This is a genomic window from Xanthomarina maritima (assembly GCF_008084905.1).
GTDB lineage: Bacteria > Bacteroidota > Bacteroidia > Flavobacteriales > Flavobacteriaceae > Xanthomarina > Xanthomarina maritima.
On the sequence record NZ_VSFC01000049.1, the window covers coordinates 1 to 57,671 of the forward strand.

The 57,671-nt window shown below is 31.1% G+C and carries 55 protein-coding genes and 1 pseudogene (1 of these 56 running past the window's edge); 31 read left to right on the plus strand and 25 right to left on the minus strand.

What is annotated here, in order from left to right; translation table 11 throughout:
• The first annotated feature begins 20 nt into the window (after positions 1-20).
• On the plus strand, positions 21-4,901 hold the full coding sequence (locus tag FVF61_RS08810; protein WP_158635203.1) for a LamG-like jellyroll fold domain-containing protein: 4,881 nt from the start codon (positions 21-23) through the stop codon (positions 4,899-4,901).
• Positions 4,902-5,057: 156 nt separating this feature from the next.
• On the plus strand, positions 5,058-5,861 hold the full coding sequence (locus FVF61_RS08815) for a hypothetical protein (protein ID WP_148455424.1): 804 nt from the start codon (positions 5,058-5,060) through the stop codon (positions 5,859-5,861).
• Here the strand turns inward: FVF61_RS08815 and acs are convergent.
• Positions 5,858-7,765: an acetate--CoA ligase gene (acs, locus tag FVF61_RS08820; protein WP_148455426.1), complete on the minus strand. Its 1,908-nt coding sequence runs from the start codon at positions 7,763-7,765 to the stop codon at positions 5,858-5,860. The two genes, FVF61_RS08815 and acs, sit on opposite strands and share 4 nt — an antisense overlap.
• Positions 7,762-9,144 carry an alanine/glycine:cation symporter family protein gene (locus FVF61_RS08825; protein ID WP_148455428.1) on the minus strand — a complete coding sequence of 461 codons (1,383 nt, stop codon included), beginning with the start codon at positions 9,142-9,144 and terminating at the stop codon, positions 7,762-7,764. The genes acs and FVF61_RS08825 overlap by 4 nt, the downstream gene beginning before the upstream one ends.
• Positions 9,145-9,872: 728 nt before the next feature.
• Here FVF61_RS08825 and FVF61_RS08830 point away from each other — a divergent pair.
• From FVF61_RS08830 to FVF61_RS08865, 9 genes are all read left to right on the plus strand, one after another.
• The gene (locus FVF61_RS08830) at positions 9,873-10,898 is read left to right on the plus strand and encodes a DUF6090 family protein (RefSeq protein ID WP_394348924.1); all 1,026 of its coding nucleotides are present in this window, start codon (positions 9,873-9,875) and stop codon (positions 10,896-10,898) included.
• Between the two features lie 74 nt (positions 10,899-10,972).
• Positions 10,973-11,695: a DUF6090 family protein gene (locus FVF61_RS08835; protein ID WP_148455432.1), complete on the plus strand. Its 723-nt coding sequence runs from the start codon at positions 10,973-10,975 to the stop codon at positions 11,693-11,695.
• On the plus strand, positions 11,692-12,720 hold the full coding sequence (locus FVF61_RS08840) for a DUF6090 family protein (protein WP_148455434.1): 1,029 nt from the start codon (positions 11,692-11,694) through the stop codon (positions 12,718-12,720). Before FVF61_RS08835 ends, FVF61_RS08840 begins: the two co-directional genes overlap by 4 nt.
• Positions 12,721-12,726: 6 nt before the next feature.
• Positions 12,727-13,500, plus strand: coding sequence for a DUF6090 family protein (locus FVF61_RS08845; RefSeq protein ID WP_148455436.1), 774 nt, complete (start codon positions 12,727-12,729; stop codon positions 13,498-13,500).
• Positions 13,497-14,303: a DUF6090 family protein gene (locus FVF61_RS08850; RefSeq protein ID WP_148455438.1), complete on the plus strand. Its 807-nt coding sequence runs from the start codon at positions 13,497-13,499 to the stop codon at positions 14,301-14,303. The genes FVF61_RS08845 and FVF61_RS08850 overlap by 4 nt, the downstream gene beginning before the upstream one ends.
• Positions 14,304-14,353: 50 nt before the next feature.
• Entirely contained in the window at positions 14,354-15,013 is a 660-nt protein-coding gene (locus tag FVF61_RS08855) for a DUF6090 family protein (protein ID WP_199757294.1), read from the plus strand.
• Between the two features lie 48 nt (positions 15,014-15,061).
• A complete protein-coding gene (locus tag FVF61_RS08860; RefSeq protein ID WP_148455442.1) occupies positions 15,062-15,757 on the plus strand; it encodes a DUF6090 family protein in 696 nt (231 codons plus the stop codon).
• Between the two features lie 110 nt (positions 15,758-15,867).
• Positions 15,868-16,032 carry a DUF6090 family protein gene (locus tag FVF61_RS14185; RefSeq protein ID WP_158635204.1) on the plus strand — a complete coding sequence of 55 codons (165 nt, stop codon included), beginning with the start codon at positions 15,868-15,870 and terminating at the stop codon, positions 16,030-16,032.
• Between the two features lie 206 nt (positions 16,033-16,238).
• Entirely contained in the window at positions 16,239-16,448 is a 210-nt protein-coding gene (locus FVF61_RS08865) for a hypothetical protein (protein ID WP_148455444.1), read from the plus strand.
• A 170-nt stretch (positions 16,449-16,618) separates the two neighbouring features.
• Here the strand turns inward: FVF61_RS08865 and FVF61_RS08870 are convergent, their stop codons facing one another.
• Together FVF61_RS08870 and FVF61_RS08875 are read right to left on the minus strand one after the other, a co-directional pair.
• Positions 16,619-17,572, minus strand: coding sequence for a phosphoribosylaminoimidazolesuccinocarboxamide synthase (locus FVF61_RS08870; RefSeq protein WP_148455446.1), 954 nt, complete (start codon positions 17,570-17,572; stop codon positions 16,619-16,621).
• An 84-nt stretch (positions 17,573-17,656) separates the two neighbouring features.
• Positions 17,657-18,610: a PhoH family protein gene (locus FVF61_RS08875; protein ID WP_148455448.1), complete on the minus strand. Its 954-nt coding sequence runs from the start codon at positions 18,608-18,610 to the stop codon at positions 17,657-17,659.
• 111 nt (positions 18,611-18,721) lie between these two features.
• Here FVF61_RS08875 and FVF61_RS08880 point away from each other — a divergent pair, with 111 nt between their 5' ends.
• The 4 genes from FVF61_RS08880 (at position 18,722) to dnaN (ending at position 23,555) form a co-directional block, all read left to right on the plus strand.
• Positions 18,722-19,558, plus strand: a complete 837-nt coding sequence (locus tag FVF61_RS08880) for an SAM hydrolase/SAM-dependent halogenase family protein (RefSeq protein ID WP_148455450.1) — start codon at positions 18,722-18,724, stop codon at positions 19,556-19,558.
• 13 nt (positions 19,559-19,571) lie between these two features.
• Positions 19,572-19,868: a putative quinol monooxygenase gene (locus tag FVF61_RS08885; RefSeq protein ID WP_148455452.1), complete on the plus strand. Its 297-nt coding sequence runs from the start codon at positions 19,572-19,574 to the stop codon at positions 19,866-19,868.
• A gap of 100 nt (positions 19,869-19,968) precedes the next feature.
• Positions 19,969-22,350, plus strand: a complete 2,382-nt coding sequence (gene gldG / locus FVF61_RS08890) for a gliding motility-associated ABC transporter substrate-binding protein GldG (protein ID WP_148455454.1) — start codon at positions 19,969-19,971, stop codon at positions 22,348-22,350.
• Between the two features lie 86 nt (positions 22,351-22,436).
• The gene (gene dnaN / locus FVF61_RS08895) at positions 22,437-23,555 is read left to right on the plus strand and encodes a DNA polymerase III subunit beta (protein WP_148455456.1); all 1,119 of its coding nucleotides are present in this window, start codon (positions 22,437-22,439) and stop codon (positions 23,553-23,555) included.
• 90 nt (positions 23,556-23,645) lie between these two features.
• On the opposite strand, the gene FVF61_RS08900 is transcribed toward dnaN, so the two are convergent.
• The 7 genes from FVF61_RS08900 to FVF61_RS08930 all read right to left on the minus strand — a co-directional run bounded on the left by FVF61_RS08900 (position 23,646) and on the right by FVF61_RS08930 (position 31,072).
• Positions 23,646-24,299 (minus strand): hypothetical protein, encoded by a 654-nt coding sequence (locus FVF61_RS08900; RefSeq protein WP_148455458.1) that lies wholly within the window; start codon positions 24,297-24,299, stop codon positions 23,646-23,648.
• 118 nt (positions 24,300-24,417) lie between these two features.
• Entirely contained in the window at positions 24,418-24,756 is a 339-nt protein-coding gene (locus FVF61_RS08905; protein ID WP_148455460.1) for a DUF4870 domain-containing protein, read from the minus strand.
• A gap of 83 nt (positions 24,757-24,839) precedes the next feature.
• Positions 24,840-25,049 carry a YgaP family membrane protein gene (locus FVF61_RS08910; protein ID WP_040492461.1) on the minus strand — a complete coding sequence of 70 codons (210 nt, stop codon included), beginning with the start codon at positions 25,047-25,049 and terminating at the stop codon, positions 24,840-24,842.
• 18 nt (positions 25,050-25,067) lie between these two features.
• Complete coding sequence (locus FVF61_RS08915; protein WP_148455462.1) at positions 25,068-25,373, minus strand: hypothetical protein; 306 nt, start codon at positions 25,371-25,373, stop codon at positions 25,068-25,070.
• Between the two features lie 98 nt (positions 25,374-25,471).
• Positions 25,472-28,666, minus strand: coding sequence for an efflux RND transporter permease subunit (locus FVF61_RS08920; protein ID WP_148455464.1), 3,195 nt, complete (start codon positions 28,664-28,666; stop codon positions 25,472-25,474).
• A gap of 10 nt (positions 28,667-28,676) precedes the next feature.
• Entirely contained in the window at positions 28,677-29,756 is a 1,080-nt protein-coding gene (locus FVF61_RS08925; RefSeq protein WP_148455466.1) for an efflux RND transporter periplasmic adaptor subunit, read from the minus strand.
• Between the two features lie 8 nt (positions 29,757-29,764).
• Positions 29,765-31,072: a TolC family protein gene (locus FVF61_RS08930; RefSeq protein ID WP_148455468.1), complete on the minus strand. Its 1,308-nt coding sequence runs from the start codon at positions 31,070-31,072 to the stop codon at positions 29,765-29,767.
• A gap of 347 nt (positions 31,073-31,419) precedes the next feature.
• Between FVF61_RS08930 and FVF61_RS08935 the strand changes: the two genes are divergently transcribed.
• Positions 31,420-32,418, plus strand: a complete 999-nt coding sequence (locus FVF61_RS08935) for a metal-dependent hydrolase (RefSeq protein ID WP_148455470.1) — start codon at positions 31,420-31,422, stop codon at positions 32,416-32,418.
• 8 nt (positions 32,419-32,426) lie between these two features.
• Here the strand turns inward: FVF61_RS08935 and FVF61_RS14270 are convergent, their stop codons facing one another.
• The 8 genes from FVF61_RS14270 to FVF61_RS08970 form a co-directional block, all read right to left on the minus strand.
• Positions 32,427-32,576 carry a hypothetical protein gene (locus tag FVF61_RS14270; protein WP_199757292.1) on the minus strand — a complete coding sequence of 50 codons (150 nt, stop codon included), beginning with the start codon at positions 32,574-32,576 and terminating at the stop codon, positions 32,427-32,429.
• 217 nt (positions 32,577-32,793) lie between these two features.
• Complete coding sequence (gene trxA / locus FVF61_RS08940) at positions 32,794-33,090, minus strand: thioredoxin (RefSeq protein WP_148455472.1); 297 nt, start codon at positions 33,088-33,090, stop codon at positions 32,794-32,796.
• A gap of 4 nt (positions 33,091-33,094) precedes the next feature.
• On the minus strand, positions 33,095-34,087 hold the full coding sequence (locus tag FVF61_RS08945; RefSeq protein ID WP_148455473.1) for a c-type heme family protein: 993 nt from the start codon (positions 34,085-34,087) through the stop codon (positions 33,095-33,097).
• 3 nt (positions 34,088-34,090) lie between these two features.
• Entirely contained in the window at positions 34,091-34,357 is a 267-nt protein-coding gene (locus FVF61_RS08950; protein ID WP_148455475.1) for a heavy-metal-associated domain-containing protein, read from the minus strand.
• 50 nt (positions 34,358-34,407) lie between these two features.
• On the minus strand, positions 34,408-34,779 hold the full coding sequence (locus tag FVF61_RS08955; protein ID WP_148455477.1) for a rhodanese-like domain-containing protein: 372 nt from the start codon (positions 34,777-34,779) through the stop codon (positions 34,408-34,410).
• 128 nt (positions 34,780-34,907) lie between these two features.
• Positions 34,908-36,323 (minus strand): MBL fold metallo-hydrolase, encoded by a 1,416-nt coding sequence (locus FVF61_RS08960; protein WP_148455479.1) that lies wholly within the window; start codon positions 36,321-36,323, stop codon positions 34,908-34,910.
• 72 nt (positions 36,324-36,395) lie between these two features.
• Positions 36,396-37,196 (minus strand): sulfite exporter TauE/SafE family protein, encoded by an 801-nt coding sequence (locus FVF61_RS08965; protein ID WP_148455481.1) that lies wholly within the window; start codon positions 37,194-37,196, stop codon positions 36,396-36,398.
• A 4-nt stretch (positions 37,197-37,200) separates the two neighbouring features.
• Positions 37,201-37,833, minus strand: a complete 633-nt coding sequence (locus FVF61_RS08970) for a Crp/Fnr family transcriptional regulator (RefSeq protein ID WP_148455483.1) — start codon at positions 37,831-37,833, stop codon at positions 37,201-37,203.
• 181 nt (positions 37,834-38,014) lie between these two features.
• On the opposite strand from FVF61_RS08970, the gene FVF61_RS08975 reads away from it, so the two are divergent.
• Entirely contained in the window at positions 38,015-38,386 is a 372-nt protein-coding gene (locus FVF61_RS08975) for a hypothetical protein (protein WP_148455532.1), read from the plus strand.
• A 68-nt stretch (positions 38,387-38,454) separates the two neighbouring features.
• On the opposite strand, the gene ccsA is transcribed toward FVF61_RS08975, so the two are convergent.
• Positions 38,455-41,646: a cytochrome c biogenesis protein CcsA gene (ccsA, locus tag FVF61_RS08980; RefSeq protein WP_148455485.1), complete on the minus strand. Its 3,192-nt coding sequence runs from the start codon at positions 41,644-41,646 to the stop codon at positions 38,455-38,457.
• 85 nt (positions 41,647-41,731) lie between these two features.
• A complete protein-coding gene (locus FVF61_RS08985; RefSeq protein ID WP_148455487.1) occupies positions 41,732-42,130 on the minus strand; it encodes a group III truncated hemoglobin in 399 nt (132 codons plus the stop codon).
• A gap of 117 nt (positions 42,131-42,247) precedes the next feature.
• Here FVF61_RS08985 and FVF61_RS08990 point away from each other — a divergent pair, with 117 nt between their 5' ends.
• The 10 genes from FVF61_RS08990 (at position 42,248) to FVF61_RS09035 (ending at position 52,003) form a co-directional block, all read left to right on the plus strand.
• Positions 42,248-43,006 carry a Rossmann-like and DUF2520 domain-containing protein gene (locus FVF61_RS08990; protein ID WP_148455534.1) on the plus strand — a complete coding sequence of 253 codons (759 nt, stop codon included), beginning with the start codon at positions 42,248-42,250 and terminating at the stop codon, positions 43,004-43,006.
• A complete protein-coding gene (locus FVF61_RS08995; RefSeq protein WP_148455489.1) occupies positions 42,996-43,526 on the plus strand; it encodes a KdsC family phosphatase in 531 nt (176 codons plus the stop codon). Before FVF61_RS08990 ends, FVF61_RS08995 begins: the two co-directional genes overlap by 11 nt.
• 107 nt (positions 43,527-43,633) lie before the next feature.
• Entirely contained in the window at positions 43,634-44,551 is a 918-nt protein-coding gene (locus FVF61_RS09000; RefSeq protein ID WP_148455491.1) for a geranylgeranylglycerol-phosphate geranylgeranyltransferase, read from the plus strand.
• The gene (locus FVF61_RS09005; RefSeq protein ID WP_148455536.1) at positions 44,551-45,141 is read left to right on the plus strand and encodes a Maf-like protein; all 591 of its coding nucleotides are present in this window, start codon (positions 44,551-44,553) and stop codon (positions 45,139-45,141) included. The genes FVF61_RS09000 and FVF61_RS09005 overlap by 1 nt, the downstream gene beginning before the upstream one ends.
• A 62-nt stretch (positions 45,142-45,203) precedes the next feature.
• Complete coding sequence (locus FVF61_RS09010; RefSeq protein WP_199757293.1) at positions 45,204-45,734, plus strand: mechanosensitive ion channel domain-containing protein; 531 nt, start codon at positions 45,204-45,206, stop codon at positions 45,732-45,734.
• Between the two features lie 35 nt (positions 45,735-45,769).
• The gene (corA, locus tag FVF61_RS09015; protein ID WP_148455495.1) at positions 45,770-46,837 is read left to right on the plus strand and encodes a magnesium/cobalt transporter CorA; all 1,068 of its coding nucleotides are present in this window, start codon (positions 45,770-45,772) and stop codon (positions 46,835-46,837) included.
• Positions 46,838-46,918: 81 nt separating this feature from the next.
• Entirely contained in the window at positions 46,919-49,441 is a 2,523-nt protein-coding gene (locus tag FVF61_RS09020) for a PIG-L family deacetylase (RefSeq protein WP_148455497.1), read from the plus strand.
• Positions 49,442-49,556: 115 nt separating this feature from the next.
• Positions 49,557-51,236 carry a sodium:solute symporter gene (locus tag FVF61_RS09025; RefSeq protein WP_148455499.1) on the plus strand — a complete coding sequence of 560 codons (1,680 nt, stop codon included), beginning with the start codon at positions 49,557-49,559 and terminating at the stop codon, positions 51,234-51,236.
• 103 nt (positions 51,237-51,339) lie between these two features.
• Positions 51,340-51,813 (plus strand): hypothetical protein, encoded by a 474-nt coding sequence (locus FVF61_RS09030; RefSeq protein WP_148455501.1) that lies wholly within the window; start codon positions 51,340-51,342, stop codon positions 51,811-51,813.
• Entirely contained in the window at positions 51,803-52,003 is a 201-nt protein-coding gene (locus FVF61_RS09035; protein WP_148455503.1) for a helix-turn-helix transcriptional regulator, read from the plus strand. The genes FVF61_RS09030 and FVF61_RS09035 overlap by 11 nt, the downstream gene beginning before the upstream one ends.
• A 57-nt stretch (positions 52,004-52,060) precedes the next feature.
• On the opposite strand, the gene FVF61_RS09040 is transcribed toward FVF61_RS09035, so the two are convergent.
• Together FVF61_RS09040 and FVF61_RS09045 are read right to left on the minus strand one after the other, a co-directional pair.
• Positions 52,061-52,906, minus strand: a complete 846-nt coding sequence (locus FVF61_RS09040; RefSeq protein ID WP_148455504.1) for a DUF2911 domain-containing protein — start codon at positions 52,904-52,906, stop codon at positions 52,061-52,063.
• 102 nt (positions 52,907-53,008) lie between these two features.
• A complete protein-coding gene (locus FVF61_RS09045; protein WP_148455506.1) occupies positions 53,009-53,443 on the minus strand; it encodes a hypothetical protein in 435 nt (144 codons plus the stop codon).
• Between the two features lie 242 nt (positions 53,444-53,685).
• On the opposite strand from FVF61_RS09045, the gene FVF61_RS09050 reads away from it, so the two are divergent.
• The 4 genes and pseudogenes from FVF61_RS09050 (at position 53,686) to FVF61_RS09065 (ending at position 55,884) form a co-directional block, all read left to right on the plus strand.
• Entirely contained in the window at positions 53,686-53,910 is a 225-nt protein-coding gene (locus tag FVF61_RS09050; protein WP_148455508.1) for a hypothetical protein, read from the plus strand.
• A gap of 3 nt (positions 53,911-53,913) precedes the next feature.
• Positions 53,914-54,368, plus strand: a pseudogene (locus FVF61_RS09055) (hypothetical protein).
• Positions 54,369-54,406: 38 nt separating this feature from the next.
• A complete protein-coding gene (locus FVF61_RS09060; RefSeq protein WP_148455509.1) occupies positions 54,407-54,583 on the plus strand; it encodes a Lacal_2735 family protein in 177 nt (58 codons plus the stop codon).
• The gene (locus tag FVF61_RS09065; protein WP_148455511.1) at positions 54,580-55,884 is read left to right on the plus strand and encodes a cryptochrome/photolyase family protein; all 1,305 of its coding nucleotides are present in this window, start codon (positions 54,580-54,582) and stop codon (positions 55,882-55,884) included. The genes FVF61_RS09060 and FVF61_RS09065 overlap by 4 nt, the downstream gene beginning before the upstream one ends.
• 5 nt (positions 55,885-55,889) lie before the next feature.
• Here the strand turns inward: FVF61_RS09065 and murA are convergent, their stop codons facing one another.
• Positions 55,890-57,200 carry a UDP-N-acetylglucosamine 1-carboxyvinyltransferase gene (gene murA / locus FVF61_RS09070; protein ID WP_148455513.1) on the minus strand — a complete coding sequence of 437 codons (1,311 nt, stop codon included), beginning with the start codon at positions 57,198-57,200 and terminating at the stop codon, positions 55,890-55,892.
• Positions 57,201-57,206: 6 nt separating this feature from the next.
• Positions 57,207-57,671, minus strand: partial view of a DUF4290 domain-containing protein gene (locus FVF61_RS09075; RefSeq protein WP_148455515.1) — the 3' portion only. It continues 189 nt past the right edge of the window; only the last 465 of its 654 coding nucleotides appear in the window; the start codon falls outside the window, past its right edge — the gene reads right to left on this strand; the stop codon is at positions 57,207-57,209.

The following is a 57,671-nucleotide window of genomic DNA, read 5'->3' on the forward strand; positions in this document are numbered from 1 at the left end:
AAGTAACACGTACGGTTATCGTGGAAGATACCACTAATCCAAACGCTATATGTCAAAATATTACCATTCAATTAAATGCATCAGGAAACGCGTCAATTACAGCTTCTCAAATAAACAATAGTTCAACAGATAGTTGTAGTACAATTACTTTAAGTGCTTCACAAACTGCCTTTGACTGTTCAGATTTAGGAACTAACAATGTCACCTTAACTGTTACTGATGCTAGTGGAAACATTGATACCTGTATAGCTGTGGTAACCGTGGAAGATAATATTAATCCTTTAACTCCAACATTAGCAACAATTAATGGACAATGCTCAGCTACAGCTCCAATTCCAACCACAACTGATAACTGTGGTGGAACTATAATTGGTACTACTTCTAACCCTACAACATATAACACCCAAGGTGCACATATTATTACTTGGAATTTTAATGATGGGAATGGAAATAGCATTAATGTAGATCAAACCGTGTTTATTAATGATACGATTGATCCAGTAGCAGTTTGTCAAAACTTAACTGTTTCATTAGACGATACAACTGGAACGGCAACAATAACAGCTTCACAAATAAATAATGGTTCCACTGATAATTGTGGTACTGGAAGCTTAACTTATACCTTATCACAATCAACTTTTGATTGTACCGATATTGGCCCTAACATAATAACCTTTACGGTTCAAGATGCTGGTGGAAATACAGATACTTGTACAGCTACTGTAACTGTAACAAGTCCTAGTATTGATGGTGGTACTTTAATTGGGTATTTAGTGGATGGAAGTAATACACCTATAGAAACTAATCCGACAGCTTCAAATATAATTCAAGTAACTGCTTGTCCTGATGAACCACAATATGCGTATCTTACTTTGAGTGGTTATATTGGTAATATTTCAGGTTATGAAGTATCAACAGATGGTGGCTTAACTTGGAATCCTGCGCCTAATTCTACCACAAATAGTTCTTATACTACAATTGCTATATTACAAACAACACTAGTAAGAGCTATTATAAATATTGGTGCTTGTGAAGCTAGATCTAATATTACCTATGTGGCTGTTATTCCACCCGATGTACCTCCTACAATTATTGGCCCTACAGATTTTGATATCTGTTTAGGAACAGATATTACCGTAGTTGCTCAAAGTGAATTTGGTATAAATCCAGATTTGACAACTGGAGGATTATTTAATACTGCAAACCTCAATAATTTAGGATGGCTAGTAGATGGAAATGCTACTTGGGAAGCTGGGAACAATAACACCGATCCTTCCCCTTGGAGAGGAACTAATGGACCTAATGAATATACAAATAGATGTTATGACAATATTTCTAACGATAAATTCACTATTGCACATGGAATAAATGGTACAACAACGTTAGAAACACCAATATTTAATACCTTAGGGTTAACTACAGCTACTCTAGAATTTGATCAAGCATATTATTTTACGGCTGGTGCAACGGCTTCTATTATGTTGTCATTAAATGATGGTGTTACATATCCAATAACTTTAAACCCAGGACCTGGAGTTAATTATAATGGCCCGAGTGATTCAGGATTTGCACTACATAACATGCAAGGCAATAGATGTGATAATGTACTTTCTGACTTTATTGACAATCATGTAAGTATAGATCTTCAAGATTATATTGGTCGAGTGGGTTTAAGAATTATGTTTGTCTTTAATTGTAATACAACTAGTTCTTGGGGTATTGACAATATTACAATCCCACAAGCTCCTATAGATGAAGTAATCGAGTGGACAGATGAAAACGGTGTAGTTGTTACAACAGGATCAACTACAACTATAACACCTATAACTCCAGGTGTACAGACTTATGGAGTAACATCATTAATTAATGGCTGTCGATCTGATGGTGATGAAGGAACAGAATTTATTCAAGTAAGTGCTAGTTTGGCTTATGCTGGAGAAAATATTGCTCCAACTGCTGGAGAATGTGGAGAATCTACAGTTCAATTAAAAGCTTATGACAATACCTTGACTGCATTGCAGAACTATGCTAATGGTGTTTGGGATTCTAATTATCATTTACCTGTACTAGCAAATGGTGATACTGACTATCCAGGGACAGGAGAAAACGGATTTTGGTCTGCAGTTCCTTTAACTATAGATTGTGCCTCATCTGCACGTTCATTTTCAAATGTAAACAATCCTAACTCAACTTTTACTGCAGAACCTGGTACTTACAGATTAACTTGGACAGTTGCAGGTTGTACAAGTAGTATAGATGTTACCATAAACAATTGTGATAGTGTAGATTTTGATGGCGTTGATGATTATGTATTGTTTGATGATAATTATGATGTATCTGGTAATTTTAGTATTGAAGCTTGGGTAAAACCAGAGTCGATTTCTGGGGAGAGAACTATTATCTCTAAAAGAGATGCTAATAATCTCGCTACAGGTTATGATTTAAAATTATCAAATAATGGAACAGTATCGTTTAACTGGAATAATTCAGGAAGTATAAATTCGTTACCTTATAAATTAACAACAAGTAGATGGTATCATTTAGGCATCGTTTTTAACTCCGGAACATACACATTGTATATTGATGGAGTTGAAATAAAAACAGGAGGTGGCTCTGCTCCTACACCAAACAATATGAAATGTATTTTAGGGGCTATGGATCAAGCTAATAATGCACCAAATAAACCTGTTAAATATTTTAGTGGATGGCTAGATGAAGTTCGTATTTGGAATAATGCCATTACAACCAATCAATTAAGACATATGATGAACCAACAAATTATGAATAATGGTGGTTCTGTTGCAGGAGAAGTAGTTCCTCTTGATATTCCAGGATTATCTTGGGCAAATTTAGATGGCTATTATAGAATGAATATTAATTGTGGTACACTAACACCTTATGCAGGAGCTGTAGCTGGTAAATTAAGAAACATTTTTGATTTACAAGAAGAAACAGCTCCAATACCTTATACTTCTAGAGTAGATGGTCAGAATTGGAGTACTGATAATACTTGGACTCATTTTAATGTTTGGGATGCACCAAATAGCAATGGTATTAATGGTATACCTATTGATTGGAATATTGTTCAAATTTCGCATAATATTGATTCTGGAAATAAAGACATTACCGTTTTAGGTTTGATCTCTGATACACAAAATAAAGAATTAACCATTTCTAATCCTAGTAATCCTCAAAATGAAACCAATACAGGTCAGATGTTATGGGTGACACATTATTTAGATTTAGATGGTAAGATTGATTTAGTTGGTGAATCGCAATTAATACAGAAACGTTATAATTCATCACAAGTTAATGAAAGCTTTTTCAACAATACAAGCTTGGGCTACATTGAACGAGATCAACAAGGAACTGTAAATCCATTCAACTATAACTATTGGAGTTCTCCAGTAGCTCCAAATAATGCTACTACAGATATTAATAACAACTCTAGTAACACTTATAGTATTGGCAGCATTTTAAGAGATGGGACAACAACTGTTGCAAATCCAATGGGCAGACCTATTAGTTGGACTGGTGGTTATACAGCAGCAGCTAATAATCCTGCACAAGTAAGTACTCGTTGGTTATACGCTTATATTAATAATCCTGCTGAAGATTACTATTCTTGGGAATATATAGGTAATACCACGTCTATTCCAATTGGACTTGGATATACCATGAAAGGAAGTGGTAATGCAACAGCTAATCAAAACTATGTGTTTGTAGGTAAGCCTAACAATGGTACTATTACCTCTCCTATTGGAGCAACTCAGCAATCCTTAGTCGGTAATCCATATCCTTCTGCTATTGATTCAAGAGAGTTTATAACAGACAATGGTCCAAGTGGTACTAATAGTATAACTGGAACCTTATATTTCTGGGAGCATTATACATCTAATGCTACTCACATTACGGAACTATATGAAGGTGGATATGCTGCTTTAAATTTCACAGGAGGAGTTGGTGCTGTTCAGCATCCAGATTTAATACTAAGCAGTAATGGTACAAAAATTCCTGAAAGGTATATTCCAGTTGGACAAGGTTTCTTTGTTGAAGGAGGTTCATCTAATGGCCAAGTAACATTTAATAACAGTCAAAGAATCTATAAAACAGAAGCTTTTACAGCAGATAGCTATGAAGGTTCTGTGTTTATTAGATCAGCAAATAATTCAAATAATTATACAGAAGAACTTATAATAAAACGCCTTAGACTTCAATTTACATCTCCAGAAGGTGCTAGAAGACCACTATTATTAGGATTTGTACCAAATGAATTAGCTACAGATGGTGTTGACTGGGCTTATGATGGTAGAAACAATGACGAATCTACTAATAGTGATATGTCATGGGTTATCAATTTTGAAAAATATGTAATTCAAGGTGTAGGCGATTTTGATATTGAAAAACAATTTCCTTTACACGTCTTTTTAGAAACTAGTGGTAATTTTGAAATTAGTTTAACTGATTTAGAAAATTTTGAAAATGATATAAATGTATTTGTTTATGATTCTTACTTAGGTACTTACACACAAATTAATAATGAAGCATTTCAATTAACTGCTGAAGCTGGAGAGTATAGTAATAGATTCTTTATTACGTTTCAATCAAATACATTAAATGTAACAGAGAATGTTTATACTGATGATTTATTAGTTAACTATTTAAATAACTCTGATGAAATTTACATCAATGTTCCGAATTCAATACAAGTAAAGCAAGTATTTTTATTACAAATGCTTGGTCAAACAGTAAACTCTTGGGAAATAACTAATGCACATGCTTATTTATCTTTACCAGAAATAAGAATTCCAGTTAAAGGTATTACAGATGGTAATTATATTATTAAAGTAATTACTGAAGATAATCAAACCATCAGTAAAAAAGTAATAATTAAACAATAATAAATAACTTTATAAATTAAAAAAGCGACTATTATGTCGCTTTTTTATTGATTAAATGTTAAAATAACATGTATTTTGTCGGTTATTTGTTGCTTTTCATGGATATATTACCATTAAACAATATATTACATCACCTAACAGCTCAAAATCTAACTGATGAAATCTTCAACTATACTTTTCTTAGCATTAGCTTTATGTTTTATAATAAGTGATTGTAATGCTAACTCATTTGAAAATATTACGAATTCAAGTGAATATAGAATCATGCAACGAATTCGAATTAATTTTGAAAGCCCTAATGGATCTATTAGACCTCTTTTGTTAGCGTTTACAACAGATGATTCAGCTACAGATGGAGTTGACTATGGATATGATGGCGCTAATTTTGATCAATTTCCAGATGATTTATTTTGGATGATTGAAGGTAGTACCTATGTTATTCAAGGTGTTGGTTCTTTCGACGAAACAAAACAGTACCCATTTGGACTTTTCTTAACTAACTCTGGAACAATTAAAATTTCATTAGATAGCTTAGAAAATTTTAATCAAGAAATAGAGGTATATGTATTCGATAGTTATGAAGACACTTACACTTTAATTAATGAAAACTTTTTTGAGCAAGATATTACTAGTGGAAACTATTTAGATAGATATTACTTAACATTCAGTAATCCAAATACATCTGGAACTAATGGAACTCTTTTAAATACTGAAGAAGTTATTAACGAACAACAAAATTCTATTACTTTTTTATCGAATAATAACCAACTAATTGTAAAATCAAATTCAATTATTACTCAAATTAACATATATTCTATTTTAGGACAAGAAATTGCTAAAATAAGTAATATTAACTCTAATGAATTTAATACAAATTTAATAACAAATCATAAAGGATATACAATTATAAAAGTCAACAATCAATTTGGTTCTAATAGTAAAAAAATATATCTTAATTAAATAGCTTGGTCAATAATATCCTTCACACATTCCGGATTTAATAACGTACTTGTATCTCCTAAATTGGAAGTATCTTTCTCTGCAATCTTACGTAAAATACGTCGCATAATTTTTCCACTTCTGGTTTTAGGAAGTCCTTGTGTAAACTGGATCTTATCTAATTTAGCAATAGGTCCAATCCTGTCTGTAATTAACTGATTAATTTCCTTTCGCAAATTATCATGAATTCTTCCTTCACCTGCATCTTTAAGCGTTACATACCCATAAAGTGCAAAACCTTTAATATCATGAGGAAAACCTACTATAGCACTTTCGGCAACTGCTGGATGCTCGTTAATAGCATCTTCAATTGGTGCAGTTCCTAAGTTATGTCCAGACACAATAATAACATCGTCCACACGACCAGTAATTCGGTAATAACCAACCTCATCTCTTAAAGCACCATCACCTGTAAAGTACATATTCTCAAAACTCGAAAAATAAGTATCTTTATAACGCTGATGGTTATTCCATATTGTTCTTGCCATACTTGGCCATGGGAATTTAATACACAAACGTCCTTCTACTTGATTGCCTTTTAACTCCTCACCTAGCTCGTTCATTATAGCTGGTTGAACGCCTATAAATGGCAAGGTTGCATAGGTTGGCTTTGTTGGTGTTACGTAAGGAATGGGAGCAATCATAATCCCTCCTGTTTCTGTTTGCCACCAGGAATCGATTATCGGACTCTTCTTCTTTCCTACCACATCATTATACCAATGCCAAGCCTCTTCGTTAATAGGTTCGCCTACAGAACCCAATACTTTAAGCGAAGATAAATCGTATTGCTCTACCAATTCTGAGCCTTGTTTTGCCAATGCTCGTATTGCTGTTGGAGCTGTGTAAAATTGAGTGACTTTATGCTTTTGAACAATATCCCAAAAACGTCCAAAATCTGGATAATGCGGAACACCTTCAAACATAATAGATGTTGCTCCATTACAAAGTGGACCATAAACAATGTAACTATGTCCTGTAATCCAGCCAATATCTGCAGTACACCAATAAACATCGTTTTCTTTATACTGAAATGCGTTCTTAAAGGTATAAGCTGTATAAACCATATAACCAGCAGTAGTATGTACCATGCCTTTTGGCTTACCTGTAGATCCAGAAGTATATAAAATAAACAAAGGGTCTTCGGCATCCATCACTTCTGCCTTCCCTTCAGCTGAGGCAGTATCTAATAAAGGTTGTAGCCATAAATCACGACCAGCTTTCATAGTAATTTCAGAATGAATACGTTTAACTACTAATACAGTTTTCACTCCTGGACAAGATACTAATGCTTCATCAACAATGCTTTTTAAGTCAATGGTTTTATCACCTCGAAAAGAACCATCAGCAGTTATTATCAGCTTACAATCACAATCATTAATTCTAGTTGCCAATGCTGTGGACGAAAAGCCTGCAAACACAACAGAATGTATAGCTCCTATTCTAGCGCAAGCCAAAACTGAAATTGCCAATTCCGGAATCATTGGCACATAAATACAAACCCGATCGCCTTTTTTAATGCCTTGAGCTTTTAATACATTAGCAAATTTGTTAACACGTTTGTATAATTCTCTATACGAAATATGCTCAGCAGGTTCATCAGGATTATTAGGTTCAAATAAAATTGCTGTTTTATCTCCTCTGGTAGTTAGATGTCTGTCTATGCAGTTTTCAGTAATATTCAATTGAGCTCCTTGAAACCATGATACTTCAGGTATTTTAAAATCCCATTCAAGAACCTTATCCCATTTCTTTCGCCATAAAAAATGCTCTTCTGCTACTTCTTCCCAGAAATTATCTGGCTCTCTAACAGATTTTCTATAAACTTGATAATATTCTTCTAAATGTTTTATGTGATAATTACTCATAAGTTGCTAGATTCTTTAAGTCTTCTAAAATACGATTTTATCTCTACAATAACTCGTGGTGCCATAAGAATAGTAGCTGTCATTGTTGGAATTGCCATCAAGGCAAAAAAACCATCAATTAAGTTAATCATCATCGCTAAAGAAGTAGTTGCTCCCATAATAATACTGGCAATATAGATATAGTTGTAATAGTGCTTTTTGTCTGCTCCAAAAAGAAAAGACATGCACTTTGTACCATAATACGAATATGAAAATAAAGACGAAATACTAAACACAGCTATACAAATTAGCAATAAGTACTTCCCTATTCCAGGCATGGCATTTGCAAAAGCTGATGCTGTTAAACTAACACCATTAGCATCACTCGTTTGCCAAACACCTGTAACTAAAATAGCTAAAGCTGTTAAAGTACAAACCACTAAAGTGTCAATGGCTGGACCAAGCATAGCAACTAAGCCTTCACGAACAGGCTCGTTAGTTTTTGCTGCTCCATGAGCCATTGGAGCTGTACCAATTCCAGCTTCATTTGAAAAAGCACCACGTCTAATTCCTAAAAGAATCAAACCACCTAAAATACCACCTAAAAACGAATCTCCTTTGAAGTTTGTAGCTGCAAAAGCATCTGTAAAAATCATTATGAAGTATTTTGGAACCACATTATAATTGACTATTAAAATGAATAAAACCGAAACAAAATAGAGCAATACCATACTTGGGACCATTTTGGAAGCAACCTTACTAATTCGATTTAGTCCACCAAGAATAACTATAGATGTAATACTTACTAGAACAACTCCAACAATAAGATTAGAATTAAACCCTACTGTTACGCCATTTGGAGCTAGTAAAATATCGTTTATTGCTTGCGTTAATTGATTTACATTAAAAACAGGCAAAGCACCAACCAATCCACATAAACTAAAGAAGATTGCTAAAGGTTTCCATTTCTTTCCTAAACCTTCCACAATAAAATACATAGGACCTCCTTGAATCTTACCTTCACTATCTTTTCCTCGATACATAATAGCTAAAGCACATGTAAAGAATTTGGTACTCATACCAATAATAGCACTTATCCACATCCAGAAAATGGCTCCTGGACCACCTATTGAAATAGCTACAGCAACTCCAGCAATGTTTCCCATACCAATGGTTGAAGATAAGGCTGTGGTTAAGGCTTGAAAATGACTAATTTCACCAGCATCGTCTGGATCATCGAATTTTCCACGTAATACCTGTAAAGCATGACCTAAAAATCTAAAGGGTAAAAACTTAGAAAGTATAAGTAAATATAGTCCTCCACCAATTAGTAAAATGAGTAAGGGTAATCCCCAAGCTAATGATGAAAAATCTGCTAGTAATTGATCTAATTGTTGCATAACAGGTATTAAACTCCTAAAAGTAATAAAGTAATTTAAACTAGTTCATGTTTTGTAGGATTTTTCGATGCTTGATCTTAAGGTGTTTTTAGTAAAAAAACCATTCACATTTGAACTTTTCTTGAAAAAATGAAATATTTTGAATGATGTAAATAAAACAAAATCTATTTGGTAACAAAAGTACCCTTTTTGAGAGCTTATAAAATACCTATAACACAACAACATTAAAACTTAATTTGAAAGCGCGAAGACAAAGATCTTGAAGAAATAATGCCTATTTGGTTGCAGGTATCTGTATTAGCCTTGGTATTTTTTATAAGATTTTTGTACAAAAGTAGCACAGGTTATGATGCGTCTATACATTGCATACTCGAGTACTTGGATGATTGAATAAAATAATGCACTACTTGGATATATTAGCATGATAGCCAATAAAATTGGTGGTTTGTTTGTTTTACCAAACCATATTCTAAAGGTAATGGAACAAAAAAACATAAAACGTGTTACAACAAAGCACTAGTTAAAAAACATGCTTTTTAAACTATAATTAGGAATTTATCTAGCAAGTAGGCAACACCACAAATAAACTAGATGCAGTTAATTTAAATAAGCTTTAAAAAGGCTTCTAAATTAACTCTCTGGGTTGGTTTTTTTACTAACTTAGTTCCAACTTATGTAACTAACTATACACAAGCCCTTTGTGTTTTATTTTTACCTATTACTAATAAATGATAAAATTCTTTCAAAAAATAAGATTCGATCTTATGGTGAAAAACAAAACTGGCAAATACTTCAAATACGCTATAGGCGAAATTATCCTTGTGGTCATTGGTATTCTTATTGCGCTCTCTATAAATAATTGGAACGAAAGCAGAAAAGCACATGATAAAACGGAGCTTTTATTAAAACAAGTACACAAAGAGTTAGCCTTTAATATTGATAAGGCTAATAATGTTATTGAAAGATATAGACAAACAGACACCTTAATTTATAATGTGCTTCATAAAAAAGTGACTTATCATGATTATAAATCCAACCTTAAATATGTAACGTTAATGCGAGGTACTACAGAAGCCAATTTAGTAAATGATGCCTTTACAACCTTAATAGACAATCAAGGTATAATTAATCTAGAACAAGATTCAATTATAGAGAAATTAAGATATCTCTACGGAACCGACAAAAGAGAAGTTGATCTAATGGATGCTTACACCGTTAATAATGTAATAAATAAGATTAAAAAATTAGGAACAAATGGGTGGCTATATGATAATCATGTAAATAAAGAGGCTTCTGATGAGCAGATTACATATTATCTTACAGATTCAAGTTATTTGGGAGAAGTTACCGAATACAAAATTCGACACTTGTTAGACCATAACAGATATGCACTCATATTCAGAAATCATGCAATAGACATTTATAATGCATTATCAGACTATTTAAAAATAAAAAAGGACACCTCAATTGTTAAGGATTTAAAAGACTATCAACACTATCTTGGCACTTATGTTTCAGATAATGAAACAGTTAATAGTGAAATAACAATTAAAAACAACCATTTAGTTATGTTATGGAAACACATAAAAGACACCACAAGATTTGGTGAAAGAAAATTATATCCAGAAACCAAAACTAACTTTACGTTTCCCACAAAAGCATTTGGCAAGTTAGTATATGATGAAAATAAAGAGGTCTCTGGTTTTATTTGGTCTGTGGGTAATGAAAGACAAGCGTTTAAAAAAATTAAATAACATAAACGATAGATACCAGCTAAATAAGATGCCTCCTTTCCTGACTCCTGGCAGGCAGTCACTAAACTTAACTTATGATAAAATTCTTTAGAAAAATTAGACAAAACTTACTAATGGAAAACAAAACCGCAAAGTATTTTAAATACGCCATTGGAGAAATCATCCTTGTAGTTGTTGGAATTCTTATTGCACTTCAAATAAACAATTGGAATGAAAGCCGCAAGGCCACCTTAAAAGAGATTGCTGTTAGCAAACAGTTACTAGAAGATGCCAAACAAGATTCAATCTTTTTTGAAAAACGAAATGAATCATTGGATAAAATGGCAAGAAATATGGCCTTTTCGTTGTCTAATGGCCAAACTGACTTTCCTGAATTAAATGAGATGGTTAAAGATGGTGGCATTTTAATACATAGTGGTGTAAATTTTACGTCAATAATTGGTGGTAATATCAATGAATTTTTAAATGTCATTACTAATCCGGAAATAAAGGAATCTTTAAGAGATTATATGACCAATTACAACAACCTTAAATTCGCAATAGAACTACTTAATTCTACGACTAACAATGAGCATATCTTATTTAAAAAACAATTTGCCAGTGAAGTTCTTAAATTTTCAGAATCAAGGAAAAAAGAAGATCTATTAAACTTTTATTTTACCAATGAGTTTAAAAGCCTATCACTAATTATTCAAGACCATATTGAAAATGTTCTGGTTCATCTTGGGGTTTTTAAGGAAACAAATCAAAAATTGATTTCAGATTTACATACGTATTTAGAGCAAAAAACACAATGATAAAATTCTTCCGTCACATACGTCAAAACCTCATTATGGGAAACAAAACTGGTAAATACTTAAAATATGCTATTGGAGAAATTGTATTGGTAGTCATCGGGATCCTAATAGCCTTATCTATTAATAATTGGAATGAAGAACGCAAAGCCTCAGATTATAACCTTGTTCTATTAAAGCAGGTTCAAAAAGAATTAGCATTTAATATTAACAAATCTGATAGTCTTATTGAATTTTATCGCAAAAAGGACACGTTAATTTATAATGTTCTTACCAAAAAAGTAACTTTTGACGATTACAAAAATAATCGAAGATACAGTAACCTCATATTTGGAACTCAAGAAGTTAATTTAGCAAATGATGATTATATCAATTTAGTTGACAATCAAAACCATTTAAATCAAGATCAAAACTCTCTCATTTTAAAATTAAAAGAACTGTATAGAACCCACAAGAATGAAGTGGACAATGCAGATAAGATTACCTTGGCAAATTTTCTTGAGCGGGTAGATAAAAGAAAGCTAAATCCATGGCTCTATAATTATATGATATTAAGAGAAACAACTGACGACATGGTATTATATCTACTTAATGACCCTTATTATTTAAATGATGTTGTAACATATCAAAATATGTTTTTAGGCGATCACTTTGGTTATACCTTAAAATTCCGTAATGAGGCCATTGCAATTTACTCTGAATTATCAAACTATCTTGGCATTCAAAAAGACACGTCTATTGTGAAGAACGTGAAGGACTATGAACATTATCTTGGCACTTATGTAAGAGAAGATACCGAGAATAAGTTTGTAATTAATGAGCGCAACAATCAATTATTTTATAGCACAAAAGACAAGGATGAAACAACAGTGTTAAGAGAAACCATTTTATATCCGGATTCAAAGACCTTTTTTACTGGACCTGGACGTGTATTCGGCACATTACTCTATAACGATGACAAAGAGGTAGTAGGTTTTATAAGAACAAAAGGTACAGAAGTTCAACTTGAATATAAAAAAATCAAATAAAGAATCATGATAAAATTCTTTCGTAAAATCCGCTACAATCTTATGGAACAAAACAAAACAGGCAAGTACCTCAAATATGCCATAGGCGAAATCATTCTTGTAGTGATTGGTATTTTAATTGCCTTACAAATCAATAACTGGAATGAAGAACGAAAAAGTATCAGAGCATCAAGAGACTACCTTTCTGAAATAAAAAAGGATTTGGTTACAGATACCCTAAACATGAATAGGGTAATTCGTTTAGTGACAAAAAGTCTTCCTGTTGAAATCTGGGCATTGCAAAACGTGACTTACAAACCCAGTCAAGCTGATAGTCTTCACAGTATTTTTAACCAATTCTATTATGCTATGGGTATCGAACAACGGAGTTATCAAAAACTACAAAATTCGGGAACTTCAATTGTAGGTTTTGATTCAATTTCAAACAAATTAACCACATACCATACAACTACAAGCGGATTACTCGATGCCTATCTAGATGGAGATAAAGAAGAGTTTAATCGCTATAGCAAGTATACTGATTCGATGATGGGCAAAATAGAAATTCGAACGCAAGATATGAGAGTTAGAGAAGATGTTGCCCTTTTAGAAACATTCACCATGCTCACCAACACACAAGATCAAGACGCTATTTTAATCAGCTTTTTCACCTCTGTTCGTGGCCGAAATTATTTAAAATCGGGTTATGAAAGGCATCTTAGTTTATTAAGAGGATTCAAGATGGTAAAACAACATGCTACCACTTTAATACATGATATTAATAAAACACTGGAACAATGATAAAATTCTTTCATAAAGTCAGACAAAATATGATAAAAGAAAACAAAGTCAGTAAATATTTGCTTTACGCTATTGGCGAAATAGTTTTAGTAATGATTGGTATTCTTTTGGCTTTACAAGTTAATGAATGGAACAACGAACGCAATAGAAATAAAGCCGAAGCGGTAATTTTAGAACAGCTTAAAGCAGATCTTAAAAAATCGCAAACCGAACTTATAGAATTCAATGAGATGTTAGAAACAATGGCCAAAGCTAGTGCCATTGTATGTCATGCATTCTATAAAAAAGACACACCAAACGACAGCATTTTTAAATATATGACAATGCCATTAGGAACTGCCATTTACAGTCCTACAATTGGAACAGCCAGATCACTTATTAATTCTGGTAATATAGCATTGCTAAAGTCTGAAAAACTAAAAAATGACATCACATCTTATGTAGAAGAAGTTGAGTATAAGCTTAAAGACATTAGCCGTTATGAAGAAACCTACTATCGGAATGGCATATTGCTTATAAGTGATTTTGGCATACTAAAATCAAAAGCAACTATAGACAGCCTTATAGAAGAAACCACTTCCCCAAGCTATAAACCCTCAAGAGATGATGAATTAAGTGTTGAACCAAATGTGATAGAAAAGATTCCTTTTGAGACTGACCTGCAGCAACTGTTTCAAGAAATAAACGTATATACATCCTACAAATTTCTACTCATTGCTCATAGAAATAGTGCTCGTAAATATACAGACATACTAAATAGTACCAACGAGCTATTAGAAAAATTGGAAACAGTTAGCAATTAACTAATTACATAACCATGATTAAATTCTTCAGACATATCAGAAAAAACCTTATGGAAACAGGAAAAACAGGCAAGTACCTCAAATACGCCATAGGCGAAATCATCCTAGTAGTTATCGGGATATTAATTGCCCTTTCCATAAATAATTGGCAACAAGAAAAACAAAACATTAAGCTGGAGCAACGATATATTAAAGATTTAGTAAATGACTTAAAAAAAGATTCGGTTAATCTTCACATCTTATATATCGACGCTGTATTGTCCGCCAATGCCAAGGATTCTATATACAAAGTATTCCATCAACCTGAATACCAATTAGATTCACTTCCTGCATATTTTAAATTGCAATGGAATCCCTACAAGATATTTTCACCCAGCACCTCCACAATAGATGAAATGAAAAGTAGCAGCGATTTGGAGGTTATAAGAAATGATGCACAGAGGAAACAAATTGTTAGTATCTATTACAAATATGAACTCTTCCTACAGGATGAAAACCTGTATCGTGAGGCTACCCGTGAAATCTTTGCGACGGCTAAAAGTGGTTTGAAGAATATTCAAAAACCTACTTCAGATGAAATAAAATTGTTGCTTCAAGATCAAAGATTGGAGAATACCATTAGAACGAACTTTGCTAAAGGAAGAGTAAAATCCATTGCAAATATAGCTGATGAATGTAACAGTCTTTTAAAAGTATTAGGCAAAAAATAAGAACAAATACAACCAATAATAAAATTCTTTAGACATATCTGCCAAAAAATGCTGACTGAAAACAAGTTCAGCAAGTACCTTCTTTACGCCATTGGCGAAATCATCCTTGTAGTTATTGGAATTTTAATAGCACTTTCTATTAATAACTGGAACGAGAAACAGAAAGAGAAAAAACAAATCCGCAATATTTATGCACGAGTTGTTAATGATTTTGAAAATTCAGCTTCAGAAATTGATAGTATACTAAAAGGGATGGATGCTACTATTCCATTAATGCAAAAGGTAATGAGAGAAGATATTGATCGTGATTCGCTTCTAACAGATCTCGATTATTTGCGAAAATATTTTAATTCTACTTCTGGTTTTGCTGATATACAAATTCAAGATAAAGGCGTTCGAATGCTTGAATCTAAAATAGGTCTTAATTATGAATTGAGTACAGAATTTTCAGAAGCCCTTATTTTGTTGTATTCCGAGCATTTATATGAAATTGAAATAGATGAAGGTAGTTTAAGTGATAAATTTACAACGTTAAAAGAATATCAATCTAATAAAGGTGTAAGACCTGTTCTTTTAATAAATAATAGTAAAAACCGTATTGCTGATATGGTTTTTGAAGATGATGTGTTTAAAAATCACCTTTTCGACTATTTGAACTCTTATGGAAGTTACAGGAATAAACTGAAAAGGTTTAAAACTCGAGGAACCGATGTTATAGCTACAATAAAACAGAATATAATTTAGAGTATTTACTATTTTACTAACCAAAATATAAACTAATGATCAAATTCTTCCGTCACATCCGTCAAAACCGCATTATGTAAAACAAAACAAGTTCATCTGTCGGAACTTCAGTGAAGGTAGGCAAATACCTCAATTACGATATTGGGGAAATTGTTCTGGTAGTTATTGGAATTTTAATAACTTTAAGCATTAACAACTGGAACGAGTATCGTAAGGATAGAATTCAAGAACAAAAAATATTAAAGCAGCTTGCTGGAGAATTTAATTCAACTTGATAGTAAAAACAATTAGAATTATTTTTAATATATAAATTCAATGTACTTTATCACAACATATTTTTTTCTATTTCTAATAAAAATGAAATTGAAAATTGGGGCTGGTCTTTATCTGTAGGATTTATAACTGCTTTACTTGGTTTGCTATTATTAATGAATCCAAAAATATCGGCAGTTACTTTAACTTATATATTGGTTTTATTATCATGTTTAGATATGTTGCAGCTGTTAGTTACTCAAAGGACTTAAAAAAATATGGTATCAAGTCTTGGAGCACCTTAATGTTTATTGGAGTTCTAGGCATCATTTTTTCTTTTTTCTTACTTTGGAATCCATTGTTTGCAGGAATGACAGCTGTTCTTTGGATTGGAATCGCCTTTATTCCTTTAGGGGTTTTTAATATTATATTATCTTAAAAACTAAAAGATAATCCTGATAAAATTACAGATAAATTAAAACAAAAACCACGTAAAATAAAAGAAGAAATTGAAGCACAGATTAACTCTTAATCTTCCAAAATTAATTATATAAAAAAGACCTTGAATTCTCAAGGTCTTTTTTATATAATTAAGTTCAAACTAAATTTCTAGCTATTCAAATACCCTAAAACATTCTGTTCTATTCTATTTTGAATATTAGACACATCTGCCTTCACAAAGGTTTCTCCTGTAATGTTTTCGTATAATTCAATATAGCGTTCGCTTACAGTTTCAATATACTCATCTGTCATTTCCGGAACTGTTTGCCCTTCCAAACCTTGAAAATTATTAGCTATTAACCATTGTCTAACAAACTCTTTAGAGAGTTGTTTTTGAGCTTCACCTCTATCTTGACGTTCTTGATATCCATCTGCATAAAAATAACGAGAAGAATCTGGAGTATGGATTTCGTCGATTAATACAATCTTACCTTCTTTGGTTTTTCCAAATTCATATTTGGTATCTACTAAAATCAAACCTCTACTTGCTGCAATTTCTGAACCTCTTTGAAATAGTTTTCTGGTGTAATCTTCCAACACCACATAATCGGCTTCTGAGACTATCCCATTTTTAATAATGTCTTCTCGTGAAATATCTTCGTCGTGGTCTCCCATTTCAGCTTTAGTAGCTGGAGTGATAATATGTTGAGGAAATGCATCGTTTTCTTTCATCCCTTCTGGCATAGAAATACCACAAAGCATACGTTTTCCTGCTTTATATTCTCTGGCTGCATGACCAGACAAATACCCACGAATGACCATTTCCACTTTAAAAGGTTCGCATAAATGTCCAATAGCAACATTAGGATCTGGAGTTGCCATAAGCCAATTTGGAACAAGATCTTCAGTAGCTTTCATCATGCTAGTTGCAATCTGATTTAAGATTTGACCTTTATAAGGAATCCCTTTTGGCATGACCACATCAAAAGCCGAAAGCCTATCTGTGGCAACCATGACTAATAGGTTATTATTTATATTATAAACTTCTCTAACCTTTCCTTTATAAACACTTTTTTGATTAGGAAAGTTAAAATTGGTATCTATGATTGTATTATTTGACATTTTATTATTTAAAAACACTTCGACAAGCTCAGTGTTACAATTAGTTATTATAACTGTTTACTATTACTGAAAACTGTTAACTTTTTATTCTCTATTCTCTATACTTTTATAAGCTTCAATAACTTTCTTAACCAATTTATGACGAATAACATCTTTATCGTCTAAAAACACCATGCCTACTCCTTCTACATTCTTTAAAATAAGTAAGGCTTCTTTTAATCCTGAAATAGTTCTTCTTGGTAAATCTATTTGTCCTGGGTCTCCAGTTAATAAGAATTTAGCATCTTTACCCATTCTGGTTAAAAACATTTTCATTTGAGCATGTGTAGTATTTTGTCCTTCGTCTAAAATAACAAATGCATGATCTAATGTACGACCTCGCATAAAGGCTAATGGAGCAATTTGTATCGTTCCATTTTCTATGTATTGTGCTAATTTTTCAGCAGGAATCATATCTCTCAAAGCATCGTAAAGAGGTTGCATATATGGGTCCAGTTTTTCTTTTAAATCGCCTGGAAGAAATCCTAAATTTTCACCAGCTTCAACAGCAGGTCTTGTTAAAATTATTCGTTTAACTTCTTTATTTTTTAAAGCTTGAACAGCTAAGGCAACTCCAGTATATGTTTTTCCTGTTCCAGCTGGACCAATGGCAAAAACCATATCGTTTTTGCGCATTAACTCTACCAATTTTCTTTGATTAGCAGTTTGAGCTTTTATCAAACGACCATTAACTCCATGTACTATGGTTTCGCCACTTGCATCACTTGTAGTATAATCATCCTTACTTTGACTAGTAAGAACACGCTCTATTACATTTTCGTCTAATTTGTTATACTTAATGTAATGTTCCATAAGCATGTTAAATCGCCTATCAAACTCTTCAAGAAGATCTTCATCTCCAAAGGCTTTTATTCTAGTTCCTCTGGCAACAATTTTAAGTTTAGGAAAATGTTTTTTTAAAATTTCAATATTTACATTTTGTGCTCCAAAAAATTCTTTAGGAGAGACTTCTTCAAGTTCGATAATGATTTCGTTCAAAAGCTATGGGATTTAATTAAAATTATCAATTAAGATTTATTAGATTTGTGCTTAAACAAATCTACACAATTTTAGTGTGAGTTAAGTTAAAAAAATATCAACAATTCATCTATGGCAATCATTACTTTAACAACTGACTTTGGAGAGAAAGATCACTTTGCTGGTGCAGTTAAAGGAGCTATTTATAGCGAATTGCCTGATGTAAAAATTGTTGATATCTCACATTCTATATCTCCTTTTAATATTCCTGAAGCAGCATATATTATTAAAAATGCATACAGTAGTTTCCCTAAAGGAACCATTCATATTATAGGCATCGATTCTGAAATGAATGTGGAAAATAAACACCTAGCCATAAAATTAGACGATCATTTTTTTATTTGTGCTAACAATGGTATTATGAGTATGATTTGTGCAGAAATTGCACCTGAAAAAATTGTTGAAATAAACATTCACGATAGAATAGAAACCAGTTTCCCTGCTCTTGATGTATTTGTGAAAGTGGCTTGCCATATTGCCAGAGGTGGTACCTTAGAAGTTATTGGTAAAATAATTCAAGCCATTAAACCTATTAAAAACATTATTCCTTTTGTTAATGAAGAACAAAACCAAATTGTTGGGTCTGTTATTTATATAGATAATTACGGAAATGTTATTTCTAATATTAAAAAATCTTTTTTTGAAAAAACTCAAAAAGGACGTGCTTTTGAAATCTCTGCTAGAAATTATAAATTCAAAAAAATCTATTCAAAATATAGCGATATTGTAAATTTCGATATCCCGAAGGAAAAAAGAAATGATGAAGGCAAATCTTTAGTAGTCTTCAATTCATCAAACCATCTTGAAATTGCCATTTATAAAAGTAATAGCGAAACATCTGGTAGCGCATCTACATTAATGGGATTAGACTTAATGGATTCTATAAGTGTTAATTTTATAACTGAATAAATAATAAAAAACTATGTTTGTACGAATTGTAAAAATGAGTTTTAATGAAATACATATTGATGAATTTCTTAGAAATTTTCATTTAAACAAAGAACGCATACGAAATTTTGAAGGCTGTCGTTTTTTAGAATTATATAGAGATAAAACAAATAGCAATATCTTTTTTACATATAGTTATTGGAATACTGAAGCCGATTTAAATGCTTATAGACAGTCTGAATTATTCAAAAATGTTTGGAGTAAAACAAAACCATTATTTAACGATAAACCAGAAGCTTGGAGTGTTGACAAAGTAGTTACGCTAGATTAATGAGTGATGAAAGTCTAAATATTCAAAATTAGAAACAGATTATGACATCAAAACCAAGAAACTATACTTCTCAAAAACTAACAACTAACAACTAATATAAATGTTTGCCATATTAAGAAAAGAAATAAACTCGTTTTTTGCTTCGCCTATTGGGTATTTAGTAATTGCTCTTTTTCTTATATTAAATGGATTATTTTTATGGCTTTTTAAAGGCGAATTCAATATATTAAATAATGGTTTTGCCGATTTATCTTCATTTTTTCTTTTAGCTCCTTGGGTTTTAATTTTCTTAATTCCTGCCGTAACTATGCGTAGTTTTAGCGATGAGAAAAAGCAAGGAACTCTTGAACTTTTATTGACAAAACCTATTTCTTTATTACACATTGTTTTAGGAAAATATTTAGGTGCATTTGTTTTAATTTTAATCGCTTTACTTCCTTCACTTTTATATGTATATACGATTTACCAACTTGGTAGCCCTTTAGGAAATCTTGATGTAGGAAGTACGCTTGGATCTTATTTTGGATTACTCTTTTTAGTGGCTGCATATACTGCTATTGGTATGTTTACTTCCAGTATATCAGACAATCAGATAGTCGCATTTATTTCAGCTGTCTTTTTATGTTTTATATTTTATATAGGTTTTGAAGGATTAGCAGACATTCTTTCTAGTTCTTTTGTTGAACAATTAGGCATGAGTGCACACTATAAAAGTATGAGTCGTGGGGTTTTAGACACACGAGATATTCTTTACTTTTTAAGTATCACCTTATTTTTAATCTTACTTACCAGCAAACTAATTGCAACTAAAGGACTTCAAAAAAAAGAAATCAATTCTTTAATTGGTTTATTCGTGTTTTTAATCTCATTAAACGTTATAACAAATATCTATTATAAACGATTCGATTTAACTTCAGACAATAGATATACCTTAAGTGCATCTGCTTTAAATATTGTTGAAGAAGTCGATTCTCCAATAATTGTTGATGTCTTTTTAGAAGGTGAAGAATTTCCTTCAGAATTTAGACGTCTTCAATTTGAAACCAGACAAATTCTAGAAGAATTTTCAGCCTTCAATCAACAAATTGTTTTTAACTTTATAAATCCTTTAGAAGACGAAGTAAATAGAGAAAGAATTATCCAGCAGCTTAATGAGCGAGGTTTAACACCTATGCAATTAAGTGTAGAAGAAAATGGTAAAAGTAGCCAAGCAGTTATTTTTCCCTGGGCTTTAGCAAGTTATAATGATGTTACAGTAAAAATTCCCTTAGTAAAAAACAAAATTGGAGCAACACAACAAGAATTAGTAAATAATTCTGTTCAGCATTTAGAATATGCTTTTGCTGATGGCTTTAGCAAACTTATTAATCCGAAAAGTAAGAAAATTGCTATTCTAAGAGGTAATAATCAGTTAAAAGACCAGTACATATTCGACTTTATCACAACTATTAAAGATTATTACTATATAGCTCCTTTTACTTTAGATAGTGTGGCTAGCATTCCTGCAAAAACATTAAAAGATTTAAGCGAATATGATTTAATAATTTCAGCAAAACCTACCGAATCTTTTACTGAAAATGAAAAATTTGTATTAGACCAATTTACCATGAATGGAGGCAAAAGTCTTTGGCTATTAGATGCAGTAGTTATGGAAAAAGACAGTCTTTACAATACAGGAAAAAGTGTTGCCATTACTAGAGACTTGAATTTAACCGATTTCTTTTTCAAATATGGAATAAGAGTCAACCCTGTTTTAGTAAACGACCTCTACTCTGCTCCAATTACTTTAGCTATTGGTGAAGGTAGTGAGTCACGTTTTCAGCAATTCCCTTGGTTTTATTCGCCTTTAGTTAATCCAGAAGGAAATCATCCAATAGTTAACAATGTTAATTTAGTGAAATTCGATTTTGCCAATCAGATAGACACATTAAAAAATAACATTCAAAAGACAATTTTACTTAAAAGTTCTATACTATCAAAAACTGATGGTACTCCAAGAGAAATAAGTTTGGAAATGACTGCTGAAGAACCAGATCCAAAACTTTACACTAAACCTTCTCAGACATTAGCAATTCTCTTAGAAGGAGAATTTACTTCGGTTTACAATAACCGAATAAAACCTTTTTCTCTTTCTAATGAAAAAAACATAAGCAAACCAACTAAAATGATTGTGGTAGCAGATGGAGATGTTATAAAAAATGAATTAGGTAAAAATGGTCCTCAAGAACTAGGATTCGACAGAAGTTCTGGCCAATTATATGGCAACAAAGAGTTTTTATTGAATGCTGTTAATTATCTACTTGACGACAACGGACTTATAAACATTCGTTCTAAAGAAGTAGCAGTTGCATTTCTTGATATGAAAAAAGTTGCATCAGAAAAATCCAAATGGCAACTCCAAAACATTGCATTACCACTAGCATTACTTGGTGTTTTTGGATTTGTATTCAATTATCTACGAAGAAAAAAATACAGTAGGTAAATGTTAATAAGTTTGTTTCCTATATTAGTGGTTAAACAATATATTTGTAATAGTAATTAAACGAACATAAAACGTATTTAATATACATGAAATTTATAGTATCAAGTACCTATTTACTTAAACAATTGCAAGTTCTTGGAGGTGTAATTAACAACTCGAACACCTTACCAATTTTAGATAATTTCTTATTCGAATTAAATAATTCTGAACTTATAATTTCTGCTAGCGATTTAGAGACTACAATGTCTGCAAAGCTAGAAGTAGAAAGTGATAATAGTGGTAGTATTGCTGTTCCAGCACGTTTGCTTTTAGAAACTTTAAAAACGTTTCCTGAGCAACCATTAACTTTTGTCGTTGAAGATAATAACACGATTGAAATTAGCTCTAATCATGGAAAGTATGCTTTAGCTTATGCTGATGGAAATGAGTTTCCAAAAGCTGTTTCATTAGAAGATGCTACATCTACTACTATTACTGGAGATATTTTAGCAACAGCTATTAGCAAAACTATTTTTGCAGCTGGAAACGACGATTTACGCCCAGTAATGAGTGGTGTGTTCTTTCAGTTTTCTACTCAAGGTTTAACTTTTGTAGCTACAGATGCTCATAAATTAGTTAAGTATTCTAGAGAAGATGTACAAGCAGGTCAGTCGACAGAATTCATTATGCCTAAAAAACCTTTAAATCTTTTAAAAGGTATTTTAGCTGCAAGTGATGATAATGTAACTATTGAATACAACGATTCTAATGCGAAATTTACATTTGAAAATACGGTTTTAATTTGCCGTTTAATAGATGGAAAATATCCTAATTACGAAGCTGTTATTCCAAAAGAAAACCCGAATAGATTAGTGATTGATAGAACCCAATTTTTAAATTCTGTGCGTCGTGTGAGTATTTTCTCAAATAAAACCACCCATCAAATCCGTTTAAAAATTGCTGGAGCAGAATTAAATATTTCGGCAGAAGATATCGATTACTCGAACAAAGCTGAAGAGCGTTTAACTTGCGATTATCAAGGAGATGATATGCAGATTGGGTTTAACTCGCGTTTCTTAACGGAAATGCTAAATAACCTCACATCAGACGAAGTGCAATTAGAAATGAGTTTACCTAACAGAGCAGGAATTTTAACTCCTGTAGATGGTTTAGACGAAGGTGAACAAGTAACGATGCTTGTCATGCCAGTGATGTTGAATAATTAAAAAGCCTCTCTGTCACTTTCGTGACATCTCTCCAAAGGAGAGAATAAAAAATCATATTAACCACAGCTTTTTTTGTTGTGGTTTTTTTTATTAGTCAATTTCTACTTCTGAAATTTTTTGATTGCCATAATACAACTCATAGTGTGTATATGGAAACGTGTTATGAACAATAAAATATATTTCAGCCGTAAATTGATCCATTTTTGTTGGAGAATAGTAAACTGTTGAGGTGATCTCCTTTTTCTCCCCAGAAAATTCTCCTGCAAGTGATCTATTAGTTCCAAATCTAATAGGAACTTCAATGTTGCTATAACCTTCAAGACTAAAATCTTCAAAAGAATCTTTTATTTTAGCATCATATTTAGGAATTCCCTTGTAAGGTTTTCCTTTTTTATCTTTTAAGTTCTTTTTAAGGTACATTTTACTAGTATACCCAGAGCCCATGATGGAAACGCCTTGATAGCCAATATACTCGCTGATGCGATATCTCATTTTATTAATGGTATCAATTAAACTAAAGGCATTGATATCTACAGGTTGATCATACAAAGCATTGACTTTACATCTAGTTAAAATTCTTTTTATTTGATTTCCTTTAACATTGACATTCGATCTGGTATTAAAATTTTTAGACGTTTTTTTCGTTTTTAAAAATTCAATACTCAGACTGTCTTTAATGATTATTTCTTGGCTTACAAGGCATTGAACTTGAAATAAAAATAGGAATAATAATATCTTATTCATCTAATTAGGTTTCAGATTTTAAACAGAATTTAAATATACTATTTTAAAATAAAAAAGCGCTTTCATATAAAAAAGCGCTTCAAGAAATCTTTTAAAAATTTCTATTGGAAGAAATTTACTAACTAATAAAATTAAAAGATAAAGGGTAGGTTGGAGATTCGCCATTATTAGCTTTTATAGCATTTACTATTGGGAAAATAAAAGAAATTATTCCAACTACAATTAATCCTATTATACCTAACCCAAGCAATAAAATAGCTGGAATACAAATGATAGCATATATAATTAAGCTTAATTGAAAGTTAATAATTCGCTTTCCTTGATCATCCATTTCTAGAACTTTATCTTTTTGTGTTACCCATAAAATTAAAGGAACTATAAGTCCTCCAAATCCAGTAATAAAAGTCAATAACTGACTTAAATGTGTAATAACTAATAATTGATTGTCTTTTCTCATGATGGTGTAAATTAATTTGATTGATGTATAAATAAGACGATCAAATCATGAAAATGTTACATTTTCAAATAAAGATTCATCAATTATTTTACAGAACAACCTACTCCTTCTTTCTTAACTCCCAATTTTACTAATATGGTTTCCAACAAACACCATTTTGTAAAAGCTGATTGAATTAAGTTTACGCCTATAAAAACGGTAAACCACATCCAATTTGGATTCACATAAACGGTTAAAACTACGCTTAACAGTACCATAGTACCTACTATCACTCTAAAATATGTATTTAACATGTTGTATAATTTTTAAGGTTATATAAATTTTTCTATAGGAACCACAATCGCTTTAATAGGATTGCTAGTTTCCAGAATATTATTAAATTCTTTTATCAAGTTGAAAAGCAACTCAATATTTTCTTCTTCGGTAAAAGAAAAGAACATAATTGATTCGTTCCCTGCTTTTTCTCCTGAAAACCAATTAGAAGCCATTAATATAGAAGCCCCATTTTTATAGCCATCAATATCTGAACTACTAAAGTTCTCAATATGTGCTTTTTTGAAAAGCTTCAAAACATCTTTTTGAAATTCTTCGACTGCTGTTACAATTACTAATTTCATTATTTCTATATTTTATATTTTGTCAGTTCGAGCGCAGTCGAGAACTTATTTCAACTACTTCGCTTCATAAAGGTCTCGACTGAGCTCGACCAGACAGATTATTTATAATTTTTCTTCTCTATCATATAATATACCAATGGCACAACCAATAAAGTCAAGACTGTTGAAACAATAGTTCCTCCCATTAACGAGATGGCCAAACCTTGAAAAATAGGATCAAATAAAATCACGAATGCTCCAATCACAACGGTCCCAGCAGTTAATAAAATAGGCGTTGTTCTTACTGCTCCAGCTTCAATTGCAGCTTGTTTTAATGGCACGCCTTCTGCAGTTCGCAGATTGATAAAGTCAATTAGCAAAACCGAGTTTCTTACCATAATTCCTGCTAAAGCAATCATACCTATAAAGGATGTTGCTGTAAAAAAGGCTCCCATCATCCAGTGACCTAAAATGATTCCTATTAAGGATAATGGTATGGCAACCATCATCACAATTGGTGCTTTAAAGTTCTGGAACCAACCTACAATTAAAATATAGATTAAGATTATGGCTCCTAAAAAGGCAATCCCTAAATCTCTAAATACCTCTAAGGTGATTTGCCATTCACCATCCCATTTCACAGTGTAATCATCTTCAAAATCTGGCTGACCTAAGTACATCTCGTTAATCTGATAACCTTGTGGCAACGGAATGTCTTTTAACTTCTTTTCCATACCCAAAATAGCATAGGCAGGACTTTCTAATTCTCCAGCCATATCTGCCAATACATACACCACACGTTTTTGGTTTTTTCTATAGATGCTTTTTGCACTCGTAGTTTCGTTTATAGTAACTAAATCTGCAATAGGAACCATATTTCCTTGTTTGGACTTCACTTTTAATTGTGAAATATCTGTAATTGTAGAATTCTCTTTTTCATCTAAAGCCAATACCAAACCTACCTGATTGGAAGCATCTTCATCATACAGGGTGGTTACAGCTCTGTTGGATAATGCCATATTCATAGTATATGCAATTTGCTGTGGCGCAACACCATATAACATGGCTTTTTCTTTATTGATTTCTAATTGATATTCGATTTGGTCATCTTCAACCATCCAATCAATATCTACCACATCATCTGTATTCTTCAAAATATCTTGAATGCTATTTGCAATCTTGATTTGCTCATTATAATCAGGACCATAAACTTCTGCCACAATAGTAGATAATACTGGAGGTCCTGGTGGTACTTCAACCAACTTGACATTGGCATGGTATTTTGAAGCAATTTTTTGAATATCTGGACGCAATAATTTTGCTATATCATGACTTTGAAGCGATCGATCTTCTTTAGCTAATAAATTCACTTGAATATCCGCCATATTACTACCGCCACGTAAATCGTAATGACGCACCAAACCATTGAAAGTAATTGGAGCTGATGTTCCAATATAATTCTGATAATTTACCACTTCTGGACGTGTCGATAAATATTGTGAAATCTCTTGAGCAACAACTCCAGTACGTTCCAAAGTGGTACCTTCAGGCATATCAATCACGACTTGAAATTCATTTTTATTATCAAAAGGCAACATTTTAACAGCTACTGAATTGGTTAAAAACAAACCAAATGTTGCTAAAAGTACAGCAAAAGTCCCCCCTAAAAACAACCAACGTTTTGCTTTACTTTCCATTAACGGACGTTCAAACTTATTGTAAATACGATAGATAAGCGTCTCTTCTAAAGGTTTTTCAGCTTTTTCAGTTTTCCCTTTCTTGTCTTTTTCTCTCAAGAAAATATACCCTAAATAAGGTGTTATAGTTAAAGCAACAAATAACGAAAGAATCATGGCTATTGAAGCACCAATTGGCATTGGAGCCATATAAGGACCCATTAATCCAGATACGAAAGCCATAGGTAATACCGATGCAATAACTGTAAAGGTTGCCAAAATAGTTGGGTTTCCAACTTCATTTATAGCATATAAAGCGGCTTGTTTAAAAGGCAAGCGTTTCATTTTAAAATGCCTGTGCATGTTTTCGGCAATAATAATGGAATCGTCCACCACAATACCTGTTACAAATACCAATGCAAATAAGGTAATTCGGTTAAGCGTATAATCCATCATATAGTAGCTCAACAAGGTCAAAGCAAACGTAATTGGAACTGATAAAAATACCACCAAACCACCTCGCCAACCCATGGCCAACATCACGACCAATGTTACGGCAATAATGGAACCTATAAGGTGCAACAGCAATTCAGATACTTTATGCGAAGCTGTTTCTCCGTAATTTCTTGTAATTTCAATATGTACATCGTCTGGAATTAAATTTTTACGCAAATACTCCACCTTATCAATAATCACATCTGCTATTTTCATAGCATCTGCACCTTTTCTTTTTGCTACAGAAATGGTGACTGCTGGATATTCCGATTTATAATTTGAAGATTTTTCACTGCCTTGTCCAAACCCTAAGCTCACATAGTTTTGTGGTACTTCTGGACCATCAATAATACTTGCTACTTGTTTTAAATAGATAGGCTGATTTTGTTGTACACCAACCACCAGATTTTCAACGTCTGTAACCGATTCTAAAAACTTTCCGGTATTTACTAGAAATTCTGTGTCGTTTTTGTCAAAACTTCCTGAACTTAGTTGGCTGTTGTTGGCTTTAATCATTTCAGAAACCGACAAGAAATCTAAACCTGAAGCAGCTAGTTTATCTTTATCTAAAACCACACGCAATTGTCGGTCTCTACCTCCAATTTTATGCGTCATAGATACATCATTAACTTTTTTAATTTCGTTTTCTAACTCTTGAGCCATTTGGCTTAATTGGTAGTCGTCGTAATTTTCGCTCCAAAGTGTTAAACCCAACATTGGAACATCGTCAATAGCACGTGTTTTAACCAATGGAAATGTGACACCTTGAGGCATCTGATCCATGTGTTTGTTAATCTCGTTGTATAATTTCACAAACGAACGCTCAATATCTTCACCTACATAAAATTGAACAATGACCATGCCTTGCTCTTTCATTGATGTTGAATACACGTACTCAACACCTTTGATATTAGAAATTAATTTCTCTATAGGTTTGATAACTCGTGATTCTACTTCGGTTGGGCTCGCTCCTGGATAACCCACAAAAATATCAGCCATTGGCACATCGATTTGTGGTTCTTCTTCACGTGGGATTAAAAACGAACTATAAACGCCAACCACCATAAATACAATCATTAACAAAACTGTTAACTTCGATTGGATAAAGATTTTGGCGACTTTACCTGCGATTCCTTCTTTCATAATTTCTTAATTATTGGATGGATATTTTAGCTCCATTAAACAACTTTCCTTCTGCTGAAACGATGTACGATTCATTAGCAGATAAACCAGATAACACCTCTACTTGATCTCCATATGTTCTACCCAAACGCAACCAACGTAAAATAGCTGTATTACTCTCACTTACAGTGTAAACACCAGTTAGCTGACCATTGGTTATTATGGCATCTAATGGAATTAAAACCAGTTCTATTTTAGCTTTCTTTTCTACTGGAAACTGAACAGTTGCAAACATGCCTGATAAAATATTGACATCTGTTTTATCCAGTGCTATTTTTACCAAATATTGTCCTCCAGTATTTTTTGCAGACGTGCTTACTTCAGTCACTTTTCCTTTTATAGTTTGGTTGATGGATTTCACTAATACATCTACCTCTACACCATTTTTAATTTGAGAGATTTCAGTTTCCGGAACCATAGCAACGACTTCAAAATTCCCTGGAGCTTCCACTGAAATTAAAGGTTGTCCTGGATTTGCCATATCACCTTCTTTTACCGTTTTTGAAGTTACAACACCAGCAAAAGGAGCAGTTATATTGGAATAAGCAAATTGTGCATTCACTTCGTTTTTCATTTGTTTGGCAGCTTCTAAACGTGCTTTAGCCATTTCGAAATGGGCTGTTATATCATCCAATTCTTTTTGAGATGCACTGCTATCTGCAAATAAACTTTGAAAACGTTTGTAATCTTTTTGCGCATTGTTAAATGCTGCAGTAGCTTCTGTTATACTAGCTTCTACTTGTGCTCTTTTGGCTTGTAAATCGGAATTGTTGATTGACACCAACAATTGGCCTTTGTTTACTTTGTCTCCAACATTCACGTGTACTTTAGTCACATAACCCATCATTCTGGTACTCAAATCTGCACTATTAACCGATTGTATTTTACCACTAACAGACAAAAACGGACTGTTATTGGCTTCAGTGACTTGATTAACTTGTACGTTTATGGCAGGCGAATTGTCTGCAACTGATTTTTTATTATCGATTCCACAGCTTGTTACAAAAAAAGATGCTGTAGTAAGTGTTAATAGGTATATATATTTCTTCATCTTAAAAATTATTCTTTGGTTAAAAATTGTAAATAAGCTTGTGCGTAATTGTATTCAAATATGGTTTGATAATATTCTAATTGTTTTTGTGAATATTGTGTTTCTGCTAATAATAAATCGGTTGTTTTCTCTAAGCCTTCTTCATATCTGTTGGTTCTAATTCTTAAAGATTCTTCAGATTGCTCCAATGCTAGCTTGGTTAAATTTAACCTGTTTTCGGCATCTGTTAACATGCGTTTTGCTTTGTTTAATTCCAACTGATTTTGAGACACATATTGTTCGTATTGTAATTTCGATTTTTCAAACTCGGCTTTACTTTTTTGTGATTTCCCGAAACGTTTACTTCCATCTAAAATAGTCCAGCTTAATTGCGCTCCAAAAATATAACCATTGGCATCGCCTTGAAAAATTTGATCATCATACAACTCATAGCTTCCAAAAGCATTAAGTCTAGGCAGAAAAGCCATATTATCTGCTTTGTTCATGGTTTCGTAAGCATTTGTTGCTAATTGCATGGCTTTAATATCTGAACGGTTTTCTGAAATAGTTTCAGAATTCATGATGCTAAATGTCCCAATTTGTAAACTATCAGATGGCTTGTAAATAACATCGTTTGTCTCGTTCATTAAAAATGACAAATAATTAGATGCATTGGCTATGTTGCTTTTGGCTGTATGTAATTGGTTTTTTACCTCGTTTACACGAACTTCAACCGATAGTACGTCTGCTCTTTGAAGATAACCTTGTTTAAAACTATTATCTGCTAATTTCTTGTTTTCGTTAGCTGTTTCCAAAGCTTTTTCCAAAACGTCCACTCCTTTATAAGCCAATTGCAATTGCATATATGCTTTTTCTACTTCAAAAGCATAATAATCTGAAGTTCTTTCTATTTGCAGAGCTTGAGCTTCCATTTTAGATTTTGCTGCTTTGCGTTGATACATACCATCCACATTTATTAATGGTTGTTGAATTTCAAATCGAGTGGCAAAATTTTCAACTTGACTAGGATTATTAAGAAGATCTGGGTTAAAATCTGAAGCAGTTAAAATTTCCTGATTTAATTTAGAACCAAAGGCCATTAATGGATTGGTTGTAGCCATTCCTGTATGCGATGCTGTAATGTTTGGTAAAAACACAGCATTGGTTTGATTAAAATCTGCTTTTGCTTCTAAGTATTCCTGTTCAGAAATTTTTATAGATCTATTATCTTCTGAAACTTTAGTTAAGACTTCTGCTTTTGTAATTGGCACTAACTGTTGTGCATGGACAACAATCGAAGTCATTAATAAGCTAAATATAATTGTATATTTTTTCATTAATTATAAAATTTATTACTGCAAATGTAGATGTATTTAACATCTTAGTCAGTAACATAGGTTACTAAAGAGAAAGGCACTCTTTTTTCAAAAAATGCCTTTACAAACCAACCAAAAATCACTGACAATAAGGCTGTCAGTTTACCTATTTGTTATATGTAGAAAAATCAGTTTAAAATGAGATTTAGTGATACTTCAATAAAGAACAACACTTAAATAATAATTTTTAGCTATTATTTTAATTTTTACTAAAGATAGTTAGCTATTTAAAGTTGTACAGTTACTTTTGTTACATAAGAAAAAAATAATGTTTGAGTTGCACTAAATTGTTTGTTATATAAATTTATATGGATTCTTTAACACAAATAGTATTAGGGGCTGCAGTTGGAGAAGCTGTTCTTGGGAAAAAAGTTGGTAATAAGGCTATGCTTTATGGAGCTATTGCTGGAACCATTCCTGATTTAGATATTTTTTATTCTCATTTTACAGATACGGTTACTGCACTAGAAACTCATAGAGGATTTACACATTCTATCTTTTTTTCTATTCTATTTGCTCCTATTTTTGGTTGGATTGTTTCCAGATACGAAACATATAAAATTTTTAAAGGTTGGTCATTGTTATTCTTTTGGTGTTTTATTACACATCCTATTTTAGACGCTAATACCACTTGGGGAACGCAATTATTTTGGCCATTAGACTATCGAATTGCATTTAAAAACATCTTTGTTATAGATCCTCTTTACACATTGCCATTTATAGTGTTTTTGATGTTAGCTACCTTTCAAAAAAAAGAAGCGCCAAAAAGAAGATTCTATAATAAAATAGGCTTAATTGTAAGCAGTAGTTACTTGTTAATAACCTTTGCTTTAAAAGGTATAAGTTATATTCAATTTGAAAGGGCTTTAAAAAATCAACAAATTGATTATTTTCAAATTGAAACTAAGCCAGCTCCTTTTAATACCGTTTTATGGACTGCTAATGTTGATATAAAGGATTATTATTTAATTGGGCATTATTCATTCTTTGATAAAAATCCCATTCACTTTGAAGCCTATCCAAAAAATCATGAATTGCTTGGTGATTTAATCCATGACGAAAAGATGCAACGTATGATTTCAATCTCTAAAGGATGGTATAGTATTACAAAGAAAGATGACCTATTATTTTATAACGATTTACGTTTTGGCTTGTTAAGTTTAGATCCGAAAACCACTAATTTTGCATTCCAATATTCTATTAACACTGATGAATTAAACAATGTATCATTTATTGAAGTAGCTAAAAACAGAGATGATGGCAAACTACTTTTAAATAATCTTTGGGAACGCTTAAAAGGAAATTAAAGAGTAAATTACTCCTCTTCTTCTGAATCTTCTTTCTTCTTTCCACCCATCATAAAGTTAATAAGTATTCCTACTAAAGTAATACAAACTAGAGCGAATACAGCAATCATAATAACACCATTATTCCAATTATACAAGGCTAAGTAATGAGAAATCATAAGAGAAGAATTTAATTGTTAATAATAAGAGTAAATGTATTGTATGAATATAATAATAAATATGATTTTAGTCAGTAAATGAGACATAATTATTTAAATAAGTAACAAAAAGGCTTCTTTATTTCTAAACATGCCTTTTTTCCAACCAACCAAAAATCACTGACAAAAGTTTGTCAGTTTATCGTTAAGAATCCATTATATCTGAATTCCATATCATTTATCTATTACTGTTTATTATACTAATAATTTCATCTTTTTGAAGTACACCAGACTGCCTCCAAAGTTGTTTTCCGTTTTTAAATAAAACTAAAGTTGGCACACCTCTAACCTGATATTTTGTAGCCAAAGATTGGTTTTTATCAACATCAACTTTTATTATTGAAACACTTTCACCTAGCGACTCTTTTACTTGCTTTAAAATAGGAGACATCATTTTACAAGGCCCACACCATTCTGCATAAAAATCTACAAGTACAGGTTTGTCTTTATTTATTAATTCTGAAAATTTACTCATTTTATTATTTTTCAAATGAAATATTCCATATACCTCTTACCTGATTCACATCGTAACCTATTGCCATATCTTTTGGATAAAGCATTTTTATTTTTTTATATGCTTCATTATCTAATTCTTTATTTGGTGTTCCATGACATTGCAAACACATAGAGTTAGTGGTAATTGGATAATAAAAATTAACAACATCTTCAATATCCTCTATAATAGGTTCTGGTTCCTGATTATTTGCAATAACTTTTTTAAAGGATGCTATATGTTGCAATTCTTTTGAGTTTGCCTGATTTTCGGGATTTCTAGGTTGATCTGAGACACGTTTAATATTAGCATGATAAACAACAGACATACTATCTGTTAATGGGTATGCTTTTATATTACAGAATTCTACAGCTGCCAAAGTTCCTTTTTTCTGAATGGTTCCCATTAAATTTTTACCCAACTCTGCTTTAGTTCCAAGAGCATATTTTAATCCTCGATCTTTATAAGTTAGGCCTTGGTCTTCAACAAAGGTTTGTCTTTTTTGCATACCTTTTCCTTTGCCATTTCCAATACCACTTTCGCTATTAAAATGAGCTTCAAACCATTCTGGTCGCTCAATATCATTATCAAACATGTAATCAGCTATTTGATTTATTGTTTCTTCTGGATAAGTTGTTTTAGGCATAACTCCAAATTTCTTTACAGCTCCAAACATTTTAGCATCTTCTTCATTTGGATTTAATATCCATTTTTGGATGTCTGCTATAAATTCTTCCTTAGTTGTATTACTTGAAATATAATGCTTCTTAATAGCTATCATTGGAGGTCCAATTCTGTCTTCCATACTAGCAGTTGGACTGTGGCAAACATAACAATTAGTTTCCATGAGTTTTTTTCCAGGATGTTCTTGTTTGTTATCTATAACATCATTAATATTTGTGTATTCTCCTTTTTTTGTTTGATTACAACTAACTAATAAAAAAACTGATAGCAATAATATAACTAAGTTTGTTTTCATTGTTTATTTAAATTTTCCTGTAGCACAACTTATATATGATTTTGTTTTAAGCATCATGGAGTTTTCATCTTCTATAGATGGGTAGCCTATTTTACTTAACATTTCTTTTACTAGAAAGGCATCATCTTCGTTTATATATTTAAATGAAATTTTACTTTCTACTACATCAACATCAATATCTGAAATAGTTTCAATTTCTGATAATTTTGAAATTATGGTTTTAGCACAACCACTACATTTTAAATTTTGTACTATGATTGAAGTTTTCATTTTTATTTTCTATTTTATAATTTGGTAAAATGTGTTCTTTTAAGTTCGGTTCATTCTTCTTTGTTATAATTTAATATTCCACCATCTAAATCGTAAATTTTAGTAAACCCCATTTTTTCTAATTTTAAAGCAGATTGATTACTTCTATAACCACTTCTGCAATACATGTAAACTGGTTGGTCTTTATCAAGTTTATTGAATTCGCTCTCAAAATCTTCTGAATAAAAATCGATATTTAAAGCATCTTCAATATGATTCTCTTGAAACTCTTCAGGAGTTCTCACATCAATAAGTTGTACCTCTTTACCATCTATTTGCATCTTAAAATCTGTAGGAGAAAGTAAAATAATATTATTATTTTCTTGTGCTTTTGTACTGATAGTTGAAGCAACTATTGCGAATAAAACTAGAATTTTTTTCATTTTTGATTTTTGTTTTTTTTGGTAGTAATAAATTTAAATGTTTTTGATAAGTCTATCAGTAACTTAAGTTACATAAAAAAAGAGCGACTTTTTAGTCGCTCTTTAATATATTTAAATATAATTTAATGTTATTTGAAGGTTGTTGGACAAACAAAATCTGTTGTTGGAATGTCTGTTTTTTTAATAGCTCCAAAACCACCAGCAATATCAACTAAATTATGAATACCTCTGCTTTTTAAGATAGAAGCTGCAATAACAGACCTATAACCTCCAGCACAATGCACATAGAATGTTTTTTCATCTGGAAATTCAGCTAAATAATTATTTAAAGAGTCTAGAGGCGTAAAATGTGCATTTTCAACATGCTCTGATTTGAATTCACCATCTTTTCTAACATCGAAAATAACCTCTTTATTTTCTGGATATCTATTTTTAAATTCTTCAGCAGAAATTGATTCTATGGTATCATATTCTAAACCACTATCTTTCCAAGCATCAAAACTACCTTTTAAGTAACCTAATACATTATCAAATCCAACTCTAGATAATCTAGTTATGACTTCATCTTCTCTTCCTTCAGGTGCAACGATTAGAATAGGTTGTTTAACATCTACAATTAAAGCTCCAACCCAAGGTGCAAATCCTCCATCGATTCCAATAAAAATAGATCTAGGAATATGCCCTTTTACAAAATCTTTTTGATGACGTACATCTAAAACAATTGCCTCAGATTCGTTCGCTACAGCTTCAAATTCTTTTGGTGATAATGGTTTTTGAGATTTCTCCATAACGGTATCAAAACTTTCATAACCTTCAATATTCATCATCACATTTTGTGGAAAATACCCTGGAGGTTCTCCTAATCCGTCTAATAATTCTGCTACAAACTCTTCTTTAGTCATGTCTGCTCTAAGAGCATAATTAACTTGTTTTTGATGACCAAGAGTATCTGTAGTTTCTTTACTCATATTTTTACCACAAGCAGAACCTGCTCCATGATTTGGATACACGATTAAGTCATTACTAAGAGTCATTATTTTATTTCTTAAAGAATCAAAAAGATATCCTGCTAATTTTTCTTGTGTTAAATCTGATGCTATTTTTTGAGCTAAATCTGGTCTACCTACATCTCCAATAAATAAAGTATCTCCAGTTACAATACCATGTTCTTTACCATTTTCATCAATTAGTAAATAAGTGGTGCTTTCCATGGTATGCCCAGGAGTATGAATCGCTTTAATTTGGTATTTACCAACATGAAATATTTGTCCATCTTCAGCTATAATGGCATCATAAGATGGTTTTGCAGTTGGACCAAAAACAATATCTGCACCTGTTTTTTTCTTTAAATCTAAATGACCACTTACAAAATCAGCATGAAAATGTGTTTCGAAAATGTATTTTATTTTCGCATCATCTAATTTTGCTCTTTTTATATATGGTTGTACTTCTCTTAATGGATCTATTATAGCTGCTTCTCCATCACTTTCAATATAATATGCTGCATGTGCTAAGCATCCTGTATAAATCTGTTCAATTTTCATTTTATTCTATAATTTATCAATTTTACAAAAATAGTCAAGTTAATGTTATTTTGCAGTAACAAATGTTACAATTTAGTGGTTAGTAAGTTCTTTAAAAATGATATAAATTCCCATAATAAGAACAAACCATCCAAATCCTTTTTTTAATTTTTTACCCTCAATAAAATTTGACAAGTAGGTTCCAATAAAAATACCTACTACAGATATTGCAGTAAAACTTAGTAAAAATAACCAATCTAATTCTAAATTTTCAACATCGCCAATAAATCCTATCAATGATTTAATTGCAATAATTAATAAAGAGGTTGCAACAGCTTTTTTCATTGGCAACTTGGCAAGTAACACCAAAGCTGGTATTATTAAGAAACCACCTCCTGCTCCAACGATTCCAGTTAAAACACCAACTATAACACCTTCAATAATTATTAAAGTGTAATTGTATTTAATTGTCATTTCTGGGACTTCTTTCTTATTATTCCGGATCATAGATACAGAAGCTAACATCATAATAATGGCAAAAAACATCATGATGGCTATGTTTTTTGTCATTAAAAAATCTCCAAAATAAAATAATTCGTTTGGAATTGCTGGAACTAAATATTTTCTAGTAGCATAAACAGCTAATAAAGCCGGAGTAGCAAAAACAAGAGCTGTTCTAAAATCGACTAGCCCTTTTTTTATATTTTGTAAAGCACCAATTAACGATGAAAACCCAACTACAAACAAAGAGTATGCTGTGGCAGTTACAGGGTTTATATAAAACAAATACACCAAAACCGGAACAGTTAGAATTGAACCTCCTCCACCTATTAGACCCAAAACAACACCTATAATTAAAGCACCAAAATATCCGAGAATTGTGTTTAAATCCATCTATTTAAAGGTCTAATACTGTTATTTTATTTCTATTAATTTTAATTTTATTGTTGTTTTCTAAAGCCTTTAAAATTCTAGAAACTACAACTCTAGAGGTATGCATATCATTAGCTACTTGTTGATGAGTAACATGAATTTCTTCGTTATGATTTACCATAGCTTTGTCTCTTAAATATTTTAGAAGACGCTCGTCCATTTTCAAAAATGCAATGGTATCAATAGCTTCTAGCAATTCAGACATACGTTCATGATAGCTTTGCAGAATGAAATTTTGCCAACTTTTATATTTACTTATCCATAAACTCATATGTTCTACAGGAATCATAATAAGTGAAGTATCAGTTTCTGCAATGGCTCGAATTTCACTTTTCTTTTGTCCCATACAACAAGATAAAGTCATGGCACAAGTATCTCCTCTTTCAATAAAATATAAAATTAATTCATCTCCATTTTCATCTTCCCTTAAAATTTTAACTGCTCCACTAACTAGTAAAGGCATGGATTTAATATAATCGCCAATTTCAATAAGTTTAGTCCCTTCAGAAATCTCTTTAAAAATACCTACTTTATTTATTTCCTGAAGAAGTTCCTCTTCAAATAAGTAGCCGTAATTATCCTTTAATGTTTCTTTCATTTTAATCGTTAAAAAATGTCTCTTACAAAGTTACATTTAAAGTATTAAAATGAATTGAATATAAGTCAAATTATAAAAAACTTGAACGCAAACAAATGTAACTTATTGAAAATGAATAAATAATAATTGATTTAACAGGATATTAACCAAATATCTCGTTTAAATGTTATATATTTATGGCATGATAGCTCAAGACAAATTAGAAAATCAAGTATTTTTAAAAGAATCGTTAACGTATTTAGAGAACCTAGGTTTTGATAACATTAAAGCAGATGCTGATGGTTATGAAACTCCTAAATCTTACCTAAAAAGAGGAAGTGACATATCAATTACACCCGATATAGTTGCTGAAAAAGGTGGAAGAAAGCACTACTTTGAAATTGGATTAAAATCTGAAGAACCAAAATTACTTAAATCTAAATGGCGTTTTCTGGACGTTTTAACTAGAATGAAAGACCATAGATTTAAAATTATTACACGTCGTGGACATTACAAATTTACTCAAGACATGTTAGATGACTTAAATTTAGATAAAAGCCCAATAAAGCTTTAAAACCATTTTTAACTTAAACAAAAAAGACGACTTTAAAAGTCGTCTTTTTTGTTCGTCTAAATAACTATTTATTTTTTATAATACTTCGCGTATTTTCTATAGGCAAAAAGGCCTAAAACTGCTACAATACCAAATGCAATAGCAATAAACTTAACACTTACAATTTGGTCTCCACTAGCATAACTATGTAATCCAGCTAAGTAGAAGTTAACTCCAAAATAAGTCATCATGATGCTTGAAAATGCAATAATAGATGCTAAGTTAAAACCAAAACGTCCTCGAAGTCCTGGCACCAATCTCATATGTATTACAAAAGCATAAATCATAATACTTATTAATGCCCAAGTTTCTTTTGGATCCCAACCCCAATATCTTCCCCAACTTTCGTTTGCCCACATACCTCCTAAAAAGTTTCCAATGGTAAGTAATACCAAACCAACAGTTAAAGCCATTTCGTTAATAAGAGTTAACTCCTGAATATTAAGAAGCATCTTGTTTTTGTTTTCTTTAGTTGTAAATATCATAAGCAATAAAGAAACTACTCCTAAAATCATTCCTAAAGTAAAAGGTCCATAGCTGGCTACAATTACAGCTACATGAATCATTAACCAATAACTGTCTAAAACAGGTTGTAAATTGGCAATAGCTGGATCCATCCAATTCCAATGTGCCACCATTAAAATCATAGACGTTACAAATGCTGTAGATGCAATTGTTAAATCGCTTTTTCTTCCAAATATTAGACCAAACAACATGGTTGCCCAAGCAACATAAATCATAGACTCGTAAGCATCACTCCATGGAGCATGTCCAGAAATATACCAACGAGCTATTAGACCAAATGTGTGAAGCACAAAAAAAGCAAGAATTAAAATCTTAAATATTTTAACAGAAATACTTAAAGCCTTACTTTTCTCTTTAAAAATCTGAATAATTAATACAATAAATAAAAAGGTTGCAGCATACATGTACCAACTAAAGAGCTTCTTGAAAATATCGTATTTGTTATATTGAATTTCAGCATTTACCTTTTTGTCGGAAAGCATCACCGAAGCCCCAAACTTGTGTTGAGTTTTACTAAAGGATTCAAGTAATTCATTTGCCTTTGAATAATCTCCAGATTGTTTAGCAGCATTTAAGGTAATTAAATAAGCACTAAATCCATTATTAATAAAATTACCATAGAGTGAATCTTTAATCTGTTCTCTATAACCATCTCTTCTAAATTCTACAGAAGAAATCCATTTATTATTATAATCGTCTGGAATTGGGAAGATTCTTAAAGCATAACCTTCAATCGTATTATATAATAAATTTACACGTTGGTCTGTTTCTTTAAACTCTTTTTGAAAACCATTTGGAATTTGCGCTTTGTATGCTTCCTCTAAATATGGAGCTAATTTGTAAGACCCATTTTCAGTAAAAAAGTTTACTAAAGACACATAATTTTCATCTTTTCCAACACCAATTAACTTTCGAATAGAATCTGCTTTTTGAGATTTTAAATAAATGATTGGTACATTATACCAAAGCAATGGACTTTCTTGAATGGAAAGGAAAACTTGATTGGCATCAAAATCTTCATAAGTATCATGTTTACTTAATTTACGAAGCATTTCTGAAGCATAAGTATTTACTGGCATCATTCGTCCTCCAATATCTTGAATCACTAATTGCCCAAATTTATCTGCATGTTCTTTAGGTGTGATATTAGCTTTTAAAACAGAATCAATTTGAGTCTTACTTGGTCTTCCTATTTCATGACCAGTTGTTTGAGAATGATCTTGTGAGAAACCTTGAATTCCAATAAATAAAAATAATGCAAGAAGAGTTTTTGCCTTTTTATCTTTTACTTTATTAAGCATACGTTTTAAATCTGCAAAGCGAGTGTTTTTGTCAAAAATAATAGCAAGCATTCCGAAGTATAATAAGAAATATCCAATATACGTTACCCAAGTTCCCCAGAAATCGTGATTTACTGAAAGTTTTGTTCCTTTTTCATCTGGATCGAAACCAGCTTGAAAAAATCTAAATCCACGATGATCTAGAATATTATTCATAAAAATACGATAGTTAAAATCGCCTTCTTGTTCATCAATAACTGTTACTTCACTAGCAAAAGCTGAATAGCTTTTTTCAGTACCAGGATATTTATCAGCAATAAAATCGTTTAACTTGATACTAAAAGGTAAGTCAATAATTTTAGAGCCATATTTAACTGCTATATCCAATCCTCCAACTTGAACTTGTTCAAAAGGTTTACTAAAACCCTGTCCTCCAAGAAGTTTTACTCTTTCAGTTTCACCATTTGAAGTCACTTTTAAAACCACACCATCTTCATCTCCTTTAAGCAGTTGAGATTTTTTAACAATATCAAACTTTCCTTTTACAACAGGTTTTGGAAAGACCATTTGCATATTTCCAATGACATAACGAGAGCGTAAAATAAGTGGCTGAATGGAATCTTTTATAACTTTTCCAGTTGCTCCTGTAGCCATGGTCATATATTCTCCTTCAAAAGGAGATTGAATGGTTATTCCATTTTCATTTGAAATGATATTGACTGCTCCTTCTACTTCGTTATTTAACGAAAATAAGACATTATGAATACTTTGTACCTGACCTGCTTCAAGAAAATGATTATGAGGTGCTCCACCACCTGATTCAACTATTTTTAAATATTCATTTCCAGTTTCATCTGGAACGATATCTTTTTCAGCTCCTCCAATAAACTTTTCAAGTTCGAACGTTACTTCTTGTTTGTTATAATCGGTTGCAAAATAAAAATCGTTTTCTAGTCTAGGTGAAAAATCAACTTCTTGTTCTATTATTTTTCGTTGTGCTTGACCATTAACTACATAATCTCCATCTATATAAGCTGTAATATATGTTTTGTGTGAAAGTATTGAAGATTCTGTTTCTCCTTCACGAATAGCCATCATTCCTTCAAAACTAATATATCGTGTAATTCCAGCTCCAACAATAATTAAGATAAATGATAGATGTAAAATTAAAGTAGCCCATTTTTCTTTTCTCCATAATCTGTATTTTGGAATATTTCCAATAAAATTAATCATGAAAACAATCAAAATAGCTTCAAACCACCATGTGTTATAAATTAAGTTTCTAGTATAAGGAGTTGGAGATGTATCTTGGCCAGCATCCATGAATGTTCCTATTGCCATTGAAGCTGCAAATACAATAAATAACATGGAAGTTAACCTAGTTGAAAATAGAAATTTTACGAGTTTATTTTGCATGATATTGAGACTCTTAAATTTGGTCGTGCAAATTTAAGTCTTTTAGTTTATTTTTTTGTGTTAAAAAAGCTAAACTTTATGGCTTTTATTGTCTTGCTTGAAAAATGTTTAGATATAAAAACGTACTCATTTTTTGAGCTTTGTGTTTTGCTTTAGATGCATACTCTCCTTCAAAAAGACCATCAATAGTTTCAAACCAAAGGTTTATCCAATTTCCAAAATGTTCTTGTGTAATTCTTTGATTGTTTTCTTGATCTACTTTTACATGAACTTCTAAAGGATTACCATAATACTTATGCTCTAACTTTTTTGTAGTGAACAAAGTAGTCTCCCAGAATGAAGTAAGTCTTTCTATATGCGAAGGCCAATCTGTGATGACTTTATTAAAAAAAGGGCCTAAAAAAACATCTTTTCTAATTTTATCATAAAATGTAGAAACAACCAAATTAACATCTTCTCTAGTTTCAATATCTCTTTTCTTCATATTACAAAGATAACACCATTTTAAATTTTAAAGAACACTTTGTTAGTTATAAAAGCTTCTAACAAAAAGGAAAACTTATCTTTGTCTAGTTATGATACAAATCCTTATTTTAGTCACATGATTTCAGTAAGTATTATTGGTGCAGGAAATGTAGCCACTCACCTTTATAAAGTCTTTAAAAAAACAGAACAAGTTTCTATTGTGCAATGGTATAATAGAGATTTAACAAAGTTATCTTCTTATAAAAATGCTGTCTCAATTACAGATCTATTATCTGAACTAAAACCAGTTGATATTTATATTATTGCAGTGAGTGATGATGCCATAGCTAAAATTTCAGAGCAACTCCCTTTTAAAGATCGTTTGGTTGTCCACATGTCTGGAAGTGTTGGTATTTACGACTTAGATAAAAAAAATAAACGTGGTGTTTTTTACCCACTTCAAACATTTTCAAAAGAAGCAAAAGTAGACTTTAAACAGATTCCAATATGTATTGAAACTATTGGCAAAAAGAATTTACCATTATTAAAATCTTTAGCCGAAGCTATAGGAAGCAAAAGCTATAAAGTAAATAGCGACCAAAGGAAAGCTTTGCATTTAGCTGCTGTATTTGTGAATAATTTTACCAATCAACTATATAGAATTGCACATGAAATAACAGAATCTGAAGGTGTTGAATTTGATATTTTAAAACCCTTAATTTTAGAAACTGCTAAGAAAGTGCAAGATTTGTCACCTTATATGGCTCAAACAGGTCCAGCAAAACGGAATGATAAAAAAACGATTAAAAATCATTTAAAACAACTGGAGAACGAACATCATAAAGACATTTATAATTTGCTTACCAATTCAATAAAAAAAACACATGGAAAATAAAAGCTATAAAGAATATTTAGAACATATAACTACTTTAATTTTTGATGTTGATGGAGTTTTAACCGATGGAACTATAACCGTTACCACATCTGGAGAAATGTTAAGAACTATGAATATTAAGGATGGATATGCGCTTAAAACTGCTGTTGACAAAGGGTTTCATATCTGCGTTATTTCTGGAGGCACTAATGAAGGTGTTAGAAAAAGATTAGAAGGATTAGGTTTAACAGACATTTATCTTGGTGCTCATAATAAAATAGAACAGCTAAACGATTATTTGAAAAAACATCAAATAGATAAAAAAAATGTGCTTTTTATGGGTGATGATATACCAGACTTTCCTGTCATGAAATTAGTAGGACTACCTTGTTGTCCTCAAGATGCAGTTCCAGAAATAAAAGCCATTTCAAAATACGTATCTCATAAAAATGGTGGAAAAGGTGCCGTTAGAGATGTTATTGAACAGGTACTAAAAGTACAAGGGAAATGGAATGGTAGCTTTGATGCTAAATACGATTGATTTTTAATCTCAGTACACAGTTAAAGGTAACAGTAGCAACTAATAAAATATAATCGTGTATTTGTATCTTATTTTTTAATCACTCATTCTTAATTATTTACTATTTAATGCAACCCTTTTTAAACCTCATTCGCTGGAAAAATTTATTGATGATTGCTTTGGTGCAATTTTTAATTAAATATGCGCTTTTAGAACCTTTTGGAGTAACCATTACTTTAAATTTATTTGGTTTTTCGTTATTAGTTATTGCAACTGTTAGTCTTGCAGCAGCTGGTTATATTATTAACGACATCTACGATATTGAAACTGATACTATCAATAAACCAGATAGGGTTATTGTTGGAAAAACTATTTCGGAAAAAACAGCAAACACCTTTTTTATTAGCTTTAATGTAATTGGTGTTGCACTTGGTTTTTATCTATCGCATTTAGTTGGAAAAAGTGGCTTCTTTGCCTTATTTGTTATTATTTCAGCTTTACTTTATGTGTATGCTACTTATTTAAAACAAATACTTTTAATAGGTAACATAGTCGTTTCTCTTTTAGTTTCTTTAAGCATTATTATTGTTGGTTTGTTTGAATTACTCCCTGTAATGACAGCTCAAAATCAAGACACTCAAATAACTTTTTTCAAAATTATTTTAGACTATGCCATTTTTGCATTTGTTATAAATTTTATTAGAGAAATTGTTAAAGACATTGAAGATATTGATGGTGACTATAAAGCTGGAATGAATACCTTACCAATAGCAATTGGTAGAGAAAGAGCTTCTAAAATAGTTTTTATATTATTGTTAATTCCTTTATTAGGCGTGGTTTATTACGTTGTAACAAACCTATATAAACAACTTTTTTTAGTTGGTTATTTTTTACTTTTTGTCATTGCTCCTTTAATTTATATTATGATAAAATCTTTTACTGCTGAAACAAAAAAAGAATTTCATATATTGAGTAGTCTACTTAAATTAGTAATGCTTTTTGGTATGCTTTCTTTATTGCTATATAAATACATTTTACTGGATTGATGTTAAACGAAAAAATAAAAAAATATCATATTATTTTAGCCTCAGGATCACCAAGAAGGCAACAATTTTTTAAAGAATTAGGCCTCGAATTTGAAGTTAAATTAAAACCAGTTAAAGAAGAATTTCCTAATAGATTAAACCATTTCGAAATTAGTGATTATTTAGCACAACTAAAAGCACTTCCTTTTAAAGATGAGTTAAAAGAAAACGACATTTTAATAACAAGTGATACGATTGTTTGGCACGATAATAAAGCTCTTGGCAAACCAATAAATGAACAAGATGCTTTTAATATGTTAAAATCTTTAAGCAACTCAACTCATGATGTTATTACTTCTGTATGTTTTACGACCAAAGCTCTTCAAAAAACAGTAAATGCTATAACAAAAGTAACCTTCAAAAATCTTGAAGACGAAGAAATACAATACTACATAAAAACATGCAAACCATTTGATAAGGCAGGTTCTTATGGCATTCAAGAATGGATTGGACAAATTGGAATCACTAAAATAGAAGGCTCATATTTTAATGTTGTAGGCTTACCAACACATCTTGTTTATAACACATTAAATAGCTTAATTTCTTCTTAAATAAAGCCAAAGGCACTTCTTATATTATATCTTTGTATTACTAATTATCTAATAAAATAATCATGTTTTTCGAAACGTATAAATCTGAATTAATAGCAAGTGTCTTGTTATTAATTATGCTTCTAATTATAAGAGCCATCTCCATTGCCTTAATAAGCAAACTAGGTAAAAAATCTGGTATAAATGATGCTCGTATTCATCTAATACATAGATATGCAACCGTAACTTTATTTTTGATTGGACTTTTAATTGAAACGTTTATTTTTGGTGCTCAATTAAAAGATTTAGCACTTCTTTTTTCATCTGTATTTGCAGTTATTGGTATTGCTTTATTTGCAATATGGTCTATTTTAAGCAACATTACTTCTGGAGTAATCATGTTTTTTTCGTTTCCATATAAAGTTGGAGATAAAATATTAATACATGATAAAGATTTTCCTATTGAAGGTATTATTGAAGACATTAGAGCATTTCATTTACATTTAAGATTAGATAATGGAGACTTAGTTACTTACCCAAATAATTTAATGTTGCAAAAAGCAGTGACTCTTGTTGAAAAAGATGCTATAGACGAAGGTTCTGATGCTATATAAAAAATCCATATATTTATATTATTATAATATTATTTATGGGAAAGAAAAGAACTAATAAATACAAAAAACATATAAAACTAACTCCAGGTTCTGTTGTCTATACTGGAGATAACCCAACTGAGAAACTTTTCATTAATACTTATGATTATAGTCCAGATTTTGTAAAGCAATTAGAACTTAAATCTGTAGAGGAAGCTTTTACTTTTAAGAACACAAAATCTAATTCTTGGATAAACATCAATGGTCTTAACCACATAAAAGATATTGAATGTATAGGTAAACATTACAATCTTCATCCATTAATTATTGCAGATATAGCGAACACGTCTCAGAGACCAAAAATTGACGTCTATGATGATTATATTTTTGTGGTTTTAAAAATGCTATACTATGATACCGAAGAAAATATTAAAATTGAACAGATAAGTTTGGTTTTAGGTAGCAATTATGTGTTATCATTTCAAGAAATTGAAGGCGATGTTTTTGATAATATTCGTGACAGACTTCAACTCGAAAATGGTAGAATAAGAAATCTTGGAGCAGATTATTTATTTTATGCCTTAATAGATGCTATTGTAGATCATTACTATATAGTTAGTGAAACAATGGGCAATAAAATTGAAGATTTAGAAGATCTTTTATTTGATGGCAATGTAAAAGAAGATTTAAGCCATCAGGTATTAAATCTAAAAAAAGAAGTCCTAAAAATCCGTCGTGCCATCTTTCCAATACGTGAAATTATTAGCCGAATTGAAAAAAATGAACATGTATTAATAGATCATAAATCTATACAATACTTTAGAGATATTTATGATCATGTCATTCAGCTATCAGATACCATAGATATTTATAGAGAGATGGTTTGGAGTTTAATGGATATGTACATGACAACCATAAGTAATAAAATGAACGAAGTGATGAAAGTGCTTACTATTATGGCTACCATTTTTATCCCTTTAACATTTATAGCAGGTATTTATGGTATGAATTTCGACTATATTCCTGAACTACATTATAAATACAGTTATTTTATTCTTTGGGTAGTTATGGTCGTTATTTTTCTTGGAATGATCTATTATTTTAAAAGAAAGAAATGGCTTTAAACGTTTAAAGTTAAAGAAACATTAAAACCAGCTACCTTGCTGGTTTTCTTTTTATATTTATTGCTTTATAAAAAACCAATTATGCAAAGATTATTACTAGCTGTAATTATAACCTTAAATTCTAGCTTACATATTTTCTCTCAAGCTCCAATAAAACCAAGTGCTTCTGAAATTTACGAATCCATAAAAAAATTAAATTTTTTAGGTTCCGTTTTATATGTGGCAGCACATCCAGACGACGAGAATACACGACTAATTTCATATATGTCTAATCAATTAAAAGCAAGAACAGCATATTTATCTTTAACACGTGGTGATGGTGGACAAAACCTAATTGGCCCGGAAATAAGAGAACTTCTTGGTGTAATTAGAACTCAAGAATTATTAACTGCTAGACAAATAGATGGTGGCGAACAACGTTTTACTCGTGCCAACGATTTTGGCTATTCCAAACATCCAGACGAAACTCTTGAAATATGGAATAAAGAAGAAGTATTAAGCGATGTGGTTTTGGCTATTCGTCAATTTCAACCAGACATTATTATTAACCGTTTTGACCATAGAAGTCCTGGAAGTACTCATGGACATCACACTAGTTCTGCCATGTTAAGTGTGGAGGCATTCGATATTTCTAATGATAAATCAAAATACGCAAAGCAATTAAATAACGCTAGCGTCTGGCAACCAAAACGTTTGTTTTTTAACACGTCTTGGTGGTTTTATGGTAGTCAGGAAAAATTTGACAATGCAGATAAAAGTAACTTATTAGAGTTTGATACTGGTGTTTTTTACCCTTCAAATGGACTTAGCAATACAGAAATTGCAGCATTAAGTAGATCTCAGCACAAATCTCAAGGTTTTGGAAATACTGGAACTCGAGGGCAACAAATGGAATATATTGAGCTAATAAAAGGAGACATGCCTAATGATGTATCCAATCTTTTCGAAGGTATTGACACCTCTTGGAATCGTGTTATTGGTGGCGAAGCTATTGGAGAAATTCTAAATCAAGTTGAACATAATTTCGACTTCAAAAATCCTTCTGGTTCAGTTTCTAAATTATTAGAAGCATATAAGTTAATCCAAAATTTAGAAGATACACATTGGAGGACTTATAAAACTGAAGAAATAAAAAATATTATATATGCATGTGCTGGGCTTTATCTAGAAGCAGCTTCAATAGTTAGTCAGGCAACTTCAGGAGAAACTGTTAAATTAAACATTGAAACGATAAACAGAAGTTCAATTCCTACAACTTTAGAAACTATAGAATGCAATAATACTTTAATTTCTAAACAAATAAAACTTACTAAAAATATTGGATTTGAGTTCCATGAAGTATTAAATATAGATAGTAACCAACAGCCAACAACACCTTATTGGTTGTCAGAAAAAGGCTCATTAGGTATGTATCATGTTTCAGATGAAAATTTAATTGGTGAGCCAGAAACACCAAGAGTATTCAATGTTACATTTTACTTAAATATTAAAAACACGCCTATTAATTATACTAAATCTATAATTTATAAAACTAACGATCCTGTTAAAGGTGAAGTTTATAAACCTTTTGAAATTATTCCAGAGGCTTCAGTTAAAATATCTGAAAAAGTCATCATTTTCGAGAATAGCAATTCAAAAGATATTCCAGTGATAGTTAGAGCTGGAAAAGATAATCTTGAAGGAATTGTAAGTTTAAGATATCCTGAAGGATGGCAAGTATTTCCTGAAAAGCAAGATATAAACATAGTAAATAAAGGTGAAGAACAAACTTTAATTTTTTCAGTAAAACCTCCAAATAATCAAAATGAAGGACTGTTGATTCCTGTAGCTAACATTCAAGGAAAAACCTATTCCAAAGAACTCATAGAAATCGATTATGAACATATACCGTATCAAACAGTGTTATTACCAAGTGAAAGTAAAATTGTTCGTTTAGATATTCAGAAAAAAGGAGAGTTTATTGGGTATATTGAAGGAGCTGGAGATGTTGTTCCAGAAAGTTTAGAACAAATAGGATATCAAGTTTCACGAATCACACCTGATAACATTTCACCAGAAGCATTAAGCAAATTTGATGCAATAGTTGTTGGAATTAGAGCTTATAACACTTTAGAAACTTTAAAATTTAAACAGCAGATATTGTTTGATTATGTTTCAAATGGAGGAAATATGATAGTACAGTATAATACAAGTCACCAATTAAAAGTGGATGATTTAGCTCCTTATAAATTAGAACTATCAAGAGATCGTGTTACAGATGAGTATGCTAAAGTTACATTTTTAGAGCCAAACCATCCAATTTTAAATTCGCCTAATAAAATCACATTACAAGATTTTGATGGTTGGACTCAAGAACGTGGTTTATATTTTCCAGATTCTTGGGGAAAAGAATTTGATCCAATTTTATCTATGCATGACAAAGGGGAATCAGCTAAAAAAGGAAGTTTATTAGTCGCAAAATATGGCAAAGGCTATTACATTTATACTGGATTAAGTTTCTTTAGAGAATTTCCAGAAGGTGTCGCTGGTGCTTATAGATTATTTGCAAATATGCTTTCCATTGGAAAAGAAAATACACCTACTAAAACGTCTTCAACCCATTAATATGTCTGAAAACAATCCACAAAAACAGCCTTGGCTTAAATTATATACCATAGTATTATTAGCAAACTTTGTTTACATCGTTTTGTTTTATTTAATCATGAAATCTTTTTAAGCTATGCAAACACTAGATTGGATTGTTTTAATAGGAACGCTAGTAACCATTGTTGGATATGGTACATGGAAAACAAGAGGAAGTAAAAACGTACAAGATTACGTTCGTGGTGGTAACGAATCGAAATGGTGGACCATAGGTTTATCTGTTATGGCAACACAAGCTAGTGCCATAACCTTTTTATCTACACCTGGACAAGCTTTTCATGATGGTATGGGCTTTGTGCAATTTTATTTTGGTGTTCCAATTGCCATGATTATTATCTGCATGATTTTCATTCCATTATATCATCGATTAAAAGTGTACACTGCTTATGAGTTTCTTGAAAATCGTTTTGATTTAAAAACAAGAAGCTTAACTGCTATATTGTTTTTAATACAACGTGGTTTAGCTGCTGGAATTACTATTTATGCTCCAGCGATTATACTTTCGGCAGTTTTAGGATGGAATCTGACATACTTAAATATTGCCATTGGAATTTTAGTTATTATTTATACAGTTTCTGGTGGCACAAAAGCTGTTAGCATGACTCAAAAACACCAGATGGCTGTAATTTTCACTGGAATGTTTATAGCATTCTTTTTAATAATTAGTTATCTACCAGCAGATATTACGTTTACAAAAGCTTTAGAAATTGCTGGTGCAAGTGGCAAAATGGATGTTTTAGATTTCTCGTTTAATCTAGAAAACAGATATACTGTTTGGAGTGGTTTAATTGGTGGTACTTTTTTAGCTCTCTCTTATTTTGGTACAGATCAAAGTCAGGTTCAAAGATACCTATCTGGGAAATCGGTTAAAGAAATGCAAATGGGACTTATTTTTAATGGTCTTTTAAAAGTACCAATGCAATTTTTCATTCTTCTAGTTGGTGTTATGGTATTTGTATTTTATCAATTTAACACCTCTCCAATTAACTTCAATCCAGCTGCAGAAAAAGTTGTATTGAATTCGACTTACACAAATGATTATAAAGCAATTCAGGATAAACAAGCTATAATTTTTAATGAAAAACAAGACTTAATAAATGAATATGTTGCTACTGGAGATGAAAATTATGCTGAAGCAATAGCATTAGCAAATAAAGCTGATAAGGAAAATAGAGAAGCAGCAAAATTACTAATAAATAAAGCTTCTGAAGAAACCCTTATTTCTGTAGAAACAAACGATAAAGATTATGTATTTATTCATTTTATATTAAACAATTTACCTCGAGGATTAGTTGGATTACTATTAGCTGTTATTTTAAGTGCTGCCATGTCTAGTACTGCTAGCGAACTTAACGCATTGGCATCTACTACTGCTTTAGATTTATATAAACGTAATTATGCTAGAAAAGAAACAGAAGAACATTATGTAAAGGCTACTAAATGGTTCACTTTAAGCTGGGGGATTTTAGCTATAATTATTGCATGTATTGCATATTTAGCTGATAATTTAATCCAATTGGTAAATATTATTGGGTCTATTTTTTATGGAAATGTTCTAGGTATATTCTTGCTTGCTTTTTTCTTTAAATATGTTCGTGGGAATGCTGTATTTTTTGCTGCTATTATTACGCAACTAATCGTTATTATTGGCTGGTGGTTTGATTGGATGCCATATTTATGGCTTAATTTATTTGGATGTATTCTAGTAATTCTAATTGCATTTATGCTTCAAAAGTTGAATTCTAAATCTTCATGAATTAGCTTTTAAAGTCATGTATTTTTAACAAAAAGAATTTTTTACTTGTCTATATGTAAAGTATTCTTTACTTTTGATTTATCAATATATAAATCTAAGAGTTATGAAGACACCTTATTTATTACCATACAAGTATAAGCCTATAGGATGGCTGCTCTTTGTTTTAGGGATTATTTTTGGAATCTTCCTTATTACTAAAGATTATGACATTGATTTTCTTAATGTTCATGTGCTTTCTATTTTTAATGAAAGTCTTCTAGGTAAAAATCCTTTAAATTTTTTTCAAATTATAGACAATGATATATCAGATGAAATAGCCTCAATAGCAATAATATTAGGAGGGTTAATTTTAGGCTTTTCAAAAGAAAAAATTGAAGATGAGTATGTTTATAAGCTTAGAAAAGACTCGCTTGTTTGGGCTATAATATTTAATTATATCGTCTTACTAATAGCTATTATTTTTGTTTATGATTTGACCTTCTTTCATGTATTAGTATTTAACATGTTTACGCCACTCTTCTTTTATATAATTCGTTTTAATTTCTTAAAACTTAAATCTAACAGCCATGACGAATAATTTAAAGGTAGAGCGTGCCATTCATAATATGACTCAAGCAGATTTAGCATTAAAAATTGGAGTGAGTAGGCAATCTATTAACGCTATGGAAAAAAACAAATATGTTCCTTCAACAGTTTTAGCATTAAAAGTTGCCAAACTATTTAATAAACCTGTTGAAGATATTTTCTTTCTTGAAGAAACCGATTAAATAAAAAAGCCTCTCAACTGATTTGAGAGGCTTTTTAAAATTAAAATTTTCTAATTATTAATTAGACCATTCTTTTATTGAATCCATATTCATTTTTACATAATCTTCATTACCTGCTTCTTTTGCTGCAGCTAAAGATTTTTCTGCTATTGCAATAGCTCCTTTAGTATCTCCAGTTTTAGCATATATTAAAGACTGTTGTCTTAATTGCCAGAAAGCTGGTTTTTCAGACATGCTTATTGCTTTATCAATCCATTCTTTAGCTTGTTTGATATCTTTTCCTTCTTGAAAATAGTATACTGCAGCAGCGTAATAATCATTAGCTTTTGGAGTTCCATTTAAAGCTTCATTTATAGATGCTAGAACAATTTCATCTGTAGGAACAGAAAAAGGAACTGCTACATAAGTTTTTTCCCAAATAATCTCTAAAGCAGCACTTGTATTGGTAATCTGGTTTATATCAATTGTAAATGTTTCAACGTTAAAAGGTATTTCATGTACATCTGCATTGACTATAGCAGCAATGTTTTTATCTGACCACTCTTCAGGTAATCCCCAATTTTCAGTTTCTGAGTAAAATATTATTTCCCATACTTCTTTTCCAGGAATAGCATAAATAGCATAAGATCCAGCTTTTACTAATTGGTCTAAAATAGTTACATTATCACTAAAAGTAACAATGGTGTTTTTATTTGCACCTGTTCTCCATTTTTTACCAAAAGGCACTAAATCTCCAAATATTGTACGTCCTTTAACTCCTGGTCTAGAATACTCTAAAGTGACATCTGTTAAACCAACCTTTTGTTCTACTTTACTAAGAGGACTTGGTTGTGGTGTTACAACTTGTGCATTCAAATTGAATGACAAAGCAACTACTGCAATACATAGTAATATTTTTTTCATTTGTATTATAATTTTATGTTAGTGTTAATTAATAAGTAAAGATACGCATAGATTGATTTTTAATCTGTTAAAAAACAATTAAAATCAATCACTAGAATGTTTCTAATTTTCGTCCTCCCAACCATATTTATGGTAGATACTTCTAACAATTTCATTGAAATTCTCTAAGTGATTAATGTATTGTTCAGTTGTTAAAATTTGCTTTAATTCAGCATTCATTTTATCGACAATAGCATCAAACTTTACATGAATTTCATCTATGGAATAGTCTTTATCTTTATCATTTAAACGACTCATTTCAAAAATATTAGAATATACAATGGTATCGTATTCCTCCCTTTTGTCATTAGATAAATGCATTTCATTAACTCGTTCATAAAACCATTGTTCAATATTTGCTCTTTCTTGGACAGTATAAACTGTATCTACCTTTGCTGCTTGTCTTCTTATTTCTCTTTCAGAATTTAAATCTTGAGAGAAGGCTGAACTCATAGAAAATAAAAAAGTTACTATAAATAGGGCTTGAATTTTTTTCATTGTTTTAATATTTAAGATTCAAATATACAATTTTATAAAAAATGTATGAGATAAATGTTGAGATAATAATTTTAACATTATAGCAATTTAAATACTTGAAAATTATAATATTATTCATAATTAAAAATTTATATTAACAGTCTAATTTTATTAATATCAAACAACAAAATATTGTCCAACTTATTTTGCTTATTATCAGGCAGTTATTATGTTTGCATAATATCAAAAAAATATTTTAAATTATGAAACTAATAAACAAGGCCTTAGAATTTGAAAAAACAAGTTTAAAATCCTTATCTACAAGCGATAGAATTGAAATTTCCAGAGAAGCCAAATCGCTTATCCTAGAATTAAATGAAATTTATAAAAATGACAAAGACGAAAAAATCATGGAGATTATGAAGCGTCTTACTGCTATGAAACAAAAGGTTGAAAAACGATTAAAAGGTAGACCTATAGTAGCATAACACATGAAAACTTACATAATAATTGGTGGTAGTAAAGGTCTTGGATATGCCATTTTAAATAGCTTAATTAATAAAAATAAGGTTATTAATTTTAGTAGAACCAAGCCAGAAATTACGCACAATAATCTAACACATTATTCCTGTAATGTTATAATAGACAAACTGCCAGAAATAGAAAAAGCAGATAGATTGGTATATTGTCAAGGCAGCATCAACTTAAAACCTATTTCACGTTTAAGCATCGATGAATTTAAAAACGATTTCGAAATAAATGTCTTGGGAGCAATAAAATGCATTCAAACTTATTTACCGGTTTAGCTTCAAAATTATTGCGAAATGATAAAATGATTGAAAACATTACAGAACGTCATCCATTAAAAAAAATCTTAAACGCAGAAGAAGTTGCAGAAATGGCAACATTTTTACTTTCTGAAAAAACAACCTCTATCTCAGGTTAAATTTTAAAATTGGATTGTGGCATTGTAAGTTATAAAATATGTTCGGATTATTTAAAAAAAAGTCAGAAGTTGATAAACTTCAAAAGAAATATGAAAAATTAATGAAAAAGTGGCATGCTTTATCAACTATAAATAGATCTGAAAGTGATAAAAAATATGCTGAAGCCGAAGAACTTCATAAACAAATTGAACTGCTTCAAAAGCAATCATTATGAATCGAAAACTAAATATCTTTTGGTTTCGAAGAGATTTACGTTTAGACGATAATGTTGGGTTATATCATGCCTTAAAAGGAAATCATCCTATTCTACTCATCTTTATTTTCGATACTGACATATTAGACGAGCTTCCTAAAAATGATGCTCGTGTCAATTTCATTTATAAAACAATTCAAAAAATAAAAAACACACTAAAAACAAATCATAAAAGTGATATTGCTTTATATAATGAAAAACCCATTGAGGTTTTTAAAAAACTAATATCTGAATACCAAATTGAAACTGTATTCACTAATCATGATTATGAACCATACGCTAAAGAAAGAGATTTAGAAATAAAAGCACTCTTATCAACATATAAAATTGAATTTAAAACTTATAAAGATCAAGTTATCTTTGAGAAAGACGAAGTTGTAAAAAACGACGGCAAACCCTATTTGGTTTATACTCCTTATATGAAAGCTTGGAAAGCTAAATTTATAACTGAAGGGTTAAATACCTATAGTACAAAAAGCCAACTTTCAAATTTATTTTACATTCAAAATGCTCCAACTATTTCTCTTGAAGATCTAGGCTTTAAACCTTCAACCCAAAGAATATCAAAATTTAACATTGATACTAAATTAATACAAACCTATGAAGCTACACGAAACTTTCCTGCTAAAGACAATACATCCAGATTAGGACCACATTTAAGATTTGGTACTGTTAGCATTAGACAAATAGTAAAAAAGGCTATTGCAGAGACTAATGAAGTTTTCTTGCAAGAACTTATTTGGAGGGAATTTTTTATGCAAATATTATGGCATTTTCCTGAAACTTTACACAAAAGTTTCAAACCTAAATACGACAACATTAAATGGAGAAACAACGACAAAGAATTTGAACTTTGGAGTCAAGGTAAAACAGGATATCCATTAGTAGATGCTGGGATGAGACAATTAAACCAAACCGGTTTTATGCACAATCGAGTAAGAATGCTTGTAGGAAGTTTTTTATGCAAACACCTTTTAATTGATTGGCGTTGGGGAGAAGCTTATTTTGCCAAAAAACTCCATGATTACGAAATGTCAAGTAATATAGGAAATTGGCAATGGGTTGCAGGCTGTGGTGTAGATGCTGCACCTTATTTCAGAATATTTAACCCAACAACTCAGTTAGAAAAATTCGATAAAAACTTAAAATATATTTCCAAATGGGTTCCAGAATTTCAAGAACTCACGTATGCAAGTCCAATAGTTGATCATAAAGATGCTCGGGAACGTTGTTTAAAAGTATATAAAGAAGCTTTAAATTAAATCGGTTAATCCAATCTTTCAATCTTAGCTCCTATTGCTCTTAATCGCGTGTCAATGTTTTCATAACCTCTATCTATTTGCTCGATATTATGAATGATTGAAGTTCCTTTAGCAGATAAGGCAGCTATCAATAAAGACACACCTGCTCTAATATCTGGAGAAGTCATTGTAGTTGCTTTTAACTGAGATTTAAAATCATGACCAATTACGGTTGCTCTATGTGGATCGCAAAGAATAATTTTCGCTCCCATATCAATTAATTTATCCACAAAGAATAAACGGCTCTCAAACATTTTCTGATGAACTAAAACACTTCCTCTTGCCTGAGTTGCGACAACTAAAATAATACTTAACAAATCTGGAGTAAAACCTGGCCAAGGTGCATCAGAAATGGTTAAAATAGAACCATCTATATAGTTTTGAATTTCATATCCATTTGTATGAGCTGGAATATGAATATCATCTCCTTGTTTTTCAACGGTTATTCCTAATTTTCTAAATACATTAGGTATTTGCCCTAAATCGTCCCAACTAACATTAGTAATAGTCAACTCACTTTTTGTCATAGCAGCCAGACCTATCCAACTACCTATTTCAATCATGTCTGGAAGCATTCTATGTTCTGTTCCTCCAAGAGCATCAACGCCTTCAATAATTAACATGTTAGAACCAATACCAGATATTTTTGCTCCCATTCGGTTAAGCATCTTACATAATTGTTGTAAATATGGTTCGCATGCAGCATTATAAATGGTTGTTGTTCCTTCGGCTAAAACTGCAGCCATTACAATATTAGCTGTTCCAGTTACCGAAGCTTCATCTAGAAGCATATAGGTTCCTTTTAATTTTTTAGCTTCAACACCATAAAAGTAATCTTCTCTATTGTATCTAAATTTAGCTCCTAAATTAATAAAGCCTTCAAAATGTGTATCTAGTCTTCTTCTTCCAATCTTATCTCCTCCTGGCTTAGGAATATACCCTTTGCCAAAACGTGCTAATAGAGGACCAACAATCATAATTGAGCCTCTTAAGCCTCTACCGTCTTCTTTAAATTCGGCAGATTCTAAATACTTTAAATTAACGTGTTCTGCTTTAAAAGTGTAGGAACCTGTCCCAATTTTATTTACTTGTACTCCTAACTTCTTTAATAGTTCTATTAATTTATTAACATCAACTATGTCTGGAATGTTGTTTATGGTAACTTGTTCTGGAGTTAATAAAACAGCACATAAAATTTGAAGTGCTTCGTTTTTTGCTCCTTGAGGTTGGATTTTTCCTTTTAACTGATGACCTCCTTCAATTTTAAAAATTCCCATAAGCTATTAATAACGTTTTCTTTGTCTGTTAGAATGACTTCCTCCTTTTTTATGGTGAGACTTTTTAGTATTTGAAGAATATTTTTTCTTAGATCTCATTAAGCTAGTTGCATCTGTTAAATCTTCATCTGCTTTCTTTAAATTTATTTTACCACCAGACAATTCGTATAAGTGTTCAAAAATTACATCATCTTCTACTGTGTCTTTATTCCAATTTAAAAAACACTTTTTCATGTGATTCGCAATGGTATAGACTAAAGCTTCTTTCATGTCACCATCTTCCCAAGTACAAGCCACATCAATCATGGTTTTAATATTGTTTCCGTAGAATCTATATTTTGGATGGTTTTGAGGATATTTTAAGGCTTCAGGTCTAGCATAAAGTTCTTCGCGAGAAGGCTTTTCGTATGGCGAATCTACATCTAAATCGAAATCTGCCATAATAAATAATTGATCCCAGAGTTTATGTTG

Coding starts and splice junctions, on each gene's coding strand:
- FVF61_RS08815 (WP_148455424.1), top strand. CDS start 5,058: ATGAAATCTTCAACTATACTTTTCTTAGCATTAGCTTTATGTTTTATA.
- acs (WP_148455426.1), bottom strand. CDS start 7,765: ATGAGTAATTATCACATAAAACATTTAGAAGAATATTATCAAGTTTAT.
- FVF61_RS08825 (WP_148455428.1), bottom strand. CDS start 9,144: ATGCAACAATTAGATCAATTACTAGCAGATTTTTCATCATTAGCTTGG.
- FVF61_RS08830 (WP_394348924.1), top strand. CDS start 9,873: ATGATAAAATTCTTTCAAAAAATAAGATTCGATCTTATGGTGAAAAAC.
- FVF61_RS08835 (WP_148455432.1), top strand. CDS start 10,973: ATGATAAAATTCTTTAGAAAAATTAGACAAAACTTACTAATGGAAAAC.
- FVF61_RS08840 (WP_148455434.1), top strand. CDS start 11,692: ATGATAAAATTCTTCCGTCACATACGTCAAAACCTCATTATGGGAAAC.
- FVF61_RS08845 (WP_148455436.1), top strand. CDS start 12,727: ATGATAAAATTCTTTCGTAAAATCCGCTACAATCTTATGGAACAAAAC.
- FVF61_RS08850 (WP_148455438.1), top strand. CDS start 13,497: ATGATAAAATTCTTTCATAAAGTCAGACAAAATATGATAAAAGAAAAC.
- FVF61_RS08855 (WP_199757294.1), top strand. CDS start 14,354: ATGGAAACAGGAAAAACAGGCAAGTACCTCAAATACGCCATAGGCGAA.
- FVF61_RS08860 (WP_148455442.1), top strand. CDS start 15,062: ATGCTGACTGAAAACAAGTTCAGCAAGTACCTTCTTTACGCCATTGGC.
- FVF61_RS08865 (WP_148455444.1), top strand. CDS start 16,239: ATGTTTAGATATGTTGCAGCTGTTAGTTACTCAAAGGACTTAAAAAAA.
- FVF61_RS08870 (WP_148455446.1), bottom strand. CDS start 17,572: ATGTCAAATAATACAATCATAGATACCAATTTTAACTTTCCTAATCAA.
- FVF61_RS08880 (WP_148455450.1), top strand. CDS start 18,722: ATGGCAATCATTACTTTAACAACTGACTTTGGAGAGAAAGATCACTTT.
- FVF61_RS08885 (WP_148455452.1), top strand. CDS start 19,572: ATGTTTGTACGAATTGTAAAAATGAGTTTTAATGAAATACATATTGAT.
- gldG (WP_148455454.1), top strand. CDS start 19,969: ATGTTTGCCATATTAAGAAAAGAAATAAACTCGTTTTTTGCTTCGCCT.
- dnaN (WP_148455456.1), top strand. CDS start 22,437: ATGAAATTTATAGTATCAAGTACCTATTTACTTAAACAATTGCAAGTT.
- FVF61_RS08900 (WP_148455458.1), bottom strand. CDS start 24,299: ATGAATAAGATATTATTATTCCTATTTTTATTTCAAGTTCAATGCCTT.
- FVF61_RS08905 (WP_148455460.1), bottom strand. CDS start 24,756: ATGAGAAAAGACAATCAATTATTAGTTATTACACATTTAAGTCAGTTA.
- FVF61_RS08910 (WP_040492461.1), bottom strand. CDS start 25,049: ATGTTAAATACATATTTTAGAGTGATAGTAGGTACTATGGTACTGTTA.
- FVF61_RS08915 (WP_148455462.1), bottom strand. CDS start 25,373: ATGAAATTAGTAATTGTAACAGCAGTCGAAGAATTTCAAAAAGATGTT.
- FVF61_RS08920 (WP_148455464.1), bottom strand. CDS start 28,666: ATGAAAGAAGGAATCGCAGGTAAAGTCGCCAAAATCTTTATCCAATCG.
- FVF61_RS08925 (WP_148455466.1), bottom strand. CDS start 29,756: ATGAAGAAATATATATACCTATTAACACTTACTACAGCATCTTTTTTT.
- FVF61_RS08930 (WP_148455468.1), bottom strand. CDS start 31,072: ATGAAAAAATATACAATTATATTTAGCTTATTAATGACTTCGATTGTT.
- FVF61_RS08935 (WP_148455470.1), top strand. CDS start 31,420: ATGGATTCTTTAACACAAATAGTATTAGGGGCTGCAGTTGGAGAAGCT.
- FVF61_RS14270 (WP_199757292.1), bottom strand. CDS start 32,576: ATGATTTCTCATTACTTAGCCTTGTATAATTGGAATAATGGTGTTATT.
- trxA (WP_148455472.1), bottom strand. CDS start 33,090: ATGAGTAAATTTTCAGAATTAATAAATAAAGACAAACCTGTACTTGTA.
- FVF61_RS08945 (WP_148455473.1), bottom strand. CDS start 34,087: ATGAAAACAAACTTAGTTATATTATTGCTATCAGTTTTTTTATTAGTT.
- FVF61_RS08950 (WP_148455475.1), bottom strand. CDS start 34,357: ATGAAAACTTCAATCATAGTACAAAATTTAAAATGTAGTGGTTGTGCT.
- FVF61_RS08955 (WP_148455477.1), bottom strand. CDS start 34,779: ATGAAAAAAATTCTAGTTTTATTCGCAATAGTTGCTTCAACTATCAGT.
- FVF61_RS08960 (WP_148455479.1), bottom strand. CDS start 36,323: ATGAAAATTGAACAGATTTATACAGGATGCTTAGCACATGCAGCATAT.
- FVF61_RS08965 (WP_148455481.1), bottom strand. CDS start 37,196: ATGGATTTAAACACAATTCTCGGATATTTTGGTGCTTTAATTATAGGT.
- FVF61_RS08970 (WP_148455483.1), bottom strand. CDS start 37,833: ATGAAAGAAACATTAAAGGATAATTACGGCTACTTATTTGAAGAGGAA.
- FVF61_RS08975 (WP_148455532.1), top strand. CDS start 38,015: ATGATAGCTCAAGACAAATTAGAAAATCAAGTATTTTTAAAAGAATCG.
- ccsA (WP_148455485.1), bottom strand. CDS start 41,646: ATGCAAAATAAACTCGTAAAATTTCTATTTTCAACTAGGTTAACTTCC.
- FVF61_RS08985 (WP_148455487.1), bottom strand. CDS start 42,130: ATGAAGAAAAGAGATATTGAAACTAGAGAAGATGTTAATTTGGTTGTT.
- FVF61_RS08990 (WP_148455534.1), top strand. CDS start 42,248: ATGATTTCAGTAAGTATTATTGGTGCAGGAAATGTAGCCACTCACCTT.
- FVF61_RS08995 (WP_148455489.1), top strand. CDS start 42,996: ATGGAAAATAAAAGCTATAAAGAATATTTAGAACATATAACTACTTTA.
- FVF61_RS09000 (WP_148455491.1), top strand. CDS start 43,634: ATGCAACCCTTTTTAAACCTCATTCGCTGGAAAAATTTATTGATGATT.
- FVF61_RS09005 (WP_148455536.1), top strand. CDS start 44,551: ATGTTAAACGAAAAAATAAAAAAATATCATATTATTTTAGCCTCAGGA.
- FVF61_RS09010 (WP_199757293.1), top strand. CDS start 45,204: ATGTTTTTCGAAACGTATAAATCTGAATTAATAGCAAGTGTCTTGTTA.
- corA (WP_148455495.1), top strand. CDS start 45,770: ATGGGAAAGAAAAGAACTAATAAATACAAAAAACATATAAAACTAACT.
- FVF61_RS09020 (WP_148455497.1), top strand. CDS start 46,919: ATGCAAAGATTATTACTAGCTGTAATTATAACCTTAAATTCTAGCTTA.
- FVF61_RS09025 (WP_148455499.1), top strand. CDS start 49,557: ATGCAAACACTAGATTGGATTGTTTTAATAGGAACGCTAGTAACCATT.
- FVF61_RS09030 (WP_148455501.1), top strand. CDS start 51,340: ATGAAGACACCTTATTTATTACCATACAAGTATAAGCCTATAGGATGG.
- FVF61_RS09035 (WP_148455503.1), top strand. CDS start 51,803: ATGACGAATAATTTAAAGGTAGAGCGTGCCATTCATAATATGACTCAA.
- FVF61_RS09040 (WP_148455504.1), bottom strand. CDS start 52,906: ATGAAAAAAATATTACTATGTATTGCAGTAGTTGCTTTGTCATTCAAT.
- FVF61_RS09045 (WP_148455506.1), bottom strand. CDS start 53,443: ATGAAAAAAATTCAAGCCCTATTTATAGTAACTTTTTTATTTTCTATG.
- FVF61_RS09050 (WP_148455508.1), top strand. CDS start 53,686: ATGAAACTAATAAACAAGGCCTTAGAATTTGAAAAAACAAGTTTAAAA.
- FVF61_RS09060 (WP_148455509.1), top strand. CDS start 54,407: ATGTTCGGATTATTTAAAAAAAAGTCAGAAGTTGATAAACTTCAAAAG.
- FVF61_RS09065 (WP_148455511.1), top strand. CDS start 54,580: ATGAATCGAAAACTAAATATCTTTTGGTTTCGAAGAGATTTACGTTTA.
- murA (WP_148455513.1), bottom strand. CDS start 57,200: ATGGGAATTTTTAAAATTGAAGGAGGTCATCAGTTAAAAGGAAAAATC.